This window comes from Aeromonas sp. 3P, assembly GCF_051919745.1.
GTDB lineage: Bacteria > Pseudomonadota > Gammaproteobacteria > Enterobacterales > Aeromonadaceae > Aeromonas > Aeromonas veronii.
On record NZ_JBQBED010000001.1, the window covers coordinates 1094789 to 1152459 of the forward strand.

The window sequence follows — 57671 nt, forward strand, 5'->3', positions numbered from 1 at the left end:
GGCCTCAGGCTGGCAGATCGATCCCCGCCTCCCGCATCTGGGCCAGCTTGTAGCGCAGGGTGCGCGGGCTGATGCCGAGTCGGTCGGCCACCGCCTTGCGGCTGCCGTTACAATCTTGCAGGGTGTCGAGGATGATCTGGTGCTCCTGCTGCTTGAGCTCGCTGCCGAGGCGATCGCCACCATAGCTGCGCTCCACGCTGACAAACTCCATCTCCTGCTCGTCCAGCTCTTCCAGAATGAGGTGGTCACAATCAATGACCCCGTCGGGGCTGAGGATCAGGGCCCGCTGTACCACGTTGTCCAGCTCCCGCACGTTGCCGGGCCAGGGGTGAGCCAGCAGCCGTTCCCGCGAGGCATCCGTCAACTGTGGTGTCGGCAGCCCCTGCTGACTGGCATGGAGGGCCAGCAGGTGCTCCGCCAGCGGCAGAATGTCGCCGGGCCGCTCACAGAGGGCAGACCAGCGCAGCGGGAAGACGTTGAGGCGATAGTAGAGATCTTCGCGGAACAGGCCATCCTGCACCGCTTTTTTCAAATCCCGATTGCTGGTGGCGATGACCCGCACATCCAACGGGATCATCTTGCGACTGCCGAGCCGCTCCACCTCTTTCTCCTGCAGTACCCGCAGCAATTTGGCTTGCAACCCCTGATCCATCTCGGTGATCTCGTCGAGCAGCAGGGTCCCCCCCTGCGCCTGTTCGAACTTGCCCGGGCACCCCTGCACCGCGCCGGTAAAAGCTCCCTTCTCATAGCCAAACAGGGTCGCCTCCAGCATGTTTTCTGGAATGGCGGCGCAGTTGATGGCGACGAAGGGCTGCTCGGCGCGGCTGGAGTTGTCGTGAATGTAACGGGCCAGCACCTCTTTACCCGTCCCGCTCGGGCCGCTCACCATCACGGTCGCTTCGCTTCTGGCCACCCGGGTCGCCAACTGGAACAGCTCGGCAGTTTTGGGATCCCCGTAAACCACGGCGCGCTTCTCCACCTTCTGGGCGGGCACATAGCGGCTGACCTGATTAAGCAGCACCTCCGGCGAGAACGGCTTGGCCAGATAGTCGATGGCCCCTTCACGCATGGCGCGCACTGCGCCATCGATATTGGCGTAGGCGGTCATCAGCAGCACAGGTATCTGCGGATATTGCTGGCGAATGGTGGCCAGCAGGGTGAGGCCGTCCATCCCCCCCATCTGGATATCGGAGATCACCATGTCAAACGGCTGACGGGAGAGGGCCAGCAGAGCCCGCTCGCCGCTGTCCGCTTCACGGCACTCATAACCGCCGAGCAACAAGGTATCCACCAGCGCTTCGCGCAGGCCATTGTCATCTTCAACTACCAGGATCCTGGCCTGTGTCATGCTACACCTCCAAGCTGCACCGTTTGCTGGTGCAGGGGGAACGACAGAGTAAAGCAGGTGCCTTCACCGGGAACCGAGGCCACACCGACCTCCCCCTGATGGGCACGCACTACAGATTGCACCACCGCCAGTCCGAGACCAGTGCCTTGGGAGCGAGTGGTAAAGAAGGGTTCGAATACCTGACCGAGCTGATGGGAAGGGATCCCCTTGCCATTATCGATGACCCGCATCTCCACCCGGGCACCGCTGCGCACCGCGCTGACCAAGAGTGACGTAGCCCCTGCCTGCTGGGCATTGGCAATCAGGTTGTTGATGGCCCCCGCCAGCGCACTGCTGTTGGCCAGCAGACAGAGATCGGGCTCCGGCGCCTCCATGTGCAGCTCGCAGCCCTGCTGCTGGCAAAAGGCCTCGGCACCGGCCTGCACTTCGGCCAGCAGCCCTTGTACCGAGATGGGGGTGACCACCTGATTGTCGCCATTGCGGGCAAACAGCAAGATGTCGTTGATCTGCTTCTCCAGATCCTGCAAACGGGCCATCAGCTTTTGCTGAAACTGAGTGCGGGATTCCGGTTTGAGGGTGCGGTTGGCCAGGTTTGCGGCATAAAGCATGGCAGCGGAGAGCGGCGTGCGGATCTGGTGGGCGAGCGAGGCCGCCATATTGCCCAGCGCCGACAGCCGCTTCATGTGGTTTATGCGGTCTTGCAGTTTACGGGTTTCGGTCAGGTCATTGATAAAAACCAGCTGGCCGGGCTGATCCGGCAGCGGTTGGGTCGATAGCTGCACCCGGCGCCCGTCACGCAGGGAGATCTCGTGGCCATCATCCTCGCGCGGCTCGAAGCAGCGGGCAATGATGTGGCGCCAGAGCTCCCCTTCCAGCGGCTCCCCCAGCAGGGAGATGGCCGCCGGATTCGCGCGGGTGACCACCCCTGCCCCGTCAAGCAGCAACACCCCGGTGGGGAGCGCCTTGAAGATGGCATAGAGCTGGCTCACTTCGTGGGACTGGAGTGGCATGTCCTGCTGCTGGATTGTCATAAACCTGACCTCAAACTGGCTATTGGGTCAGGTCATTCAATTTCCATGCCACTAAATTACATGAAGTAAAACAATGAATTGCGCATTAGCGTCAAGGCTTTGACCCTCAGACGTCCTTGCTCATCCCGTACTTTTTCATCTTCTCCACCAGGGTGGTACGGCGCATGCCGAGCAGATCGGCGGCGCGGGCCACCACCCCGTCCTGAGACTCCAGCGCCTGACGGATCAGCTCGACTTCGAGGTCGGCCAGCATCTCTTTGAGGTTGACCCCCTCCTCCGGCAACTGCATGGTACGAGCCGAGGCGAGGGAGTGATCCAGCTCGGGCGGATCCTGAAACACCGCCGCCAACGCATCCCGTTCATCCATCTCGGTCAGCCGCTCATCCCGCGGCTCACTCGGCAGCAGGCGATAACGGCTCGGCAGATCGGCCACATCGACAATCTGGTGTGGGTAGAGGATCAACAGTCGCTCCAGCAGATTGGATAGCTCGCGCACGTTGCCGGGCCAGGGGTACTGCATCAGTGACTCCAGCGCCCGCTGGGTCAACCGGATAAAGCCATGGTGCTGCTCGGCATGGCGGTTGAGCAGCTCCTGCAGCAGCAGCGGGATGTCATCGATGCGATCCCGCAGCGGCGGCGTCTCAATGGGGAAGACGTTGAGGCGGTAGTAGAGATCTTCACGAAAACCCTGAGTGCGGATCATCGCCTCCAGATCCCGGTGGGTCGCCGCGATGATGCGCACATCGGCCTGAATGGGCTTGCCGCCACCGACCCGGTCGAACAACCGCTCCTGCAGCACCCGCAGCAGTTTGACCTGCATCGGCATCGGCATATCGCCGATCTCGTCGAGGAACAGGGTGCCCCCCTGCGCCAGCTCGAAGCGACCGCGACGAGCCGCGATGGCACCGGTAAACGCCCCCTTCTCGTGGCCAAACAGTTCGCTCTCCAGCAATTCGGCCGGAATAGCGCCGCAGTTGATGGGCACGAAGGGGCCACTGCTGCGGGAAGAGAGTTCATGGATAGCGCGCGCCACCACCTCTTTACCAGTGCCGGACTCGCCGAGGATCAGCACGTTGGCATCGGTCTCGGCCACCTGGCTGATGAGGCGGCGTACCTCCTGGATCCCCTTCCCTTTGCCCACCAGCAAACGCAGCAGGGCCTGCCCCTTGTCATGGGTCTGCTGACGGGGATGCAAGGATACAAAGGCCTGACAGAAGTGCAGATGACGAGTAAGGGATTCATAGGTAAAGGGCGAGATCGCGACCCCGATAAAGTTGCTGTTGGGCAGATCGGCCTCAACCAGCGAGAGGAAGGGGGTACGGGGGAAGGCGGCCAGCAGCTCTGACAAGGGACGGTCGGTCAGCTCACCCACCAGCACCCCTTGCAGCGGACCGGAGGATTCGATGGCTACATCCAGATCGCTTTGTGCCACCTCCTGCCACGGGATCCCCATAAACGAGAGCACGGTTCCCAACTGTTGGCGCCGCTGCGCATCGGCATCAACAATCAACACCCCCATCTCCACCATATCCATTCCTCGCGATGTCCTGAACTAACTTATTGTTTTATTTAATGATAAAACAGCTACCGACTGTCTTTTTGCTGGCACACAAAGTGCCAAAATTCCGACGCATTGTCAAAAATTGTCGTATTCAGGCTAAGTGTATCGACAGAAACGGGAGATTAGATAAATTTTGCCGAGGAATTTTCTGCATTGGCGCCGTTAACAAACGCCGCCAATAGCGGAAAGAAAACTGCCCTCGTCAGAGGGCAGCATGGGACACGGTGAAGCGCATTCAGTGGCGATTATGGTGGTGCGGCGCCGCGTAACGACACTCGGGGAAACGGCTGCAAGCCAGAAAGAGTCGACCGGCGTGGGGGCCTTTTTTCGCCTCCCGCTCCACCAGCGGCGCATCACAACGAGGGCAGTGGTGCACTTCATGCTCTTCATCATCCTCTACATCGGCGAACAAGCCATCGACCAGCTCCCCCTCACTCTGTGGCGCCTCCACCATCCCCTTGGCCTTAATGGCGGGCTCGTGAAATGGCGCGGGCGAGATCGCCTCGGCATGGGGAGTGCGGCCACGCATTCCGGCACTGACATCCACGCCGTCCAGCAGCAGAGGGTTGAACGTCGGCTCGCGGCGCGCCCCGTGCAGCAGATCGTCGATCAAGGGTTCGCTGGTTTTGACCAGCAGCGGCAGGATCTGTTCGCGCAGCTCTTCCACCAGATAGCTGGCACTTGCCGGGATCTGCAGCAACGGCAGTCCGGCGCTGTCGCAGGCGGTTTTCAGAAAGAGATCCCGCGCCTTGCGCTTCTGGTGACGGTGGGAGCTGTCATCGAGTTCGATGGCACAGATAAAGGAGAGATCAGCGGGGTGGCAAAGCAGATAGTCGAAATGCTTGGCGCTGATCTTGTTGAAGTACTGCTGCCATTTGCTTTTGCCGATCCCGGCCTGCGGCGTCAGCACATCGGCCACCCGCACCTTGGCAAAGACCCGGGCCTTGTCACCCACCGCCAGATCCAGCACCCCGAGGAAGGATCGCTCGGCGGGACTGAACAGGGTCTCCTGCATATCATAGGGCAGGCGCTTTTGCTGTCTGCCTCTGCTCCAGAAGATCGCCAGCACAAGCAGCGCCAGCAACAACAATCCCGATAGGACAAGGGTATTCATGAGAGCACGATCCAGTTCACGACACGAAAGGGGAATCACTTTACCACAGCCGCCACGGAGCAAGGCAGCAGACCCGTGTATAGAAAGTGAAAAGTCCCGTCTTTTTATCTATTTGTCAGCAGGCGGGGGTTCATATGACCAGCCCCAGCAGGCACAATAGGGATAGAGCACAAAATCCCATTTCAAGGAGAGCAGGATGCAAAAGCAATTGGTGGTCACCGTGATCGGTGCAGACAAACCCGGGATTGTCGAGAGTCTGGCAGCAGTCATCAGCCGCGAGCAGGGTAACTGGCTGGGCAGCGCCATGAGCGAACTGGCGGGCCAGTTTGCCGGTATCCTCCATGTCTCTGTCCCCGATGAGCACTATCGCAGCCTGTGCGAAGCACTAGCCCTTCTACCGGATCTGACCATCAGCTTTGCCGAAGGGACACCTACCACCGAGCCAGCCCATCAAGTCATGATGACGGTGACCGGCAACGACCGCCCCGGTATCGTCCATGAAGTAGCCAGCATCCTGCGCCAGCTCGAGATCAACGTGGCCGATCTCACCACTGGCTGTGAACCGGCTCCCCACTCCGGCGCCCCGCTCTTCTATGCCCATGCGCTGGTTGCCCTGCCCGACGGGCTCGCGATGGATACGCTTATCACCGCGCTGGAATCCCTCTCCGACGATCTGGTGGTCGACATCGACGAAGCGTTCAGCGAGCAGTAACAATACTGTCATTTATTTGTCATATATTAACGCCATAACTGCCGCGCAGACGCGACCTGAAACAGAGGCACAAGATGAGCACCGACAAGCAGTATGAAGAGAAAGAGCTGAGCTGGCTCTCATTCAATGAACGGGTGTTGCAAGAGGCAATGGACAAGACGGTGCCCCTTATCGAGCGGGTTCGTTTTCTGGGGATCTTCTCCTCCAACCAGGATGAGTTCTTCAAGGTACGGGTATCGGACGTCAAGCGTCGCATCCTCATCAATGAAGTACATGGTGGCGACGATGAAGCGAAAGTGCTGCTGCGCGCCATCCAGCAAAAAGTGATGGCGCTCGGTGAAGCGTTCGACAACACCTATAAAGAGCTGTTGATTGCGCTGGCCCGCCACAACATCTTTCTGGTCAACGAGAACCAGCTCTCAGATGCCATTCAGAAGTGGCTGCGGGTCTTCTTCAAGGAGAAGGTGCTGCGCCACATCATCCCGATCCTGCTCAACAAAGAGGTTAATCCGGTCAAATTCCTCAAGGATGAGTACACCTATCTGGCCATCGAGATGAAGAAGAACGGTCAGGTGATCCAGTACGCTCTGGTGGAAGTGCCGACCGACGACCTGCCCCGCTTCTTCCAGCTGCCGCCGGAAGGGACCCGCCGCAAGAAGCAGATCATCATTCTTGATAACGTCATCCGCTTCTGCCTCGACGAGATCTTCAAAGGCTTCTTCGACTACGACGAGATTGCCGCTTATGCGGTGAAGCTGACCCGGGATGCCGAATATGATCTCTCCGACCAGCTGGACTTGAGCCTGGTGGACAAGATGAGTGACGGCTTGAAGCAGCGCCTCACCGCCATGCCGGTGCGCTTCGTCTACGAGCGGGAGATGCCCGCCGCCATGATAAGCTTCCTCAAGCTCAAGCTGCAGATCAGCTCCTACGACGCCATCATGCCGGGTGGACGCTATCACAACTTCAAGGATTTCATCGGCTTCCCCAACGTGGGCCGTGACTATCTGGAAAACCCCAAGCTGCCGGCCCTCGATTGCCGCGATTTTGACGGCTTCGTCAACGCCTTCGATGCGATTACCAAGCAGGATATCCTGCTCTACTACCCGTATCACAAGTTCCACCACTTCACCGAGCTGGTGCGCCAGGCGGCGTTCGACCCGGCGGTCAGCGCCATTCGCATCAACATTTATCGGGTGGCCAAGAAGTCGCGGATCATCCACTCCCTCATTGATGCCGCCAACAACGGCAAGAAGGTGACCGTGGTGGTCGAGCTGCGCGCCCGTTTCGACGAGGCGGCCAACATCGACTGGGCCAACATCCTTACCGATGCCGGGGTCAAGGTGGTGTTCGGGGTACCGAGCCTCAAGATCCACTCCAAGCTCTGCCTCATCACCCGCCACGAAAATGGCGAGGCGGTGCGCTACGCCCATATCGGCACCGGGAACTTCAACGAGAAGACCGCCAAGATCTACACCGACTTCTCGCTGCTGACCCGCAATCCGGATATCACCGCCGAAGTGGAAGGGGTATTTGAATACATCGAGTACCCCTATAAGCGTTACAAATTCAACCACCTGCTGGTCTCCCCCATCAACAGCCGCCGTCAGCTCTATCGCCTCATCGACAACGAGCTCTCCAACGCCAAGGCGGGCCAGCCGAGCGGTATCATCCTCAAGATCAACAATCTGGTGGACAAGGATCTCATCAACCGCCTCTATGCCGCCGGGCAGGCGGGAGTACCGATCCAGATGATCATCCGTGGCATGTGCGCCCTGCGCCCGGGTGTGCCAGGTCTCAGTGACAACATCAAGGTGATCAGCATCATCGACCGCTTCCTCGAGCACCCTCGGGTGATGGTGTTCCACAACAAGGGCAACCCCCAGCTCTATATCTCCAGCGCCGACTGGATGAGCCGCAATATCGACGGCCGTATTGAGGTGGGCACCCCCATTTATGACGAGCGCCTCAAGCAGCGCATCATGGACATTCTCGAACTACAACTGAGTGATACCTGCAAGGCGCGGGTCATTGATGCCGACCAGCAGAACGAGTATGTGAAGCGGGGCAACCGCCGCAAGATCCGCTCTCAGGTGGCGATTTACGACTATCTCAAACGTATCGAGTCAAACAATGGACAATAGTCTCTATGCCGCCGTGGATCTCGGCTCCAACAGTTTTCATATGGTGATCGCCCATCTGAGCGAAGGGCGTTTTCGCATCGTCGATCGCATCAAAGAGCGGGTGCGTCTGGCGGAAGGGATGGATGAGCAGAAGCGGATGAGCCCGGAGGCGATGGAACGCGGCCTCGCCTGCCTCTCGCTGTTTGCTGAGCGCCTCACCAATATCAAACCGGACCAGATCCGCATCGCAGGTACCTACACATTGCGCCGGGCCAGCAACGCGCGCGAATTTGTGAGTGAAGCAGCCAAGGTGCTCAACCACCCCATCGAGATCATCAGCGGGCAGGAAGAAGCACGGCTCATCTATCAGGGGGTTGCCCATACCCAGCATATCGAGGGCCAGGTACTGGTGATCGATATCGGTGGCGGCAGCACGGAGCTCATCATCGGTGAAGGGTTTGAACACAAGGCCCTTACCAGTCGCAAGATGGGCTGCGTCAGCTTTACCCAGAGCTTCTTTGCCAGCGGCAAGCTGAGCGACAAGCACTTCACCAATGCCGTGCTGGAGGCGCAGCACCAGCTCGCCCCCATCGTCAACCAGTACCGCAAGCTGGGCTGGCAGAGCTGCCTTGGCAGCTCAGGCTCCATTCGTACCGTGCGCGACGTGCTGCAAGGTGAGGGGCTGACCGATGGCAGTATTACGCTGGAGGGGCTGGAGCGGCTCAAGGCGCTGATGATTGAGCGCAAGCGAGTCGATAACCTCAAACTGGTCGGGCTTACCGAGGAGCGTCAGGAGGTGTTTGCCGCTGCGGTCGCCATCCTGCTCGGGCTGTTTACTTCGCTGCCCATCCAGCGGCTCGACTACTCCGATGGTGCGCTGCGCGAAGGATTGCTGTATGAGTTCGAGGAGCGCTTGCAGCACCACGATATTCGCGAACGCACCGCACAGGCGCTCGGTACCCACTACCGGATGGACCGCAAACAAGCCGCCCGGGTGGAGCAGAGCGTGCTGACGCTGTTCGATGCCCTGCAAGAGCCCTGGCAGATGGAAGTAGAGCCCTATCGAGCCATCCTCGGCTGGGCGGCCCGGCTTCACGAAATTGGCCTTGCCATCAACTACAGCGGCATTCATCGCCACTCCGCCTATATCCTGCAACACACCGACCTGCCCGGCTTCAACCAGGACGATCAGGCGCTGCTGGCTGCGCTGGTACGCTTTCAGCGCAAGGGGCTCAAGCTCTCCGAGCTGCCGCCCCTACCCAACCACGACATGCAGACGGTGCTGCGCTGCATCCGAATCCTGCGCCTCGCAGTCGCCGCTCACCACAAGCGGCAGGACAACCTGCTGCCTGAGTGGAAAGTCGCAGTGCAAGGGGATCAGCTGGTCGTGACCCTGCCGATCGACTGGTGCGAGGAGAACCGTCTCCTGATGCAAAATCTGGAGAAGGAGCACCGCTACTGTCAGGAGCAGGGCTGGCCACTGTTGTTCCAGCTCGGCTAAACCGGAAAGATAAATGCAAAAGGCAGCCCAATGGCTGCCTTTTTCATATCAATCTACCCGTTACTGCAACTCGGGCAGCAACCACTTGGCCATCTCGAAGTAGATGATAAGGCCGGTGCCATCCACCAGTGTCGCGATGAATGGCGCAGAGACCACCGCCGGATCGATGCGGAAACGACGCAGCACCATGGGAATAATGGATGCGACCGTAGCACTCCAGAGCACGATGGCGATGATGGTAAAGGTCACCACCATGCCAATCTGGGGACCGACGCCGAGACTCCATGCCCGTACCCAGGCCGCCATGGCAATGGCACCCGAGATGAGCAGACCGGTGGAGAGCTCCTTTTTCAGCACTGTGCCGAGATTGCGCAGACTCACCTCCCCGACCGCCATGGCACGTACTATGGTGGTGGTGATCTGGGTGCCGCTGTTACCGCCAGTACCGATCAGGAGCGGAATAAAGAAGGCCAGCGCGATAGCCGCTTCCAGCTGCTCCTCGAATGCCCGCAGCACGGTGCCGGTGTAGGCTTCCGCCACAAACAGGATGAGCAGCCAGCCCACCCGTTTGCGCCACAGCTGCCAGGGAGTCGCCTGCAGATAGGGAGTATCGAGTGGCGAGGAGCCACCCTGCATCTCGGCATCCTCGGTGGATTCGAGCTCCAGAATATCCGCAGCATCATCGACGTGGAAAATACCGACCAGTCGCCCCTGATCCTCGACAGGCAATACCGACAGGTCGCGGTCGATGAGCAGGCGCGCTGCCAGCTCCTGATCGGCTCGGGCGTTGATCCGCACCGTCTCCCGATCCATCAGGGTCGCGACACTGGCCAGCGGGTCGGCGATCAGCAAGGTCTTGAGGGAGAGGCTTCCTTGCAGACGACCATCCCCGTTGACCACATAAATATGGCGAAACAGCTGGGCATTGTCCCAGGCATCGTGGATCAGCTGTTTGGCGTGACCGACCGTGTCCTCCTCCCGCACCGCCAGATATTCGTGGCGCATGTTGGCACCCACCGACTCGGTGGGCCAATCCAGCAGGGAGTAATACATGGCCTGCGCCTGGGTCGGGAAGCGAGCCAGCAACATGGTTCGATCCTGACGACCCAGTTTGCGCAGGATGGCGACCATCTCGCGGCGGGGAATGGCCTCCTGCAACACGCTGACGATGCTGCCATGGAGCCGCTGCAACAGGCGCCCGGCACTCTCGGCCGAGAGTGAGCCGAGCAGTTCGGCACCTTGCGGAATTGGCAGGGTATCAAAGATGCAGTTGAGCTCTTCCGGACGCAGGGTCAGCAGTTGATCGGCGCGCTGAACCGGATCCAGATTATGTTCCAGCCAACCCTGCAGGGCGGCCAGATCGAGCAGTTGGTGACGGTTAAGAATGGTATGTGTTTTCTTCATCACAGATATCCTCATGTGATTTCAGGCGAGCCTGAATGCCTCCGAAAATAGCCGGATGCAACGACAAGAAAACAGCAATTTGATTGACGAGTAATAGGCAGGAAATGACGCCGTTCGGCGTGTCATCATCCCCACGTACCAGCTTTAGCACTGTATAACGTATCCGGCATGCCGGAAGCCACTTGGGTTTACACCTTAATCCGATGAAAACTGTCCTGATCTTGGGCGTCTCTGGACGTCGTGAGATCAGTGGCCTGTGTTTATACAGGAGCCTCGCCTAACGAGATGCTGCAAATAATTCGCACAACCCTCTGTTGTGCGGGCGGCATGATTATCCAATCCCGCTGGGAGGTCAACCCCGCAGCTCCCATTAAATGGGCAACGGCAACAGCTTGTTACAATTGGCAGGAGATGACACGGAACCAATTTCCATAGTCTGGACAAAAGCAAAGGCCCCAAAGGGGCCCTTCTTTAATTAGCGAATATAGTCAAATAGCGTCAGACGGCTTATTTTGCTGAAAGAGAGTTGCGAGGCACTCAATGCCGCATCCTCTTTTGACAGAGCGGAAATCACTTCATAGAGATCCGCTTCCGACACCTTGGCTCTCGCCTCGGCGTTGAGGGTACTCAATCCCTCATTGGAGCCCATAGCCTGTTCCAGACTATTCATCCGGCCGCCCAACTCACCCAACCCATGATCGATATTCAGGCGGGCATTTTTCATATGAACGGTGGCATCGGCTATTTTCTGCTCGAAGGTCTCGGCAGAAATAGCCGGATCTCGCAGAGCCGTAATAAAGTCCGACATACCATTCAATATGTTGTCATTCTTCGGTGGATTAAGATCAAACTGCTGAGCCGCACCACCTGCAGGCAAATCAAGGGTCAACTCCAACCCATTGAAAGGGATCTTGGTGCCAGCAGTGTAGTTACCCGTTTGCAACGTATTGCCACCGGCATCCTTGATATCATAGGTATCTGGCGGGCCTATGGTGGTTGATACGGTATAAGTGTTGTTGGGCAGTGCCGAGTTATAATTGGACTTATAGAAATTATCAAAGTTACCCTGATCGCCTATCCCGACATTGATATTTGCTGTGGTTGCACTGGCGGTTCTTCTGGTCGCCACGATTTCAAACAGATCCTGCCCGGAATCATTGGCAGCGATTTGTACTGTGGGTGAGACCTGAATATTTCGCTGACCTGGATCACCCTGATAAATATATTTTCCGTTGACGTCTTTTATATATGGCTGGGTCTTGCTCTGATTGCCACCAAATATAAATTCACCCGATGAGTTTTTGCTATTCATCAGGTCGAACATCTGCTGCTGCAACCCTTCAAGCTCGCTGGCGATGGCCTTGCGATCATCCATGCTGATAGCGCCATTATTTGACTTCTGGATCAGGGTCTGGGCACTGAGCATCGCCGTATTAAGAGAATCCAATACTGTCTCTTCATGCCCCAGGCTGTTTTCCAGCAAGCTGCCATTGACACTGTACTGCTTGAACAGGTCAATCTCCTTGGTCAGTGCCATCTTCTGACTCATCCCTGCGGGATCTTCTCCGGCTGTCTGAAATTTATTGCCGGTTTGCAGTTGTTGATAGGCAGTATTCAACCGCTCGTTGGCACTGTTGAGGGAATAGATATTCCGGTCGTAGATCATGTTGGTGGTGATGCGCATGACGTTACCTCACGGAAGAGAGCAGTGTATCGAAAATGGTTTTGGCCGTGCTGACGATTTGCGCCGATGCCGCATAGGATTGCTGGAAGCGGATCAGATTGGCCGCCTCCTCCTCCAGATTGACCCCAGACACGCTTTCAAAAATGCCGGTGCTCTGGATAAGCTTGGACTCATTGGCCTTGAGCAGCGTTTTTGCCTGACTGGTATTGTTGCCCACTTCCATCACCAACCCGGAATAGGCCTGATTGAAGGTCATCTTGTCGTTGGTCGTCCCACCATTGGTGCTCTTGCGCACCAGATCCTTGTTTTGCAGCTCGGCCAGAACCAGGCCATTGCTGTTATCGGCAAAGCCATTGCTGTTGTAACTGAGCTTGAAGCTGTCACCGGCATCCACCGTTCCGGTGATGCTGAACTCGTAGCCTGGCGCCTGTTTCGGGTTGGCATAGACTGCGGCTCCGGCGGGGAAAGGGTTGACGATCGCAGACATCAGGTTTTGCCCTTTGCTGCTCGCAGGGGCAGTGCCAATCAGGGTAGTGCCATCGGCTTGAAACACCTGATAGTTACCACTGGCATCGATTTTGACCACCTGAGGCGCTGTCGGGCTCAGACTATTGGTACCAAAACCTGACCCCACACCTGTATTGAATACGCCACCCAGTTTGATATCCGCCCCGCCGCCATTATTGGTGGTCTTTTCCGCTTTAAGCGGAGAGGCCAGGGCCAAATCTTCCGGTCGGGTGATCAGCTGACCCAGACCGGCGGCCGCACTTTTGGTGGGTTGCAGCAACAGTTTGTCACCCGCAGCCGGCGTGCCGGTGAGATCGATCGAGATCCCGTGCCCAGTCAGTTCAAAGGTTGTTGGTGGGGTAGCCCCCGCTGTGATCAAGGTACGATTGCCAGACTTGTCGAGCGAGAACACCTCATAACCGGTAGCACTGCTAAAGCGCACTTCGTAATCAAACGGAGTCACTGATGTCCCCTTGCCCGGCACGAAGCTGACATTCGCCCCGACCGTCCCGGTGTTATTGCCATAGGGTAAGCCCTTGCTGGTAGGCAGGGTGAAAATATCGCCGCCAATCTCGTTATCCAGATCCATCCCGAGGCGGTTCTGCTGGTTCATCGCATCGGCCATCGCCACGGCCAGCTGCCCCAGTTCGCGCTTGGTAGGCTCAAGGTCGGTACGCGCCTTGAACAGCCCCCCCATGGCGCCACCAAACGTATCGTGGTCGATGGTTGCCTGATTATCCCCCAGAGTCAGTTGCAGCTCCTGATCTCGGGAGTCAGGATCTCCTGCAATCACCTTGAACTGGGCGACGCCCCCATCGAGGATCAGCGAATGGCCGGTGCTCATATTGACCAGCATGCTGCCGTTGGGTTGGGCTACGGTACGAATATCCATCTTCTCCGACAGCTGGCGGATCGCCTCATCCCGCTGATCAAACAGCATCAGGTTCTCTTCGGGTGACCCCTGGGTGCGGATGATGGCCTGATTAAGATCATTGATGCTGGTGAGCAGGCTGTTGACCTGCTTGGTTTCATCTTCAATGCGGGTATTGAGGGTATCGCTCTGCTTGTCGAGCTGTGCCGAGAGAGTATGAAAACGGTTGACCATGCCACTCAACTCCGTCATCACCACCTTGCGCCCACCGATCTCGGCAGGCGATTCATTGGCAGAGTGAAATGACTTGAAGTAGGAGGTGATGGCTGCCCCCACGCTGTTGCTGGTATCCCCAAGCAAGCTGTCAACGCCAGCCAGCTGTTCATAATGGGTCAGGGAGGCATGATAGGCGGAGGTATCACGGCGCACCTCCCCCTGCATATAGTCATTGATCACCCGCTGGGTCTTGATGTCACCGGTCCCAAGACCGATGGTATTGGTATACACCAGCGTACGCTCACGCACATAGCCCTGGCTATTGACGTTCACTATGTTGTTACTGGTGGTCTGCAGCAGGCGTTGCTGTGCCAGCACGCCCGATGAACCAATCCCAAGCAGGTCGCTTGCCATACGTTACAGCTCCATCTCGTGGTATTGGGCAATGGCATCACTGCGCAATACCTGTTTCAATTTTCTGGCGTAGTGCGGGTCGGTGGCATAACCCGCCTGTTGCAGCGCCTCAAAGTAGCGATCAGGACTATCCACCTTCGCCAGGGCTCCCTTGTAGCGAGAGCCGGAAGTGAGGAAGTCTACGTAGTCATTGAAGCTCTCTTCAAACGACTCATAGGAGCGAAATGCCGCTTTCTGGCGGGAGGCGACGCCTTGCTCATACTCGAGCGTGCTGACCACCGCCTTGGGCCCTTCCCAGCGCGGATCGGCCTTGATACCAAACAGGTTATGGGTCACCTGCCCCTCGCCATCCTTGATCACCCGCTTGCCCCAACCGCTCTCCAGTGCCGCCTGAGCGACCAGTACCGCCGGGCTTAACCCCAACTTGTCGGCCGCTTTCTTGGCAAGCGGCATCAGGCGATTGACGAACTCTTCCGGCGTATCGAACTCTTTGCCCCCACTACCGGTGACACTGCCCTCTTCGCTGGCCATGCGTCCCATGGGCGGAATGCTGCGGTGCGGTCGACGGGGCATAGTGAGTGCATGGCTCTCCTTGACCCCCTCAGTCATCTCTTTTTCAGCAAAATCTTTGCCAACTTTTGATGCCGAGATCAAATCATCTGCTGCGGCCGTGGGTGGCTGATAGGGTTTGTAGGTCCTTTCGGTGCGCTGCGGCATCTTGAGCACCCGTCCATCCTGATGGGTAAAGGTCTCGGGAGAGAGCTGTTTGGCCACCATGTCAGCCAATCCCAGCCCCCCCTTGCTGGACATGTCGGCGACTCGCTGCTCATCCAGCATCCCTTCATAGAACTGGGTATAGCTGCTGTTCATCGGGTTGTCCTGAGTCAACACTCCGTTGGCCTGACGCATGCTCTGAAACAGCATCTGGGTAAAGATTGACTCGAACTGGCGTGACGCACTCTTGAGCGCTTCGGCCTGCCCCTCTTTGCTTTGGCTCATCTGGCGCAGACGATCCAGGTTCTTGATGTCCTGTACCATCCCGAGATTCATGCCGCTGTTGCTGTCAAACTCCGCCATTTTGCTTACCTCATTGCCACCCGTGGCAACCACTTGCCGCTTGTTACAATATGACCAGTTGCCCCTCGATGGCGCCTGCCTGCTGCAGCGCCTCAAGGATGGCCATCAAATCACCCGGGGCAACCCCGACCTGATTGACCGCCCGGACCAAATCGTCCAGGGTCGCACCGGTATCAAACTTGAACATCCGCCCCGGCTCCTGCTGGACATTGATGGTCGAGTTGTTGGTCACCGTCGTCTCTCCTCCCGCCAACGGGTTGGGCTGGGAGACCTGCTGGTTTTCGGCGATGGTCACCGTCAACCCGCCGTGGCTGATGGCCGCCGGTTTGAGCTTGACCTGACTGCCGATCACTATGGTGCCGGTGCGGGAGTTGACGATGATCTTGGCCGCCTCGTTGGCCGGATCCACCTCCAGATTCTCGATGGTGGCGAGATAGGAGACGCGTTGACCCGGATCCCGCGGGGCATAGACCTTGACCGAGGTGGCATCGAGCGCCTGAGCGGTATTGGGCCCCACCAGATCGTTGACCACATCGGCCAGACGGCGCGCCGTAGTAAAGTCGGGGCGGTTAAGGTTGAAGGTGATAGTGTCACCCTGACTGAAGGAGTTGGGCACCTCCCGCTCCACGGTCGCACCGTTGGCAATCCGCCCGACGGTCGGGGTATTGATCACTACCTTGGAACCATCAGCCCCCTCGGCCCCCAGACCACCGACCACCAGACTGCCCTGCGCGACCGCATAAACCCGGCCATCGAGCCCTTTCAGGAAGCTTTGCAGCAGAGTGCCGCCCCGCAGGCTCTTGGCCTCGCCGATGGCAGAGACCGTCACATCGATGGTCTGGCCCGGCTTGGAGAAGGGGGGCAGGTCGGCATGGATCGCCACCGGCGCCACATCTTTGATCTTGGGCTTGATGTTATCCGGCACCTTGATGCCAAAGTTGTTGAGCATCGTACGGAAGGTCTGCTCGGTGAAGGCGTTGTTCTTCTCGCCAGTGCCGGGCAACCCCACCACCAGACCGTAACCAATCAGCTGGTTGTTACGCACCCCTTCAACCGAGCTGATGTCCTTGATCCGGGCCGCATTGGCCACGCCCAAGGGCAGCAGACAGCAGAGCAGAGTGACAAGACGGAGTGACTTCATAACATCTCCTAGAGCGGCCACCAGGGACCATTGAAAAAGCTGGTAAGCCACCCTTGCTCCTGGCTATTGGCCAGATCGCCGGTACCACCGTAGTAAATGCGGGCATTAGCCACTTTCTGGGACGAAACGCTGTTATCAGATGTCACATCCTCCGGGCGAATAAGGCCGGTGATCCGGATATATTCATTGCCATTGTTGAGCATGATCCACTTCTCACCACGCACCACCAGATTGCCGTTGGGCAGCACCTTGGCCACGCTGACCGAAATATTGCCCTGCAGGCTGTTGCTCTGATCCGCCTTGGCCTGGCCCTTGAACGCGCTGTCTTGAGCAATGGAGGCTGAGAGATCATAGGGGCTGGCGGTCACGGGCACGCCACCCAACTTGACCGGGTCCAGATTGAACTTGTTATTCTTGCCACTCTGGGTATTGGCCTTTTTCGAGGCGGAGGTCGACTCCGACAACTCGATGGTAATGATGTCGCCTACCTTGTGTGCCTTGATATCCGAATAGATGCCATTGACCTGATCCGGCTGGAAAATCGCCCCTGTCGGTCGCACCGACACCGGCTCCGACTCCCCGTAGACGGGGGAAAACTCGGGATCATCAGGCTTGGGCGTATTGGGAGTGCTGCTACACCCTCCCAGCACCAACAATCCCAGCATCCATACAGCTTTCATCATGCGCCTCCTAATTAGGTACGCTGGATCAGGAAGGACATCATGCCGTCCACGGCGGAGAGCACCTTGGAGTTCATCTCGTAGACCCGCTGAGCCTGAATGAGGTTCACCAGCTCTTCGGTCACGTTGACGTTGGAAGTCTCCAGCATCCCCTGCTTGATCACCCCCAAGCCATCGGCACCGGCAGTCCCCTGAGCGGCAGCACCACTGGATTGGGTCTCGACAAACATGTTCTCCCCCATCGGCTGCAAGCCGCTGGCGTTGACGAAGTCGGAGATGTTGATCTGACCGACCACCTGAGAAGCGCCATCGCCCTTGAGCTGCACCGAGACCTGGCCATCTTCACCCACCGTCACGCTCTGGGCATTTTCCGGGATCTGGATTTCCGGTTGCAGCGGGTAGCCATTACCCGGGGTCACTATGGTCCCTTCATCGTTGAGGGTGAACTGACCGTTGCGGGTATAGGCCGCACTGCCATCCGGCAGCTGAATTTCAAAGTAGCCACGACCACTGATCATCAAATCGAGCGAGTTGTCAGTGGTTTGTACGTTACCCTGGCTGTGGTTTTTCTGGGTCGCCACCACCTTGGCACCCGCCCCCAGCATCAAGCCGGAGGGGAGCTCGGTATCGGCAGAGGAGCGGCCACCGGGCTGATTGATGTTTTGGTACAGCAGATCTTCAAAGATGGCCCGTGACTTTTTGAAGCCCACGGTGCTGGCGTTCGCCAGGTTGTTCGAGGTGACCGAAATATTGGTCTGCTGTGCATCCAACCCGGTCTTGCTGATCCAGAGTGCGGGATTCATAGGTAACTCCTTGATTAGCTGATTCGCAGCAGTTGGGTTTGAGCTTCATCATTCTCTTCGGCCGTCTTCATAATTTTGACCTGAGTTTCGAACTGGCGTTGCAGCCGGATCAGGTTGGTCATCTCATCCACCACATTGACGTTGCTCCCCTCAAGGGAGCCGGCAATCAGACCGACATTGGCAGAGGCGGGTTCATTCTGACCATCCTTGCGGCGAAACAGACCATCTTGGCCCTTCTCCACCGCATCGGCGGCAGGGTTGACCAGCTTGATCCGCTGGAAATCCTCCGGCAAATTGGCAGCAGCCCCTTCCGGACGGCCGCTGATGGTGCCATCCCGATTGATCTCGAGTTTCTCCATCGGCATCGGCAACACGATGGGCTGACCACCGTCATCCACCACATTCAGACCGGTCGAGGTCTGCAAATTGCCGGTCGCATTGACCTGCAAATTCCCCATGCGGGTATAGGCCTCACCGCCCTTGGGATCCTGCACGGCAATCCAGCCAGGACCATCCACCGCCACGTCCAAATCCCGTCCGGTGGTCATCAGCATGCCATGCTGCAGGTTCTGCCCCGGGCGCTCAGCCATGGCAAACACCCGGCTTGGCAAGCCCTCTCCGAACGCCTGCATGCTTCTCGCCTGCTCAAAATCTGACTTGAAGCCGGTGGTATTGGCATTGGCGAGGTTGTTGCCCCGAACAGCCAGGCTGTTCATGGTCTCTTTGGCCCCGGACATGGCGATATAAAGCAGGTGATCCATGGAATTCTCCGTCAAACAGATGACTCTGACAGGAGAAATGCAATTAGAGTGCCAACAGCAGAGATATGGGGGATAGGAGGATGGGAATGCGACAGAAACAGAGAGGGGGGCCAAGCCCCCTCTCATTATCATTTATTGCGGGATTAACGGATCTGCAGGATGGTCTGCTGCAGCGAACTGTTGACCTCCAGAGAACGGGAGTTGGCCTGGAAGTTACGCTGGGCAGTGATCAGGTCCACCAGCTCGGAGGTCAAATCCACGTTGGACTGCTCCAGGGAGGATGATTTGATGGTGCCAAATGTCCCTGAGTTTGGCGTCCCCGGCAAGGCATCGCCAGAGAGCAGAGACTGACGCCAGGAGGTATCGCCAACCTGAGTCAATCCTTGCGAGTTGGCAAACTTGGCCATTGCCACCATGGCCACCTTGATGGTGGTTGCGTTACTGTAAGTCGCGGACACGATGCCATCCGGAGTGATCTCCACCTTGGTCAACCGGCCGACAGTGGAGCCATCTTGCGACAACTTATTGACTTCAAATGGTGAGGCATATTGAGTTATTGTGCCCAGTGAAATCTCAAAAGTCTGAGTGGGGTCAGCACCATTAGTGATAATACCCGCACCGGCGGCACCCAATTGCTCCGTTTGGATTGTTGCAGGGGTGGTTGGGGTAATCATTTTACCATCGGCACCAAAGGTAAAACGCGCAGCCAAAGGTGCTTGGGCCACACCAGCAGCCATTTGAGTCTGCACCCCTGTGGCTATATCAATAGGCTTTTCACCCTCATATAAATACATACGCCATGCTGTAGGATCTGCCGGTTTGGTCGGGTCGGCATCGCTGGCTTCTTTAACGAAATATTTAGTGATGGTATGGGGCTCACCTAAAGAGTCATACACGACAACAGAGGTGGAGGACGAGTAGGTTTTCGAGTCCTTTGGATCAAAGCTCGACAGGCTACCAACTATTGGAGGTACAGCAAGAGGATCCGGCATTGTGCCCGCCGATAACGGGGTCGCCTTGGACGGCAAATTGAAGCTTGCCTCAATCTTGCTGGTCTTGATTGGCTCGCCCGCCCGATCCGGTATCTGGATCGGCTTGGTAGCATTGATGCTGACCGCCTTCGGGGTGCCATCGGCGTTAATTTCATAACCTTGCAGGTAATGCCCCTGATTATTGACCATATAGCTGTTTTCATTAAGCTTGAAGGCCCCGGCACGGGTATAGGTGCGATCCAGGTTGGTCAAGCCATCAGAGGTCACAAAGAAGCCATTCCCCTGAATTGCCAAGTCCAGCGCGTTATTGGTAAATTGCAACGCCCCCTGGTGGAACTGCTGGGCAACCGCGCCAGTCGCCACACCATTACCGACCTGGGTCTTGGCGTTGACAAAGATGGAGTTGGCGTAAACATCCGCAAACTCAGCTCGGGACTCTTTAAAGCCCATGGTATTAACGTTGGCAATGTTGTTGGCGGTGACGTTCAAGTCTTTTTGTGCCGCGTTGACACCGCTCAAGGCATTGTTAAATGACATATCCAGCTCCTTAGATCGATGCTGTCGACGTGGTTTTTGACGGTGTAACCGTCGGATTTGAATTAGTGCCTGAAATTTGCAGAATATTGTTCAGATATTCGCTCCCCAGCCCTCTCAAGTTGAGACGAGTCGGGTTGGTGGCATTGCCCAAAGCAACGCTATCTACTTTGGCATAAGCAAATGTGGCAATACTTTCCGACTTCCCATCGAGCGCACCACTAGCTTTGATGACATATTTGCCTGAAGCGACTCGGTTACCGGCCTTGTCTTTACCATCCCAAGCAATTTCCACATTACCTTTTTGGTCGCCTTCGAGGGGAAACTCCTTGATAACCTGCCCCTTTTCATCCTCAACGGTGATTTTGACATTCGAATATTTATTCGTTGTGCCAACAGCAACAACTGCAGATAAAGGACCATCCTTGTCTAGAAATCCTGTATTGCCTTGTAACAGCACATTTTGTCCAACCAAAGAAGACGCCTGGAGAGCCTGGCTGGAGATCATCTGGTCATTAAGCTTACCCATTTGAGTAGACAGGCTACTGATCCCCTCAGACGTAGACATAGAGGCCATCTGGGAGAGCATCTGGGCATTGTCGACAGGCTTGAAGGGGTCTTGATACGATAATTGCATTGTTAGCAGCTTCATAAATGAAGCTTGATCCAGCTCTTTCTTGGGCGTCGTGGTTGTGCCTGTCGTCTGGGTCGTGGTACGGCTGATGCCGTTCACATTATTGGTTGTATCGACCATGCTGCATCCCTCCTATCAGGATTTGCCAAGCTGGAGCGTCTGCTGCAGCATCTTCTTGGCCGAATCTGCAACCTGTACGTTGGTCTGGTAGCTGCGCGAGGCGTTGATCATGTCGGCCATCTCTTCAACCATGTTGACGTTTGGTTTGAAGATAAAACCGTCTTTATCCGCCATCGGGTGGTTGGGGTTGTACTCCTTGAGCAGTGGCGCCTTGCTCTCGACAATCCCCTTCACCTCAACCCCGACCGAGCCCTGCTTGTCAGACATCGCCTGATCGAGCTGGGCGGCAAAGACTGGCCGCCTGGCGTGGTAAGTATTTTCCACACTGGAGCTGACGCTGTCCGCGTTGGCCATGTTGCTGGCAACCGTGTTGAGGCGCACTGACTGTGCGCTCATAGCCGAGCCTGCTATGTCAAAGACCTTGAACAAACTCATCACTGCTCTCCTTTCAGGGCCTTTAGCAGACCACTGATCTTGCTATTCATAAATTCAAGGGAGGTTTGATACTCGAGGCTATTGCGCAGAAATTCGCTGCGCTCCTGCTGCACATCGACTGTATTGCCGTCACCGGTATCCGGTTGCAGCGGGTTGCGATATTGCACGGTACCCGGGGCGTCCATATTCAAGGCAAAGTGCTTTTCGCTGGTCGTTGCCAAACCAAACCCCTGATGCGACTGGGCCTCCTGCAATGCCTGAGCAAAATTGATATCCCTGGCTTTGAAGCCTGGGGTATCTGCGTTGGCAATATTGCTGGAAAGCACCTCAGCACGCTTGGCGCGAACGCTTATGGTGTGTTGATGCACACCGAATGCCTTGTCAAATGAAAGAGCCATAGCATACCTCCTGCTTGGTTGATTTTGTTTGCAAGAGGTGTGCCATAAGCAAACCACTCAGATCGATGGTTTGGGTATGAGCACATTTCAGACCGAAAACGGCAGGAGCATCTCGCGCATTGAGTCAGACGGCATCATTTGGCCACCTTAAGGCTTCAACCACTTTTGCAGTGGCGAGATATGGTAGGTAAATAGAAAGACTGATCTGTAGATAAAGAAAGAGGGAAGCTCGTAGCTTCCCTCTTTGTATGAACTGGCAATATCCGGCAGACCCCGAATATCAAGGCGGTCAGGCCTATTTGACCTTGTAGACAATCCCCGGATTGCAGCGGATCATCTCGAACCGGTCAGTCAACCCGGCCAGTGACTCCGACGCTCCCAACATCAGATATCCACCGGGGTTGAGACTGGCAGCAAACTGGTTGAGGATCTTCGACTTCACTTCCGGCGCAAAATAGATGAGCACGTTACGGCAAAAGATAATGTCAAACTTGCCGAGCAGACTATAACTCTCCAGCAAGTTGAGTGGCCGGAAGGTGGTCAATTTTCTGACTCGCTCGGCAACCCGCATCTTGTTGTCACCATAGGGCTCAAAAAACATCTTCTTGCGCTCCGGTGACAAACCGCGCGCCAGAGCAAGGCTATCGTAAACGCCTTCCTTACACTGATTGAGCATGGTCGTCGAAATATCCGTCCCGACAATCTGTACGCCACCAGGCAAGGTCCCTGGCTTTTTCATCTGCTGCTCCAGTGCCGTCATGGCAATGGAATAGGGTTCCTGACCTGACGAGGATGCAGCCGACCAGATCTTGATGGGGCGGCCACTTTTCCCCAACTCGGGGAAAATCTTGTCGGTAAGAAGCTGAAACGGATAAGTATCACGAAACCAGAGGGTCTCGTTGGTCGTCATAGCATCCACCACGGCCATTTTCAGATCACGCTCTCGCACACTCATTGCACGGGTAACCAGATCAGACAGACTCTCGATGCCAAACTGAGCCATCAAAGGTGAAAGACGGCTCTTCACCAGATACTGTTTGTTATCCCCCAGCACAATTCCGCTCTGTACCGCCAGAAAGTTGCTGAACTGTTTGTATAAGTCGTCCGAAAGTGTCTTCATGCAGCTGTTCTTCTTTATTAGAGTGCGTTTTGTACGGCCTTGGCCAATTCATCAGGCTGGAACTTGGCGATAAAATTGTTCGCACCAACTTTCTGCACCATTGCCTGGTTGAATACTCCACTGAGCGAGGTATGCAGAATAACATGCAAATCCTTGAGATTGGGATTATTCCGGATCTCGGCAGTGAAGGTATAGCCATCCATTTCCGGCATTTCGATATCCGAAATAACCAGCGCAACCTGATCCTTGATAGGACCATTTTTGGTCATTTCCAGCAGCATGTTCAATGCTTCGCGGCCATCTTTGGCCAACACGCACTCGACACCGATAGCCTCAAGCGCACGTTGTACCTGTTTACGTGCCACTGAGGAGTCATCCGCAACAAGAACAGGACGCCCCAGAGTCGGGTGGTCGACGCTGGCCTGAACCAACTCCTCACTAACATCCGTTGCAACCGGCGAAATTTCGTTCAATATCCGCTCAACATCGAGGATTTCGACCAACTCGCCATCGACTTCAGTCACGGCTGTCATGTAGTTGATGCGACCCGCACCTTTGGGCGGAGGCAGGATGGATTCCCAGTTCATGTTGATGATGCGCTCGACCGAATGCACCAGAAAACCCTGAATAGAGCGGTTGTACTCGGAGATGATAATGAAGCATTTGCTCAGATCATCAATCGGGCGTTTGCCAACCGCCATGCTGAGGTCGATAACCGAGATCGTCTGGCCACGAATATGAGCCACTCCGCGAATGCAGGAGTTCAATTTTGGCATCACGGTCAAGGGGGGGCACTGCAACACTTCACGCACTTTGAATACGTTGATGCCAAATCTTTGACGTCCATTGAGACGAAACAACAACAACTCCAGCCGGTTTTGCCCCACTAGCTGGGTACGTTGGTTGACCGAGTCCAGGATACTGGCCATAAACACTCCCTAAAAACGCTTGGCATTAATCATGCATGCGTGATGGATTGCGTCAGACTATCGATGTGACAACGAACAGATTCTGAAGCAATCATAGTTAAATATGGTGATATGCGTGAACAACTTATCGACCAACGAGCGAAAATGATTAACCGACTTTTACTCATCAGCCTCTTTTTTGGCAGCATATCTTCCAGCTACGCCTCGGACGTCACTACTTATCTACAAGAAAAGGCACAAGAGTTCGTTTATAGCCAGCTGGATATTCCGTTGGATGCCAGAGCCGAGGTCACCTCTGCCACGCTGGATGAACGGCTCCCACTGACCCGCTGCGAAGATCTACTCACTATCAGCTTACCAGCAAAAATGGAAATTCGCCGTAATACAACAGTTTACCTTAAATGTGAGGAAGAGAGACCCTGGGACGTCTATCTCCCGGTGCGGGTCAGCATTCAAAAGCCCTATGTCACTGTGACCAACCCCATCGCCAAGGGGGACCTGCTGAGTGAAAGCCAGTTGGTGTTGGCCTATCAGGATCAGACCCTGATCCGCGGCGACTACCTGACTGACACAGCCCCTCTTATCGGAGTACGCAGCAAGCGGGAGATAAAACCTGGGCAACCCATCCGTTTGAGCCAGGTTTGTGTAGTGTGCAAAGGGGATCAGGTCACCCTGACGGCAGAAAACAGCAACTTCCAGATCAAAACCATGGCCCGAGCCTTGCAAGATGGCAGCTTCGGAGAGATCATCAAACTCGTCAATATTCGCTCCGGCAAAACCGTTGAGGGTAAAGTCAGTGCAGTAGGTGCCGTATCGGTCACTTTTTAAATCCGGATCCTTGACAACTTTTTTTCTAAAGTTTTGATCTGCCGCACCGATAAACAGGTAAGCAAACCTTAAAGCAGACGAAGGTAACTAAAATGGCCATCAACAATATCAACAACTTGGCGAATAATCGGTTGCAAAATACCGCTAATAGCCAGGGGACAGGCAGCAAGTCAGTCACCTCATCGCCCGAAAACAAAGCGGCTACTGTCAAGCTGGACTCCGTCTCCTTGACCAGTGAGGCGCAACAATTGCAAAAGATGCAACAAAACCTCAATACCGCCTCGACCGGCAATGAGAGCAAGGTCGAACGGCTGAAAAAAGCCGTCGCGAGTGGCGAATATCAGGTTAACAGCGACGCTGTGGCCAAGAAGATGTTCAGTTTCGAGGCCAATCTGGACAAAGTTCTGGGATGATGGATTTACCTTCGTTACTGCACACCCAAGATGATTACCTCAGCCAGATGCAAGGCATTCTGGAAGAGGAGTTCAGCTTGCTCGAACAGCATCAGGCACTGGCCCTGCCCGCACTGACCGAGCGCAAACAGCAGTTGCTTGCTGCGATAGAAACTCTGGACAAGACACTGGCAGAGATGCCGGAACTGGCACTGCAGCTGGCAGCCTATCCCGACGAGATGGCGCAACTTCGTGCAAAACTGGATGCCTGCCAGGCACAAAATGATATCAACGGTCGCTTGCTTGAATTGAGCATCGTATCAAACCGTCGTCTGGCAACCTTTCTGAGTCAGCTGCGCGATCGCAACAGCCTGACCTATGACGCCAAGGGCAACACTCGCTCTGGCACCCGCTCCTACGGTATAAAGGCCTGACATCTCTTATCAGGCCTTGCATTTTTGCTCTCCGTTTTAAAGCACCAGTCGCAACAACTCTCGCCCGTCCTCACACGCATTGACGCGCAGTACCCCGTCCTCATAGCACCCGTAACTGGCCGGCAGCTCACCGCGCGGGAAACAGATTGACCCCGGGTTCATCAAGATCCGTTCTCCCTGCCACTCCAGCACCGGTACATGGGTGTGACCGCTCAGGAACAGACTGCCTGGCGGGAGCTGAACCTCGTCTGATCGATAAAGATGGCCGTGGCTAACAAACCAGCGCCGCTCGTCGATCAGCAACTGGTTGTAGGGGGCGGTGATGGGAAAGCGCAACAGCATCTGATCCACTTCGGAATCACAATTGCCCCGCACCGCGATGATTTGCGGAGCCAACTCGTTGAGCCGATCGGCCACAGCGGCCGGGTTATACCCTTCCGGCAGAGGATTGCGCGGGCCATGGTTGAGCAGATCGCCGAGCAGCAGATAGTGATCCGGCTGCCAGGGCTCAAGTTGGGTCAGCACCCGCTCCAGCGCAATGATGCTGCCGTGGATGTCGGAAATGATGGCAAGTTTCATGAAATGCTCCTCACTGCGGGCTGAAATAGAGATCCTTGGTGGCAATCGTCCCTTTCAAATTCTGGCTGGGCAGCCCTCGCAGCGCGGGATCGACCAGTCTCATCTGATTGTAATGATACACGGGGAGGATCGGCGCCTCCTCAAGCAGCAACTGTTCGGCATGCCGGTAGAGTTCAACCCGGCTCGCGCTGTCCAGCATATTGGCCGCCTGCTCCAGCAGCAGATCAAAGTCGGGATTGCAGTAGCCGCTCTCGTTGCGCAGATCCTGACAACGGAAGCTGCCCAGCATGGCTGATGGCTCCACATAATCGCCAAACAGGAAGCTTCTGGCCACCTGGAAATCACCGCTATCCTTGGCCACCTGATAGGCACCCCACTCCAGACTGTTGAGGGTGACCTGCACCCCCAGCTTCTGCCACATGGCGGCAATGGCCATCGCCATCTGCTTGTGGGTTTCTGCGCTGTTGTAGGTAATGCTCAGCTTGAGTGGATTCGCACTGTTATACCCGGCCGCTGACAGCAGCGCTGCCGCTTTGGCCTGGCGGGTTGGCATATCTTCAAGCGCCACAGGCAATATCACCCGGGGGTAACCCGGCATCTCCGGCAACAGCGACCATGCTGCCTGCTCATCCTGCCCGCTCACCGATCCAATGAGCTGCTGTCGATCAACCGCCATGGAGAGCGCCTGACGCACCCGCACATCCTGCAGTTCGGGGCGCTTCAGATTGAACGCATAGAGATAGGTGCCAAACAGCGGCACGCCCCAGAGCCGCTCCGGAGACTCGCGCTTCATCTTCTGGTAATAGCCGAGGGAGACCTTGTTGGTAAGCTGGATTTCACCAGCCTCATAGCGCAGCCGTTCGGCATGTTGCGAGGTGATCGGCAGGTAGGTGACCCGTCCGATACGGGTGTGAAGGTCATCCCAGTAGTGAATATTGCGCTCGGCTTCGATCCGCTCGTTTGGCGTCCAGCTTGCCAGCCGGTAAGCACCATTGCTCACCAGCTTGCCGGGCTCGGTCCACTGTTTGCCGAATTTGGCAATCGCCTTCTGATTGACCGGCACAAAGGGGCGCTGACTGATGAGCTGCAGGAAATAGGGAGCCGGCCGCTCCAGGGTGATTTTCAGGATCTGATCGCTTTGCGCTTCAATGCCCAGATTGCCGAGCTCCAGCGCGCCGGCATAGATGGATTGCGCATTGTTGATCCCCGTGGCCAGCAGCAATCCGGCAGAGGGAGAGTTGATGGCCGGATCGAGCAGACGGCGCCAGGCATAGACAAAATCAGCGGCCACCAGCGGCTCGCCATTGGACCACTTCAGTTGGGGGCGCAGGAAGAATCGCCACTCCAGCCCATCTTCACTCACCTCCCAGCGCTGGGCCTGAGCGGGGACGATATGCCCCTGCTCATCTTCGCTGACCAGCCCTTCAAACAGATCGACCAGTACCGCCTCACCCGGAAAACCGGAGCGCACCAGCGCAGGATCCAGCGACTCCGGCTCGGCACCGTTGCCCTTGACCAGGGTTTGCCGATCGGCAAGCAAAGGCTGCTGCTCAACGGTGGTGGCATGGGCCAGGGGCCCTGCCAGCACGGCAAGCAATAGCGGGGAGAGCCAGCGTTGCGCCAGCTTGGGGAAGAAACCATACCTCATGACAAAACCTCGAATAAAACCACTGCAGGAGGGGAAGGCCGACGGCGCGCCTGATGAATGCCTGATACCGCTCTTGTTATCCCCGAAAACGCCCCGTATTGTATCGGGCTTGCCCGGGAGATGGAGTCTTTCGGGTTAATTTTTTCAGGAGTTTTTATGGGTTATGAGTGGCTGGCCCTCGCGTCGGCCAGTTTATGGGCAATTGCAGCGCTAATTTCGGTCAAACCGGCCCGTCATCTCGGCGCATTTGCCTACAGCCGCTGGCGCATGTTTCTGGTCAGCCTGATGCTCGGCACCATGAGTCTGCTCACCGGTGGCTGGCAAACCCTCACCGCAAGCGCCCTGCCCCTGCTCGCCATCTCGGGGCTGGTCGGCATCTTCGTGGGCGATACGGCGCTGTTTGCCTGCATGAACCGGCTGGGGCCAAGACGCAGTGCCCTGCTCTTCTCCTGCCATGCGCTGTTTTCCGCCCTGCTTGGGCTGTGGCTCTTTAATGAACAGCTGACAGGCTGGCGACTGCTGGGGGCCATGCTGGTCTTTGCTGGCGTGATGCTGGCGATCCTGTTTGGCAGACGCAGTAGCAGCAACGAGTGGGAGCAGATCCGTGGCAATCTGGCGCTGGGGATTGGCCTTGGCCTGACGGCGGCACTGTGTCAGAGCGTGGGGGCCATCATCGCCAAGCCGGTGATGATGAGTGGTGAGGTGGATGCGGTGAGTGCATCGGGTATCCGAATGGGCAGTGCCCTGCTGGCCCACTGCGTCCTGCGGCTGGGGCGCTTGCCGCTGGCCATGCCGCTCAAACCGGTCAATCGCCAGATCCTCGCCATGATTGCCACCAACGGTTTTCTGGCGATGGGGCTGGGGATGACGCTGATCCTGATGGCGCTGCGGCAGGGCGAGGTGGGCATGGTGGCCATTCTCTCCTCTACCACACCGGTACTGCTGCTGCCGCTGTTGTGGTGGCACTCGGGGGAGCGGCCATCCATTGCCGCCTGGGCGGGGGCACTGATTGCCACCCTGGGCACCGCGCTGGTGCTGGGTTTCAGCACTCACTGACACCCGGCCCCCCCTGATCAGAACAGGGCAATCTCCTCAGCGGTCAGCTCGCGGTATTCACCGGGTGCCAGATCTTCATCCAGCGTCAAACCGCCCACCCGCTCGCGATGCAAGCCAACGACCTTGTTGCCGATGGAGGCAAACATCCGCTTGACCTGATGGTACTTGCCTTCGTGGATGGTCAGGCGGGCCTCGCACTCGCCGAGAATTTCCAGCTGGGCAGGACGGGTTTTATCGGTCTCGTTACGCAGGTAGACCCCTTCGGCGAACAGCTCGATTGCATCCGGGCTCACCGGATCGGCCAGCCAGACGTGATAGGTCTTGGCACACTCGTGGCGCGGCGAGGTGATGCGGTGGGACCATTGACCGTCATCGGTCACCAGCACCAGACCCGTGGTATCGAGGTCGAGGCGACCCACTACGTGCAGCTTGCCCATCGCCGGTTCATCCATCAGGAAGAAGACGGTCGGGTGATCCGGATCCTCGTTGGAGCAGACGTAACCTTCCGGCTTGTGCAGCATGAAATAGCGGTTGCGCTGCTCCAGCGTCAGCAGCACGCCGTCAAACTCGATCTGGCTCTGCTCATTGATATGAAAGGCGGGCTGCTTGACCACAATGCCATCCACCATGACCTCACCCTGACGGATCAGTTTGCCTGCCAGCGAGCGGGTCAAATCGGAACAATCGCACAGAAATTTATCAAGCCGCATTCACAACCTCGGAGTCCAACAAGTAAAGGGGCGTCATTATATCGGGCGGGGGCGACAACGCCACTGTTAAGGGGTTGCCAATTATGACGAACTGGTCATCCGATGTTACACTTCTCCGGTGTGACCCATCCGAACGATACTCATAATAATAAGAGTCAGGAAGCCCTCATGAAGTCTCAAGCATCCTATCCCGTCATTCCCGTCAACCAGCTGAAACCCGGCATGTATGTCATTGCTATCGCCAGCCAGACAGGTGGGATGGAGATCGCCCAGATGGGCTTGGTGACCAGCGTGGCGCAAATTGCCAATCTGGTGCGTCAGGGGGTGCTCACGGTACGCATCGATCTGGCCCGCAGCAAGCTGGGCAGTGCCGAGAGTGACGCCGTTACCTCCCCCGATCTCAATGCCAACAGCGCCCAGGTAGGGCGCCGGGCCAGTGCCAACGGCGAAGGACGGGAGCTTAAAATCCGCCGCCTCTATCAGGAAGCGCGCGAGCTGCAAGGCAAGTTCATTCGCCACCTCAAAGCGGGTGAGCCCATCGACATCACTCCGCTGGCCGAAGTCGCCGAAGAGATGGTGGACACCATGTTCACCCACGGCGATGCCATGCTCTGTCTGGCCCGTATTCGCGCCAAGGATGCCTACCTGATGGAGCACTCCATGAACGTGGCCATTCTGCTGGCCAACTTCGGCCGCTATCTTGGGCTTGAGCGCAGCGTACTCAAGGAGCTGACCCTGGGTGGCCTGCTGCACGACGTGGGCAAGATCATGACCCCGGACGAGGTGCTCCACAAACCGGGCAAGCTGACCGATGAGGAGTTCGCCATCATGCGTCAGCATGTGGTGCACAGTTACGAGATCCTCAGCAATACCCCGGGCATCACCCCCACCATGCTGGAAGTGGCAGCCAACCACCACGAGCGGCTCGATGGCTCCGGCTACCCGCAGCGACTCAAGGGGGAGCAGCTCTCCCTCTATACCCGGATGAGCGGCATCGTCGATGTCTATGATGCCATCACTGCAGATCGGGTCTACAAAGCAGGTATGCAGCCGACCCAGGCCTTCCGCATTCTACTCAAGGGGATCAATCAGCACTTTGATGCCGAACTGGTTACCAAGTTCATCAAGTGCATGGGAGTCTATCCGGTGGGCACTCTGGTACAGCTCTCAAACCAGCGCCTGGCTATCGTGATGCAGCGCAACGAGCAGCAGCCGCTCAAGCCAGTGGTCAAGGTGATCTATCACGCCACCCAGCGTCACTACCTCGACGTACAGTGGCTGGATCTGGCCAAGTCAGGGGTGCAGGAGAGCATCGAAAACACGGTCGACCCCAAAGAGTTTGGCATCAACCTCGCCAACTTCTTCTAAATCTCTCACCTCAGATATTCATGATTGGCGCTGGCTGTCGAGCCAGTGCTGGATCAGAAACTCCTCATCCAGCGGCGAGAGATCAAAACGCAGGCTGGCCTCTTCAATGGCAGAGATATCGTGCTGGTGGTGCTCACTGAGCCAAAGCACCGCACGACGCAAATCTTCACCATGGGGGAGTAGCAGATGGTCGCTCATGGGATACCTCCGGTAGACTGCAGGGCGGCCCGCGAACGTGGCCACCTCTTTCCAGTCTAGTCGGTCAATCCCCATCACCCGCGCTTCTTCACCCTCCCCCCTCAATCACGGCAATCAGCTTGCCACCGGGATCAGCGACCGAAAGCGCGCAGCCAATCCTGATCGAACTTCACCAGCGCCGCATCCACCGCAGGCACGTTCAGCAGCTGCTCCGCCACATCGAGCGGCAAGGTGATGGACTGGCAACCGGCCAGCAGGCAGTCAAGGGCCTGACGGGGAGTGCGGAATGACGCCGCCAGCACCTTGCTGTTCGGCGCGTGCAGCGCAAGCAGCTGTTGCAGCTCCTGCACGGTGGCGATGCCATCGCCCCCCTGAGCATCCAGCCGGTTAACGTAGGGCGCGACATATTCCGCCCCCGCCACCGCCGCCAGCCAGCCCTGCAGCGGGGTATAGACAGCTGTGCCCAGGGTCGGCACGCCGTTGGCGGTCAGGCTCTTGATGGCAGCCAGCCCCTCTGCGCATACCGGGATCTTGATCACCAGATCTGGGTCCAGCTCACGCAGGGCGAACGCCTCACGCACCATCTCGGTTTCGGTTTTGGCCATCACCTGGGCAAACAGGCGCACCTTGGGGCCCAGCACGTCGCGCAGGGCGGGCAGCAGCTCACAGAGCGGCAATCCCCCGGCGGCGGTAATGGAAGGATTGGTGGTGACACCGGCCAACGGCAGGATCCGTGACCAGCGACGCACTGCCGCCACATCGGCGGTATCGAGATACAGCTCCATCTCTAACTCCTTAACGGGATGTTCAATATGTCGCCATTCTAGCGATAAAACATCTGCAAATAGCTTGATCGAAATCAAATCAACTTTCGAATGAAAGCAAATAGAATGCAAATACAAAAGGAGGCGGTATGATTTTCGACCTGCAACGATATTCAACTCACGATGGCCCCGGCATTCGCACCCTGGTATTTCTCAAGGGGTGCTCGCTGGCCTGTCGCTGGTGTCAAAACCCGGAAAGCCGCTCTCCCAAGCCGGACATACTACTCGACCGGCGCCAGTGCATCGAGGGATGCCAGCTCTGCTGCCAGGCCTGTCCGGCAATCTTGCGTGACAGCGAGGGCATCCAGCTCAGTCGTTCTGCCCTCAAGGCCGACGATATGGAACGGCTACGCGGCCTCTGCCCCAGCGAAGCGCTGCAGGTGTGCGGCCGCGATGAAACCCTGGACACCCTGATGGACACCATCTTGCGGGATCGCCCCTTCTTCGAGCGCAGCGGCGGTGGCGTCACCCTCTCCGGCGGCGAGCCGTTTATGCAGCCCGACTTTACCGCTGCCCTGCTGGCCCGTTGCAAGGCCAAAGGGCTGCACACCGCGGTCGAGAGCTGCCTCCATGTGCCCTGGCACCAGATTGAGCCAAGCCTCCCCTCACTGGATCTGGTGCTGGTGGATCTCAAACACGTGGATAAAGAACGATTCTTCCACTGGACCCGCGGCAAGGTGGAGTTGCCCATCGCGAACCTCAAACGCCTCGCCGAGCACGGCGTGCCGATGCAGATCCGGGTGCCACTCATTCCCGGCTTCAATGCCGACCACGCATCGATAGAAGCCATCACCGACACCGCTGCCAGCCTCGGCACCGTGCAGGAGATCCATTTCCTCCCCTATCACACTCTGGGGATGGGCAAATATGCCCTGCTGGATCTGCCCTATCAGGCGCCGGAGACACCGCTCGACGACCCCGATTTACTCAGCTTTGCCCACGCATACGCCCAACGTCAGGGGCTGACCCCTGTGACCAGAGGATAAGATCATGACCCAGCTCGACCTCAATACCCTCAGCCCGCGGATCCGCGCCCACAAAGAGAGCCTGATCCACATCGTTCAGCCACCGGTCTGCACCGAGCGTGCCCGCCACTACACCGAGGCCTATCAGGCTCATCTCGCCCGGCCGCTGCCGGTGCGCCGCGCTCTGGCGTTGGCCCATCACCTCAAGGAGCGCACCATCTGGATCAAGCACGACGAGCTGATCGTCGGCAATCAGGCCAGTCAGGTACGGGCGGCGCCACTGTTTCCTGAGTACACGGTGAACTGGATTGAGAAGGAGATCGACGAGCTGGCAGACAGACCCGGCGCCGGTTTTGCAGTCAGCGAAACCGACAAGGCGATCATCCACGCCCTCACCCCCTTCTGGCGCGGCCAGACGGTGCAGGATCGCTGCTTCGGCCTCTTTACCGACGAGCAGAAAGCGCTGCTGGAGAGCGGCATCATCAAGGCCGAGGGAAACATGACCTCGGGGGATGCCCACCTCGCGGTCAACTATGAGCAGCTGCTCACGCTGGGTCTCGATGGCTTCAAGGCCAAGGTGGCCGAGCGGCGCAGTCGGCTGGATTTGGCGGATTGGGCCGATCTGCAGCGCGAGCAGTTCCTGCACGCCGTCGCCATCACTCTGGATGCGGTCAGCGCTCATATCTCGCGCTACGCCGCACTTGCCCATGATATGGCAGCACAAGAATCTCGCCCCGAGCGCCGAAACGAGCTTGAGACCATAGCGCTCAACTGCGCCCATATCACCCACCAGTCCCCCGAGACCTTCTGGCAGGCGCTGCAGCTCTGCTACTTTATCCAGCTCATCCTGCAGATCGAATCCAACGGTCACTCGGTGTCGTTTGGCCGGATGGATCAGTACCTCTACCCCTGGTATCGCCGCGAGGTGGAGCTGTCGGAATCCCTGTCACGCCCCCGCGCCATCGAACTGCTGCAAGGGTGCTGGCTCAAGTTGCTGGAGGTGAACAAGATCCGCTCCGGAACCCACTCCAAAGCCTCCGCCGGCAGCCCGCTCTATCAGAACGTCACCATCGGCGGCCAGAACTGGCGGGATGGCACTGCCCATGACGCGGTCAATGGCCTCTCCTACGTGATTCTGGAGTCCTGCGGCCAGTTGCGTTCAACTCAGCCCAACCTCTCGGTGCGCTACCATGCCGGGATGAGCGAGGATTTTCTCGACGCCTGCATTCAGGTGATCCGCTGCGGCTTCGGCATGCCCGCCTTCAACAACGACGAAGTGGTGATCCCCGAGTTCATCAAGCTCGGGGTTAGTGTGGAAGATGCCCACCACTACGCCGCCATCGGTTGCATCGAGACTGCTGTGCCCGGCAAGTGGGGCTACCGCTGCACCGGCATGAGCTTTATCAACTTCGCCCGCATCCTGCTGGCGGCGCTGGATGGCGGCCGCGATGCCACCACCGACAAGGTATTCCTGCCCCAGCCTCAGTCGCTGCGAGACGGGAGCTTTGGCAACTTTGACGAGGTGATGGCCCGCTGGGATGAGCAGGTGCGCTACTTCACCCGCAAATCCATCGAGATCGACTGCGTGGTCGACAGCGTGCTGGAGGCTCAAGCCCACGACATCCTCTGCAGCACCCTCGTGGATGACTGCATCGAGCGTGGCAAGACCATCAAGGAGGGAGGCGCCGTCTATGACTGGGTCTCCGGTCTGCAGGTGGGAATTGCCAACCTCGGCAACAGTCTGGCGGCCCTGAAGAAGCTGGTGTTCGAGCAGGGGATTGTGGATCAGCAAGAGCTGGCCGAAGCACTCGAGCAAGACTTTACCGGGCTGGCAGGGGAGCAATTGCGCCAGCGCCTCACCAACGCAGCCCCCAAATACGGCAACGATCTGGACGAGGTTGACCTGCTGCTGGTGCGGGCCTACCAGAGCTACATCGACGAGCTCAAAGGTCTGCACAACACCCGCTTCGGCCGTGGCCCCATCGGCGGTACCTACTATGCGGGCACCTCCTCCATCTCCGCCAACGTGCCCTTCGGTGCCGCCACCATGGCCACCCCGGATGGTCGCCATGCCCGCACCCCGCTGGCGGAAGGGGCCAGCCCCTCGTCGGGTTCGGATCGTCTCGGCCCGACGGCGGTGTTCAACTCCATCGGCAAGCTGCCCACGGCGGCCATCCTCGGCGGCGTACTGCTCAACCAGAAGCTGAGTCCGGCGAGCCTTGAGAACGAGCGGGACAAAGCCAAGCTGATGAGCCTGCTGCGCACCTTCTTCGAAGTGCACAAGGGGTGGCATGTGCAGTACAACATCGTCTCGCGGGAGACCCTGCTGGCAGCCAAGGCCCATCCCGATCAGTACCGGGATCTGGTGGTACGGGTGGCGGGCTATTCAGCCTTCTTCACCGCCTTATCCCCGGATGCGCAAGATGATATCATCGCCCGCACCGAGCACAGTCTCTGACGGGGCGCACCCATGGCGCCTGTGACATCATATGATTGGCAAGCCACCCTCGGGTGGCTTGCCGCTATCCACCACCTTGCATGCGAGCCCACCATGAATCCACGCCACCAACTGATCCTCACTCTGGTCCATCAAGCTCGCAAGATGAGCGTGAGTGAACTCTCCCGACACACAGGTGTGTCTGAGGTGACGGTGCGCAACGACCTCACAGCGCTGGAGAAGCAGGGGCTGCTCAGACGGGTACACGGCTCGGCCATGGCGCTGGAGACCGATGACCCGGATGCCCGGATGAACATCAATTACCTGCTCAAGGAGCGCCTCGCCGAGCGGGCCGCCCAGCTGGTGGAAGATGGCGAGACGGTCTTTATCGAGGGGGGCAGCGCCAACGCCATGCTGGCGCGCCATCTGGCCCTGCACAAACGGGTCACCATCATCACCATCAGCAGCTATATCGCCCATCTGCTCAAAGACACCCCGGCTCAGGTGGTGCTGCTCGGCGGGCTGTTCCAACATCAGAGCGAGAGCGTGGTGGGGCCGCTCACGCGCCTCTGCATCGAGCAGGTGCACTTCTCCAAGGCCTTTATCGGGGTCGACGGTTTTCATCCCGAGATGGGTTTCACTGGCCGCGACATGATGCGGGCCGATGTGGTCAACAGTGTGCTGGCCAAGGGGATGACCAATGTGGTGATCACCGACAGCAGCAAATTTGGCGCCATCCACCCGAGCCAGCTTGGCGCGCCGGGCCAGATCAACGTGCTGGTTACCGACGATGCCCTGCCCGCCCCCATGCGGACTGCCATCGCGGCCAAGGGGATCACCCTGCACTGCGTCGCGGCCTAGGCCGCCCGCTAATTCACGCTATTTCATTGACCTGACAGGATAAAATTTTCATGATGAGCCAGTCCCCATCGGGACTGACATCATCAGAGCGTGATCTGCAGGAAGCAGACTTCAGGAGAGCAAGGACATGCCATCGACCATCACCGCCGGGGAGCGCCGACTCCCCCCTATCATTCGCGCCACCGCCATCACCCTGACCCTGTGCTGGAGCCCGTTTGACTGGAGTGCCACGCTGCCCGCTGACTTGAAGTGGGAGAGCAACAACCAGGATCCTCTCTATGCCGATCCGGCCGCCAAGCGCGGCGGCACCTTTCGCACCTTTATGACCAGCTTCCCCCTGACCCTGCGCAAATATGGCCCCGACTCCAACGGGGGCTTTGCCGGTTACGTGCGGGAAACCAACCTGCCACTGCTGAGCACTCATCCCGTTACCGGCAACCCCATGCCGATGCTGGCAAATGAGTGGGCCTTCGGCGCCGACAACAAGACCCTCTATTTTCGCATCAATCCCAAGGCGCGCTGGTCAGACGGCCAGCCGGTCACCGCCGATGACTGGCTCTTTACCCTCAAGATGATGCGCAGCAAAGAGATCAACGACCCCTGGTACAACAACTACTACAGCACCCAGATAGCCGATATCACCAAGTTTGATGATCACACCCTGGCCATCACCAGCGGCACCGAAAAGAGCCGCCAGGATCTGCTCGAGTCACTGCCCATCAGCCCGGAGCCGAGCCACGCCATCAAGCTCACCGCCAACTGGGTCAAGGAGTACAACTGGAAGGTGTTGCCAGTCACCGGCCCCTATCAGATCGATCAGGTGAAAAAGGGTAAATCGGTCACCTTCAAGCGGATTGAAAACTGGTGGGGGGATGACGAGCGCTACTTCCAGCATCGCTTCAATCCTGCGCGGATCGAGATCAAGGTGCTCAGGGATCTGAACATCGCCTGGCAGCACTTCCTGCGCGGCGATCTCGACACCTTCCCGCTGGTGATGCCCAACTGGTGGCACGACAAGACCAAAACTGCAGAGTTCGAGAAGGGTTATATCGCGCGTACCTGGTTCTACAACCAGACCCCGCAATCGCCAATGGGGCTCTATCTCAACACCGCCGATCCGCTGCTGAATAATCTCGATGTGCGGCTCGGGATCCAGCATGCCCTCAACCTCGACAAGATGCTCACCACCCTGCTGCGGGGGGATTACCAGCGACTCAACAGTTATGGCTCAGGTCAGGGTGAGTTTACCAACAGCGAGATCAAGGCCCGTCCGTTCGCTCCCAAACTGGCACGGGAATACTTTGCCAAAGCCGGTTTCAACAAAGTGGGGCCGCAGGGAATTTTGCAAAACGACAAGGGGCAGTCACTGACCCTCGCTATCACCTACACCACGGCGGAGCACGCCCAGCGGCTCACGCTGTTGCGGGAAGAGGCCAAGAAGGCGGGGCTTAATCTGGAGCTCAACCTGATGGATGCATCGGCCGGTTTCAAATCGATGCTGGAGAAAAAGCACCAGAGCGCCTGGATGGCCTGGGCGGGCAGCCGCTATCCCGCCTATTGGGAGTTCTTCCACAAGGTCAACGCCAACAAGCCCCAGACCAACAACATCATGAACATCGATGACGATGCCATCACGGCTCTGGTGGAGCAGTATGACAAGGAGTTCGACTTTGCCAAAAAGGCGGCCCTGTCACGGCAGATCCAGCAGCGGCTCTATGAGCTGGCAAGCTTCGTCCCCGCCTATCAGGTGCCCTACACCCGGGAAGGCGCCTGGCGCTGGATAAAACTGCCAAAAGTACCTGCAACACCCAAGAGCGAGCAGCTTTACTGGCCTCTTGGGGGCGACAACAGCGGTTACAGCTATGGCGGTCTGCTATGGATTGATGAAGAGCTAAAATCCGAGACCAGGGCAGCCATCAAGAGTGGCAAGACTTTCCCGGCCGAGCCTATCATCGACACCACTTATCGCCAGCCCTGATTGCATCAGCCCATCGGCAAAAGTCCTTAAAACAAAAGACCCCGCCAGATAGCGGGGTCTTTGTTGGCAACCGGTGTTGCGAATAGCTCGGTGATCAGCCGCGTTTGGCCTGCTTCTCGGCAATGGCGTCAGCCACGTCAGCCGGCTCCAGTACGATGCCTTCCTGATCCGGGGTCGGGAACACGGCAACACACAGCTCGTCCTGCTCCATACCGTCAACCCAGCGCTCCAGCCACACCTTGAGGGTGATGGACTGCGGCTTGCAATCGGCCCACTCACCTTCGGCCCACGCCTTGGCGTACTCCGGGTGCGGCCATACCGGGATGCAATCTTCATCGTCGGTGGTCAGCATCATGACGCCATGCTCGTCAGTCAGGACGAACAGCTCTTCATGCTCGACCAGCTTGCTGATGAAGTGATCGTAACGGTAATCAGCGTTCAGTTGCAGCGCGGCATTGCGCTCGGTGTCGCTCAGTTCATAGCTCATTGGCCAAGTCTCTCTCTCGATAAAGGGCGCCATGTTCACATCTTGTCGTCAGCTTGTCCAGCTTGCAGCCCCTTGGCACCGGATGGGGAAGGCAATGACGCCAATAAGGATAGAGCAGCCTCCTCGATAGCGAGACCGCCAGCCATCATATTGCCCCTTTTACAGCGCAGGGGTGACCAGCTCTACATCAGGCTGCTCGCTCAGCTTTTGCCGCAGCCAGTAGGCGGACTCCACTTCGACAAAGCAGAGCAGATCCCGGCCATTGGCCGCCATCGCCATCAGCTGCTCAAAACGCTGCTGTTGCTGTTGCTCCCAGGCGGCAGCAAGTTTAGCACCGTGGGCTTCATCCACCACTTCGCGACGCAGCTCGAACAGGTTATCGGTGATCGGGCTGTTGATCTTGGCGGCGCAGTGCCAGTACATCAGCAGGTTATCCATCATCTCGCTGTCGTAGTTGGCCAGCGCATCCAGCTCGGGTGTATCACCGCTGTCGCTGGCGGCAAAATCACACCAGCCCGCATCGAGTGACGCCAGCTCATGAGCCCCATTGGCATGCTTGCGTAACAGTGCAATGTCGGCCCCCTTGCGTGCAGGTAACCACACCTCGCCCTGATAGGCATCCAACAGGGAGGTCAACGAAGCAGCGGGGTAAACCGGAAAGCGGGTACAAAGTGAATGCAGCAGGGATACCAGAGTGATCTTGACCATGAGCGATACCTTGAACAGGGCGAACAGCCACCAATAGACCGTCCGATATAAAGAAGTGCCCTATCCTACCACGTTTGGTCCGGCTCGGCCCTTGGCGAAGCTGTCAGCCAACCATCTGATTACGCCGAAAAAAACAGCATTTGAAACACAGCATCCAGCCAAAGATCAATAATTTGAGCCAGCGCCCACTAAAGTGGATCCGGGGATGCTAGTTTGCATACATCTTTAGCGTAAGGAGTAAATCCATGATTGGGATCGACCAGGTTTCTAACGAATTCGTGAACGATTTGAAAATACTGGCATGCTTTGATCCGGCCAACATGAGCCTGGGGATTAAATTACGCAGCGATATGTCTGAAGAGTTGTGCCAAGCGGCAGCCCGTCTGCATCAACAGGGGCTCATCAGCGCAGAAGATGGCGGCTATCTCACCCCGTTTGGCATGACCATGGTTGAACACCTGCAACATCTGCTGGTCGCACTCAAACCGCTTTGACCGGCTGTGGTGCCCAGAGGGAAAAGTTGAGTAGCTCCCAGCGCTTCCCTTGGTGAAGATGACAGGCAAACAGCAAAGGACCTTCGGGTCCTTTTACTTTGCCATCCACCAGCCACTCCCCCTCCCTTTCAGGCATCAGTCGCGCATTTACCTCATCGGGTTGCAGCGCAGCGCCTATTCGAACCTGGACAAATTGCTGGCAGATCACCTGCGCTTCCATCGCGGATTGAACCGGTACCGGCGCATCGGACGTCGGAGTCAAGGTGGCAGCAAGCAGGAGCGATAGCAACATGATTCAGCACATGGGAGTCAGTAGCAGAAGCCATATAAACAAAAAGCCGTGGCACCATAGGTACCACGGCTTTCTTAAATTCTGTAAGAATTACAGAGCGGTTACGTTCTCAGCCTGCGGGCCTTTCTGACCTTGGGTCACAGAGAACTGTACGCGCTGACCTTCAGCCAGGGTACGGAAACCGTTACCTTGAATGGCGCTGAAGTGAACGAAAACGTCCGGGCCGTTTTCTTGCTGGATGAAGCCAAAACCTTTGGTTTCGTTGAAAAACTTAACGGTACCGGTGATCATGTTAGACATATCTTTTAAACCTGTATTCAAAATAATTACTTATGCTTTTCAGCGGGTAAAGCTCAAAAAACGGGATTAACTTATGAACAACAGGACAAGATGTGAAACATCGTATTCATTGACATAACTATCGCCCTTTCAAGCTGGTTTGGATTATACGTGGCTTTGTAGATTACGCAAACAAATTTGTGCCCTGCCAATGACAGGGCACAAACCGTTATAAGGTGGCTGCTTCCAACGCTTCGACCAGCGCTCTGAGAAAACGAGCCGCCTCGCCGCCGGTGCAGGCTCTGTGGTCAAATGTCATCGACAGCGGCAATGCCCTGACGGGACGCGCTTCACCATGGATGAACACCACTTTTTCGAACAATTTGCCAGCCCCAATGATAGCCACCTGCGGCGGCGTGACAATGGGGCTGGCATAGCGGCCTGCGATGGCGCCGAAGTTGGTGAGCGTAATGGTCGCCCCCTGCAACATCTCGCGCGGCACGGCGCGCGCCTTCACATCGGCGATCATCCGATCCAGCCCCTGCCGGATATCCGCTCCCTCCCGCTCGGCCACGTTCTCCATCACCGGCACATAAAGGCCATGCTTTGAATCCACCGCGATGGCCACATTGACCTCTTTGAACAGCCGCCGTGACAGGGTTTCACCATCAAACCAGGCGTTCATCGAGGGCTCGGCGCGGCACGCCACGCCAATGGCCTTGATAAGGCGCACCGTCACATCCTCATCAGGACGCCAATGACGCAAATCCACCTCGTCGGTGATGCTGACCGGCACCACAGTCTGATGAGAGAGCTCCATCGCCTTGGCCATGGCCCTCCGCGACCCTTTGAGGAATTCGTTGCCACTGCTCTGCTGGGCCTCGAATGCCTGCTGCACATCCAGCTCGGTCACCATGCCGCCGCTGCCACTTCCCTTGATCCGGTCGATATCCAGACCCAGTTTTTGTGCCAGCAGGCGCACGGCAGGCATGGCTTGCACCAGCGCGCCACCCGGGGCAATGGCCCCCACCACGAAGTGATCCTCGATATGCTGCTGATGGGCGCTCACCTTGCCCACTACGGTGCCATCATCCTCCCCTCCCTCGAACTCCACCAGCGGCGCACCGATATGGAGGATATCCCCCTCGGCGCCGCAGAGACGGGCAATCACCCCGGCTACCGGAGAGGGTACATCCACCAGCGCCTTGGCCGTTTCCACCGACAAGAGCACCTGATCGACCGCGACGGTATCACCGGCACTCACCTTCCACTCGACGATCTCGGCTTCGGCCAACCCTTCACCCAGATCCGGTAATTTGAAAAATTTCATAGCCACTGGTTCTCCATCAGCTGGTGAGCGGCATCGGCGATATCCTGCTCGGTGATGAGGTAATACGCCTCGTTGCGATAGTAGGGGACGGCGGCATCCACGCCGGTCAGCCGCTTGGGCGGCGCCTTGAGGCAGGGAAGTGCCTGCTCGGTCACCCGCGCCACAATTTCGGCCCCGACCCCGAAGCTGCCACACGCCTCGTGTACCACCAGCAACCGGCCGGTCTTGCGTACCGAGGTGAGGATGGTCTCCATATCCAACGGCTTGATGGTGGCCAGATCCAGCACCTCGCACTGGATATCCTGCTCGGCCAGCAGGTTCGCCGCCCGCATCACCTCCTGAATGCAGGCCCCCCAGGCCACTATCGTGATATCCCGGCCCGGGCGCAGGGTGAAGCAGACATCCAGCGGCAAGCCGACACCGTCATCCACCACCTCGGATTTCATCGAGCGATAGATGCGATCCGGTTCGAAAAACATCACGGGATCCGGATCGCGGATGGCCGAGAGCAGCAGGCCATAGGCGCGTCTCGGGCTGGAGGGGATCACCACCCGCAACCCCGGAATATGGGCAAACAGCGCCTCGACACTCTCGCTGTGGTGTTCCGGCGAGTGAATGCCCGCGCCATAAGGGGAGCGATAGACAAGGGGACAGGAGAGACGGCCACGGGTACGGTTTCGCATCCGCGCCGCCTGACAGATGATCTGCTCCATCCCGGGGAAAATGAAACCCTGAAACTGGAACTCCGCCACCGGCTTGAGCCCCTGGGTGGCCATACCGACCGCCACCCCGGCGATCAATCCCTCGGCGAGCGGCGTGTCGATCACCCGCTTGAAACCGAACTTGTCGCGCAGGCCCACGGTGGCGCGAAACACCCCGCCGTTGACTCCCACATCCTCACCCAGTACCACCACATCCGGGTCGTGCTCCATCTCGTAGTGAAGGGCCATGTTGACCGCTTCCAGCAAACTGATCTCACTCATGGCCAACCTCCTGCTTCATCCCTTTGGCAATTACTCGCTCGCGCTGGGGCACGAGTTCGGCGGGCAGGCTGGCGTAGTGATAATCGAGCATCGCCTCCGGCGGCTGGGGCGCCATCGCCTCATAGCGGGCGACCGCCTGCTCTACCTCCCGGGTGGCTTCCGCCAGCAGGCTCTGCTCCTGCTCTTCATCCCACCAGCCTTTGCTATGCATAAACTGGCGCAGCCGCTTGACAGGCTCTTTCGCCCAGGCTGCCTCGACCTCGGCCCCATCGCGATAGCGAGTGGCATCGTCGGCCGTGGTGTGATCGCCGAGGCGATAACTGACCGCCTCGATCAGGGTCGGCCCCTTGCCGCTGCGGGCCCGTTCGACGGCACTGCGGGCGGCATCGTAGACCGCGACCACATCGTTGCCATCCACCTGCAGGCTGCGTACCCCGGCGCCAATACCCTTCTGGGCCAGCGTAGGGGCGCTCGATTGCAGCTTGCGCGGCACCGAGATGGCCCACTGGTTGTTGTTGACGATGATGACCATCGGCAGGTGCCAGACACCGGCGCAGTTAAGCCCCTCCAGAAAATCCCCCTTGGAGGTGCCGCCGTCGCCGATGGTGACTACGGCGACGCGCGGTTGATTACGCAGTTTGAAGGCAGACGCAATGCCGCAGGCGTGAGTGATCTGGGTGGCGATGGGGACGCAGATGGGGAGATCTTCAGAGGGAGTCCCATCGGGTTTGAGAAAATAACTGCCCCGCTCGTCCCCACCCCAATATTGCAAGTTCTTCTCCATCGGCACGCCACGCACATAGAGGGTGGGCATGTCCCGATAGTAGGGGACGTAGACATCCTGCGGCTGCATGGCCAGACCAATGCCAATCCCCACGGCTTCTGCGCCGAGATGGGAGGGAAAAGTACCGAGTTTGCCGGTTCGTTGCAGCGCAATCGCTTTTTTGTCATAGCTGCGCACCATCACCATATTGCGGTAGAAGGTGTGCAGTATCGCCTTGTCCAGCCAGGTCGGTAAGGTGGCGACCGGGCACCCTTCCGCATCGAGGTAACGAAGGAAAGGGATGTCGACATGGGTCATAACTGGCTCCTTGCCGTTGTGAGCGTCACCGATGCTGGTGACACCTAGATGTAAATGCCTTGTTAAATAAAAAGCAAAGAGATTTACTCAGGTAAGACCAGTAGAAACTTCTTTAAAGTAGCGAAGGAGCTGAATTTTCGGCGATGAGTGGCAAGGTATGCCGTAAATGGTGCAACTTTGCAGCGCTGAAGACAGGATGCCAAATATTGAAAAGGGGAGCCTTGCTCCCCCTTCTGTTACTCAAGTCAGCGGTTACGCCAACCAGCAGTTACGCCAGCCACTGTTGCAGCTGGCTGGCCATGCCAGCTGGCAGCAAGTGAGCGCGACTTAGCAAGCGCCTGCGCCAGGGCTCGGCCAGCAAGGTGGGGCAAATTCGCATCTCCCGTCCCCGATCAGCCACCCGCACCAACCTGTCGATAAGAGTCTCCAGCGGCGGATGCGTCGGCCAGTGGGGATAGAGGTCGGCAGTCGCGATCCCGGCCAACTCGCACACCCGCTCCTCTTCCTCATTTCCCTTTCCATCAGCCATTGGCCAGGGGTGAAGCACCTGCAGCCAGCCCGGCCGTGCGGCCTCCAGCAACTGGCCCAGCGTCGGCTGCGCAAAGTGGGGATCCCCTGCGACTTTGAGCAGATGGCGCGCCCCTGCCAGCACCACCACGCCGCGGGCGGGAAGTGCAAGAAGATAGTCGGCCAGCGCCTGATCCCGCCCCCTGTTGTGTTGCTGCCACAGCTCCGGGCTCATCTCCTGCCACTCGAATAAGGGCTCGCAGAGATGCACCCGCAGCCGCACATGTTCGGGGCGCGCCAGATTGCTCTGGCGCAGGGCGGCAAAGAAGGCCGGAAACTCGGGGGCCATCCAGGCGGGAAAGGCGCAAGAGTCGAGCCAGACCGGATAGAGCCGCGCCAGCGTCAGCGGCTCACCCTGCCAGCTCTCCTGCCCCGTCAGCCAGGCATCGAGCAAGCCCTGATGGCGGCGATTGCCGCACTCCAGCACCAGATCAGTCATGACTCCCCAGAGCGCCGGATCACACAGCCAGGCGTGCTGGCGCCGGATAAAATCCGGGTGCCAATGCGGCTCCCCTAGCCCCACCAGTTTGCCCGCCAGCAAGGCTTCCCTGATAGCGGCAACAGGGGTCATACGTCCCCCTCCTGCCGGATGTGCGGTTGTTGCCCGACCCCATCGACCCGCTCACAAATAAAAGCGCCGATCTTCGCCAGCCAGTCAGGATGCACCATCTCCTGATGCAGACAGGGGAAGCGCTCATAGCGGATGTCCCCTGTTGTCAGCGACTCCCAACCACGCCCATCCAGCCAGGGCTGGCGAGAGGCTGACGCCTCGATAAAGATCACCTCCCCGTGGTAGCAATAGTCGACCGGCTGACGGATTAGCCGGTTGTTGTGGCCCACCAGCTCAATCATCGCGCTCACCACCTGCTCGTCGAGCATGGCCAACGCACTCCCCTCTGCCCCCAGTCGGGCCACCACCTCATCGTGAGTAAGGGAGTCCAACGCCTCGTCCGCAACCGCAATGCCCCCCATCCGCAGCAGCGCATCGAGCATCCGCTGCTCGTCGGGCAACGGCTGGGTCTGCCACTGCTGACAGGGGTAGGCGTCGAGCAGCAGCACCATGGCCACCTCTTGTCCCTGCTCTTGCAACATGGCGGCCATCCGGTGCACCAGCATGCCCCCGAGCGACCAGCCGAGCAGCCAGTAGGGTCCCTCGCTCTGTTGACGACGCAGCTCGGTCACATAGTCGAGGGCCAGCTCGTCGAAACTGGCGGGCAGCGGCGCATCCGGCTGACAGAGCGCCCGCGCCTGCAGGGCATAGACGGCCATGTCGGTCGTCAGATGGGGCACCAGTGGCGCATAACACCAGCCGAGCCCCCCTGCGGGGTGGACGCAAAAGAGGGTGGGGCACGATGTGCCAGACTGCGTACCATGCGCCCGCAGGGGCAACAGCATGGGCATGGCCTCCCGCTCGCCGCCAAGACGGCGCGCCAGCTGGGCAGGGCTCGGTGCTTCGAACAGGCTAGCCAGAGTGAGAGTCTGTCCAAGCGACTCTTCAATACGCACCACCAACTGCGCCGCCAGCAGGGAGTGGCCGCCGAGGGCAAAGAAGTTATCGTCGGCGCCGACCCGCGCCAGCCCCAGAACCTCGGCGAAGAGGCGACAGAGCCGCTCCTCCAGCAAGGTTTTCGGCAGTGACTGACCCACCGCCGACGCCATGTCGGGCAGCGGCAGCCCCTTGCGATCCAGCTTGCCATTGGGGGTAAGCGGCAGCTCAGCCAGGTTTACCAGGAGCCCCGGTACCATGTAGTCGGGCAACGCCGCGCCAAGGGCGGGTGCCAGCTCGGCCAGCGTCAGCTCTGTGCTATCTGCGGTCACCACATAGGCCACCAGACGGCGATCGCCGGGGGCAAATTCGGGAGCCAGCACCACCGCCTGCGCCACCCGGGGATGGCGCAGCAGCACCTGCTCGATCTCCTCCAGTTCGATGCGTTGACCACGGATCTTCACCTGAAAATCGAGGCGCCCCAGATACTCGATGGCGCCATCCTCGCGCCAGGCAGCCAGATCGCCGCTGCGATAGAGCCGCCCCGCCCCGAAGGGGTTGGCAATAAAGCGCTCGGCGGTAAGCTCGGGCTGGCCAAAGTAGCCCTCTGCCACCTGCACGCCGCCGATCCAGAGCTCCCCCGCCACACCGGGCGGCACCGGCTGCAACCAGGGATCAGAATGTGGATGCAGGTATTCCAGACCGGATAGCCGATGGGCACGCTGGTCACCGCCTCGTCTGCCCGGCAGGGATACCAGGTGACATCCACCGCCGCCTCGGTCGGGCCATAGAGGTTGTGCAGGGGGGCTGAAAATGCCCCATACCAGCGCTGCACCAGATCCGCGGGCAGCGCCTCGCCGGAGCAAAATACCTGCCGCAGGGCTCGGCAACGCGCAGGCTCGGCTTGTGCGACGAAGATCTGCAGCATGGAGGGGACAAAATGCAAGGTGGTGATCCCCGCCAGCTCAATCAGCTCGGCAAGGTAGGCGGGATCCTTGTGGCCGCCCGGTTTGGCGAGCACCAGCCGCGCCCCGGTCATAAAGGGCCAGAAAAACTCCCAGATGGAGACATCAAAACCGGCCGGGGTCTTTTGCAGCAACCGATCCGCCGGGCCGATGGGATACATGTGCTGCATCCAGAGCAGCCGGTTGACGATGGCGCCATGGCTCACCACCACCCCTTTGGGCCGACCGGTCGAGCCTGATGTGTAAATGATGTAGGCCGCATCTTCCGGTTTGGGGGCTGGCAGATCACAAGGTGCTGTCGTTGCCAACTCTACTGCCGCCAGCTGCTCTGCCACACCGGGGGCATCGAGGCAGACAAGTGGCGCCGCCACATCGAGCGGCATCCGCAAGGTGCGACTGGTCAGCACTAGCGCAGGATCGCTGCTGGCGAGAATGTAGCCGATCCGCTCCGCCGGATAGTCCGGATCAACGGGTACATAGACGGCACCCACCGCCATGATGGCCTGCTGGGCGAGGATAAGCTCGGGAGAACGCGGGATCACCACCGCCACCCGACAACCTGGGCCCACGCCCCTCCCCGCCAGATAGCTGGCCAGCTGGCGGGTGCGCTGGCGCAACTCGGCCACACTCCAGCGCTCGGCGCCACACTCCAACGCGATTGCGCTCTGATCTGCCGCCGCCAGCCCCTCGGCCAGCAGTGCGCTCAGGGTAGTGGTCGGCAACGGATGGTCGGTTTGGTTCCAGCGCGTCAGCTCAGCCTGCTCGCAGGGCAGCAACAGCGGCAAGCGCACCGCCAGGGTCTCGTCAGCCGCCTCACTCCAGGCGGCCAGATAGGCTACCAGTCGGGCCAGATGACGTTCACTCTCCTGTTGGCTGAAGCGCCCCTGATGTGCTTCGAGGGTCAGGGTCATCGCGCCTGCCTCCTCGGCAAAGTAGAAGGCGCATTCCTCCACCGGCCCTGCCGCCAGCACCTGCACCTCGCCACGAACCTGGTTGTGCCCTTCACCAAAGCTGAGGGTACGGGCAAAGGGCATCAAATTGACCTGAGGGCCAAACAGCGGCTGGCCCGGCTGACGCTGTTGCAACCACTCCTGACGGCAGCCCTGATGACGGCGCAGGGCGGCAAATTGCCGCTCGACCTGTGCCAGCAACTCCCCTACCCGGCTGGTGCCGCTCAGCTCGATGCGCAGGGGCACCACATTGACCTTCATGCAGGGGGTATCGGCCGCCGCTGAGCCCAGCCGCCCCATCAGCGGAATACCCAGCACCACCTCGCCAGCGCCGCTCATCCGCTGCACATAGCTGGCCACTGCTGCCAGCAGCAGGCTGTAGGGGTGACAAGCCGAGCGACTCGCACGTGCCACCAGTGCCTGCCACTGGCGGCCCACTAGCCGCTGCTCAAGACGATATGTGGAGCCCGGCCCTTGCGCCGGACGGCGGGAGAGCGACGCAGGACTCTCCACCCCGGCCAGCTGCTGCACGAAGAAATCGCGATCCCGCGCGGCGCGCGGCGAATCCTGATAAGCCGCCTCCTCGGCCAGCAACTCCTGTTGGGTCGCATAACGGCAGGGGGCTGGCTGCTCACCTGCGCAAAGCGCCTCATACCAGCTCGCTACTCGCTGGCAGAACAGGCTCAGGCCAAAGCCGTCGATGGCGATATGGTGCACGGCGATAAACCAGGCCCACCGCCCCTCGCCAAGGCGATAGAGGGTGGTAGCAAACAGCGGCCCCCCGGCCAGATTGAAGGGGGCGGCCAACTGCGCACGCATCTCGGCCTGCGCAGCTGCAAGCGGGTCGGCTTCACTGCGCAGATCCCGCTCGGTCAGCTGCCAGCAGGCGGGGTTGGCCACCATCTGCGGGCCATCGGCAGTAGCCACAAAGGCGCAGTGCAGACCGGGGATCTCGTCGATGGTCTGGCGCACCGCGCGGGTGAAGTGATGGGGAGCCAGCGCCCCTTCCAGCAGCCAGTATTCGCCGGTATTGCAGGCGGGGCTCTGCGGGTATTTTTGCTGGGCAAACCAGATGCCCGCCTGAGCGGTGGTAAGTGGCCAGCGCGGCTGCTCACCACGCTGGTGGGTGGCGCGCATCGCCATTGTCTGTTCCATGGGAATGTCCTTGCGCAAACATCGAGCGGGCAGCGGCTTGCCCCTGCCCGCATGGCTGAAAAGCGAGGAGGCCTGGCCTCCTCCATCAAGAGAGTGTCACGCCTGTCAGATCGGCAGCGCGAGGGCTAGACCCCCAGGGTGGCACCGCCATCGACCACCAGATCCTGCAGGGTGATATGGCTGGCGGCATCGGAGGCGAGAAACAGCACGCAGGCAGCCACCTCGTCGGGGGTTCCCAATTTGCCAAGGGGGATCCCCAGCTTGAACTGCCCGGGCAGGCCCGCGATGGTGCGCTGCTCTCCCTCCCGCTGCTCAGCCTCCCCCTCCTGCCACATGCCGTACAGCATCGGGGTACGGGTCGAGCCCGGCGACACCAGATTGCAGCGCACGCCGTAGGGAGCAAGCTCCAACCCCGCCGTTTGGGTGAGGCTGGTCAGCGCCGCCTTGGAGGCGCCATAGATGCCCATCCCCACTCGCGGCACCCGACCGGCATTGGAAGAGACATTAACGATGGCGCCCCTGCGCCGCCCCTGAAACCAGGGGGTCAGGGCCCGCATCAGATAGAAGGGGGCGAAGGTATTGATGGCGAAGGTGCGTTGCAAGAGGGCGTCATCTACCTCATCGATCCTGCCGGTCGCCAGTATGCCGGCGACATTGACCAGCACATCGGGCCCCAGCCCCTCGTCGAGCAGCTGTTCGCAGCAGCGGGTCACAGCCTCGCTGTCGCTCACATCGATCACCCCCCCCTTCACGTTGCCAGGCAGCGCCTCAGCCAGTTGCAAATCGAACACCACCACGCTGGCCCCCGCCTCGGCAAAAGTGCGCGCCACCGCATGGCCAATTCCCTGCGCCGCGCCGGTCACCCAGACGGTTCTGCCTTGCCACTCGCTCATGGGGTGCACTCCGGTTCGCTGACGTGATCTTCGTTGACCACCTGATAAGCCGTGGCCTGACTGACATTAAGCTGACGGGAGAGGAGCGCCCACCAGTGAGCCAGGGTCGGCGTGCGGGCCAGCTCGGCCAGATCCACCGCCAGCCCCTGCTGGCGCCACTCCTCCACCAGCCCCATTATCGCCAGCGAATCGAGACCGTAGTCGAGCAGGTTGTCATCCTCGGTGGGCTGCTCCTGCTGCATCTCGGCGGGCAGCCGCGCCAGCACCTGAGCACGTAGTGACTCGCGAGTCAGGGGGCGCTTGCTGGCCGCCATCACCTCGGCCACGGTAATCACCCGACCGGCATTGCGGCTGACGTAGGAGAGCGCCAGCAGATGATCCTCGCGGGAGAAGTCGGCGATGGCATCAGCTACCAGGAAGGGGCGGATATCGCGCATAAAGGCATCGACCGCCGTCTGCATCACCCCGATATGGCCGTAGATGCCGCAGATCACCAGCTGATCCCGCCCCCATCCGGCCATCAGCTCCGCCAGCGGTGAACGGCAAAAAGCGCTGTAGCGCCACTTGGTCAGCACCGTATCCTGCGGCTCGGGTGCCAGCGCCGAAACAATCGGCTGACGCTCTGGCGCCCGGGTCAGCCCCGGCCCCCACATGTCATTGAGCAGCGCACGATCGGCCTGACTCTGCTCGGCGGGCTGGGCGGTATAGACCACCGGCATGCCAAGAGCTCGCGCCTGACGGATCAGGGTGGCGATATGGTCGATGACCTGATTGATCAGCGGATTGTCCGCCCCGTAGAAATCGACGAAATAGTGCTGCATATCGTGGACTAGCAAGGCGGCACGGCCCGGTTCGAAGGGCCAGTTTACCCGCCCGCTGGGCAGCTCCTCAGCGGTGGGCAGCGGATAGGCGGCGAGGGATTGAATGGTCATGCACACTCCTTGGCGAGCTGCTCGCGCAGCCTCTGTTTGTCTATCTTGCCGACCGGGGTGTGGGGCAGTTGCTCCACCAGCACCAGGCGATCGGGCAGTTTGTAATCGGCCACCCCCTGCTCGCGCAGGAAACGGCGCAAGCGGGGCAGATTGAGGGGCTCGCGGCACATCAAAAAGGCGCAGCTGCGCTCCCCGAGCATGGGATCCGGCATGGCGACCAGCGCCGCCTGCCGTACCTCCGGGTGGGTCAGCAGCAGCTCTTCAATCTCGAGGGCATCGATCTTCTCTCCGCCCCGGTTGATCTGATCCTTGTTGCGCCCCACCACCATCAGATGGCCGTCGGGCAAGCGGCAGACCAGATCGCCGGTGCAGTAGAAACCGTCCCGGTCGAAGGCACGCTGATTGTGGGCATCGGCCTTGAAGTAACCGCGAAAGGTGTAGGGGCCACGCGTCCAGAGCTCGCCGCACTCACCATCGGGCAAGGGGCGTCCGTCGCTATCCCGCACCTCCACCTCGTCGCCCGGGCTCATCGGGCGGCCCTGGGTATTGACGATGTGCCACTGGTCATCCTCGATGCGGGTGTAATTGACCAGCCCCTCGGCCATGCCGAACACCTGCTGCAGGCGACAGCCAAGACGGCTCGCTACCGCATCGGCATGAGCCGGGCTGAGGCGCGCACCGCCCACCTGCACACACTCCAGAGAGGTCTGCGGATAGTGGCTGGCCGCCTCCAGCCAGAGCGCCAGAGCCGGTGGCACCAGCGCCGCCCAATTGACCTGATGACGCTGCACCAGCGGCAGACAGGTTGCGGCGGAAGGATCCTTTGCCAGCACCACGCAGCCACCGGCATAAAACACCCCGAGTGCCCCGGGGGAGCTCAGGGGAAAATTGTGGGGCGCAGGCAGGGCACAGAGATAGATCACCCGCTCATCCCAGCCGCACACCGCTACGCTCTGGCGCACGCTGTAGCCATAGTCATCGTGGGTACGGGGGATCAGTTTGGGGGTGCCGGTGCTGCCGCCGGAGAGCTGGAAAAAGGCGACCTGATCTGCTGGGGTAGGAGTTGGCGCAGTGGCCGCCAGCGGCGAACCATCAGCACGGGCTATCGGGTCAGGCTGACACCATGCAAATCCTGACTGAAGATCGGAGCCTTCTGCCTGCTCGAACAGCAGTGTCTGGCAGGAAGGAGATACCAGCTCATCAAGGGCCACGAGGCTCCCCGCTTCACCGGCAAAGCCGGGATGGGAGGGGCTGAGTACCAGCAAGGCGGGCTCAATCTGGCGGGCAAAGGCCACCAGCTCGCGCCGCTGATGGCTGTAGAGGGCATGCACCGCCACTACTCCGCAGCGGATCAGGGCAAACCAGCAGATATAGAACTCGGCGCAGTTGGGCAACTGCACCAGCGCGGTATCGCCGTGGCCCAGCCCGCGCGCGGCCAGCCGCGCCGCCAGCGCATCGACCTCACGCTTTAACTGGCCATAACTGAGGGTTCGCTCGCCGCAGATCAGGGCCGTGCGCTCGGGATAACGTTCGGCAGATTCATCGAGCAGGGCGATGAGCGGTTGTCCGCGCCACCACCCTTGTGCCCGATAGTGGGCTGCCTGCTCGGCGGGCCAGGGGGTAAAGGGCACCAGCGGCTTCATGCGGTTACCTCCAGCTCCCGGCTTTCGAGGCCAAACGCCCGCAGCATGGTGCCAAGCTTGGCAGCGGTCTCTTGCCACTCAGCTTCCGGCGAAGAGCCCACCACCACCCCGGCGCCGGCATAGAGCCGCAGTTGCCTGCCAGCCAGCACGCCACAGCGGATGGTGACCACCCATTCGCCATTACCATCGGCATCCATCCAGCCGACGGCGCCGCAGTAGAAGCGGCGATCGTACCCCTCGAGCCGAGCGATGGCCTGACGCGCAGCCGAGAGCGGTGTGCCGCACACCGCCGGTGTCGGGTGCAGCGCCAGCGCCAGTGCCAGCACGGGAGAGGGCTCATGAAGCCGTCCGGCAATGCGGGTCGAAAGGTGCCACATGGTAGGAGTGGCGATCACCTGCGGCTCAAGGGGGACATCCAGCTCGCTACAGAAGGGAGCGAGGGCGGCGGCGACCGCATCGGCCACCAACGCATGTTCATAGCGATCCTTCTGCGCCCCCAGCAGTTCGGCACTGGCCGCCTGTTGATCGGAAAACGCGTGGCGCGGACGGGAGCCCGCCAGCGGATTGCTCACCACCGCCATCTCGCTGCGTGATACCAGCAGCTCGGGGCTGGCGCCAAGCAGGGTCTCCCCCTCCGGCAGCGGGATCTGGAACACATAGGCGCCCGGATTCTGGGCCAGCAGAGAGCCATAGGCGTGTGCGGGGGAGGTCTGCTCTGCGCTCTGCACATCGATGGCGCGCGACAACACCACTTTCTCAAGCTGACCCTCGCTAAACTGCTGCAGCGCTGCCCGCACCGCCCCCTGATAGTGGGCAGAGCCGGTCACTTCACTCACCTCGCCATGGAGCTGGCAACAGCGGGCAGGCAACAGCGCATCCCTTGCGACCCACTGCGATTGCTCCGGGATCACCAGATGCCAGGGGGATTGGGTATCAAACGGAATGGCGCCGATGGCGATGGGATTGACCATCCCCTGCTGGCGCAGCTGACGCAGATGGGCGAGCAGCTTCTCCGGTGGGATGCCGGTATAACTGTCGTGGATACCGGAGGCGACCAATACCCTGTCACCGCTTGCAAAACAGCACACTTTATCCAACCCGACCGCTGTGGCGGGCCACTCTCCTTCCAGTGCATGGTCACACATGACGGTGCTACTCCTTGGAATGAATCACTGCCTGATACCACTTAAAGTGAGTCATTTGACTCACCAGATATCAGGGTGAACGGCATCCTAACAAGGAGCGAAAAAACGATCAATACAAATGAGAATCAATTTCATTAACTTCTTTTTAGTCAAAAGAAGGTGACGAACGAAACTGAACTTCGCCGATAAAAAAGAGTTGCGATCGGAGCAAATTCAACTTGATAATGATAACGCTTATCATTTGTATATTATGGAAGATGTAAATAATGAAATCCTCAACCTCCCGTTTTATTGCTCCCAGCCTGCTGGCTACTACCATCGTCACTCTGCTGACCCAGCAAGCGATCGCCGCCAGCAACGCGCCTCAAGCCGATGAGGTGATCACCGTCACCACCACGGCGCACAATACCCGCTCGGCACCGGCCTCCATCTCTGTCATCACGGCCGAACAGATCGCCGCAGCGCCCGTCAATGACCTTGCCGACCTGCTGCGCCACGAAGTGGGCATTCAGGCTGAAGCTGACACCAATGGCCGCAGCGATATCGGTATTCGCGGCATGTCCGGCAAATACACCCTGGTACTGGTGGATGGCAAACGCCTCTCCTCCTCCAATGCCCTGTGGCGCGGCGGCAACTTCGACAACACTCCCGTGCCCCTTGGCATGATCCAGCGGGTCGAGGTGATCCGTGGCCCCATGTCGGCACTTTATGGCTCCGATGCCATCGGTGGTGTCATCAACATCATCACCAAGCAGCCGGGCAAAACCTGGCAAGGGGCGGCCGATGCCGACTTCAAAGCTATCGAAGGCAAGGATGGCGGCGATCAACACAGAACCAACCTGGGCTTTACCGGCCCGCTGACCGACAACCTGCTGATCCGGATGAACGGCGAGGTGTATGACCGTCAAGCCTGGACCCCCACCGAAGCTGCTGACGGCATCCCCCTTATCGAAGCCAAACAGACCCGCAACTTCGCCTCCACCCTGAGCTGGCTGGTGGATGAGCAGCAGCGCTTCGAGCTGGATTACCTCTACAACCAGGATGAGCGGCCTCTCGATATCTTCCGCAAAACCGGCAACAAGGTGCACAGCCGCCAGCAGCAAAACGATCGCAACCTGTTTGGGCTGACCCACAAGGGGAACTGGAGCTGGGGTGACACCACCGTCATGGCCAACTACGAGAGCTCCCAGATCGACGACTTCAACACCAGCTACTCTGCCCCACAGCAGCGGGAGCTGGAAGAGAACACCTTGACCCTCAAGGGCTATACCAACCTGGCGCTGGCCAACCACTACCTGACCCTGGGTGGTGAATATCTGGACCGGGAGCTGGTGGATGCGGTGAGCTACAAGGATATCGGCGGCAAGGAGAGTCACTCTCAGGAGGCGCTGTTCGCCCAGGATGAAATTGGCCTGACCGACAGCCTGACCTTCACGCTGGGCGGCCGTTACGATCACCACGAGATCTACGGCAGCCACTTCACCCCGCGCGGCTATCTGGTCTATGAGATGAACGATGTGGTGACAGTGAAAGGCGGTGTCAGCCAGGCCTTCAAGGCACCGGCACCACACCAGTACTCCAACGGTTACAGCATCGAGAGCTGCGGCGGCAGCTGCCGCATCTATGGCAGTGACAAGGTCAAGCCGGAAACCAGCACCAACTACGAGCTGGGTGTCATCGCAGGAGAAGGGATCTGGGAAACCAGCGCCACCCTGTTCTACTCCGACATCGACGACATGCTCACCTTCAAACAGCTGCCGAACTCCACTGACCGCACCTGGTACAACCTGGAGAAAGCCACCACCAAGGGGTTGGAGCTGACCGGCAAGCTCGATCTGACCGACAATATCAACCTTGGAGCCAACTACACCTACCTCAAGGCGGAAGGCGATCAGGGTCAGGCTCTGCCCGAGCGGCCGGAGCACAAGGCCAACGCCAAGATCACCTGGCAGGCCACCGAGCGGGTCAATGCCTTTGTCGGCACCACCTACACCGGCACCCAGTTTGCCGAGCAGACCGTCAACAAGGTTGTCGTACTGCACAAGCTGCCCAGCTATCAGACCTTCGATCTCGGCACCGGCTTCAAGGTCACCGAGAACTTTGACCTGCGACTGGGGATCAACAACCTGACCGACGTGCGTCTGCAAGAGAAAGACACCGTCTTCCAGAACGTCGAACCGGGTCGCAGCTACTACGTCAGCGGCTCAGCCCGCTTCTAAGGTAGCCAAGGCCGATATAACAGAGCGCGGGCCCATGCCCGCGCTCTATTAACCAAGAGAATAAGGGGAAGATCCCCACTGGACAGCAAAGAGCATGCAGATTTCCATTTGTCATCAGGATCGCTCATGTTCACCTCACTTCTGAATGCTTCACCCCTTGCCACATTGCCCACCCCTGACGAGATGTTAAAGGCCAGACCCTGTCCGGCACGGCTCGCTCGCCAAATCGCACGCAGCCGCCAGCAAGCCCGCCATATTCTGCAAGGAGAGGATGAGCGCCTGCTGCTGGTGATCGGCCCCTGCTCCATTCACGATCCGGCAGCCGCCCGCGACTATGGTGGCCGGCTCGCTGAACTGCAGGGCCAATACGGGGAGCAACTGCAACTGGTGATGCGCACCTATTTCGAAAAGCCGCGCACGACGCTCGGCTGGAAAGGATTTATCTTCGATCCCGACCTCGATGGCAGCGATCAACTGGAAAAGGGACTAACCCAGGCCCGGGAGTTACTGTTGGCCCTTGGACAGGAAGGGCTCGCCTGTGCCACCGAATTTCTCGATCTCACCAGCATGCTCTATCTGGGGGATCTCATCAGCTGGGGCGCTATCGGTGCCCGCACCACCGAATCCCAGCTCCACCGCCAACTGGCCTCGGCCCTTCCCTGTCCCATCGGTTTTAAAAACGGCACCGACGGCAATATTCGGATCGCAGTCGAAGCAATCCTCGCCAGCCGAGCGGCCCACCTCTATACCCAGCCTTCCGGTGATGGCCAGCTGGCACTGGTGCGCAGCCATGGCAACCCCGACTGCCACTTGATCCTGCGCGGTGGCCGCCAGCCCAACTATCAGAGCAATCATGTGACAGAGGCTGGCGAGCTGCTGCGCCAGCATCATCTGTCACCTCGGCTGATGATCGATTGCAGCCACGGTAACAGCCAGAAACAACATGCCCGCCAGCTGCTGGTTGCCCGTGACATTGCCGACCAGCTGGGTGCTGGTAGCCATGCCATCGCCGCCATCATGGTGGAAAGTTTTATCTGCGAAGGGCGTCAGGATATCGGCAACAAACCGCTGCGCTACGGCCAGTCGGTCACCGATGGCTGCATCAGCTGGGAGCAGACGCGGGTAGTGCTCGATACCCTTGCCGAAGGGGTGGAAGCGCGCCGCCAGCAGCGCATTGCCCTAGCGGGGTAAACCGGAACTCGCCTGTGGCAGATAAAGATATGGCCCCGACGGGGCCATATTGCTCTGAACCTCTCGCCACACATCAGGCGACTGACTCCCGCTCCACCAGCTGGGCTTCAAACTTGAGCGCCAGGCCGTCCACCGGCTTGTGATCGAGCAGGCGCAGCGCCAACTCGGCTGCACGGCTGCCCATCTCCTCAATGGGGTAGCGCACCGTGGTGAGCTTGGGATAGATGTAGCGGGCGTAGGGGATATCGTCGAACCCCACCACCGATACCTGCTGCGGGATCTTGTAACCCCGCTCCAGCAGGCAAGAGATCGCCCCCGCCACCATACCGTCGTTGAAACCGAGCACGGCAGTGAACTCGACACCACGGGCCAGCAATTCACTCATCGCCACATAGCCGCCATTTTCGTCGGCATAGGCGCGGCTGACGAGTGCAGGATCAAAGGCGATCCCTGCTCTCGCCAGAGTTTGGGTGTAACCGGCCA

The 57671-nt window shown here is 59.0% G+C and carries 53 protein-coding genes and 1 riboswitch (1 of these 54 cut by a window edge); of the genes, 15 read left to right on the top strand and 38 right to left on the bottom strand.

Going from position 1 to position 57671, the window contains the following annotated elements; genetic code table 11:
- Window positions 1–4: 4 nt before the first annotated feature.
- The 4 genes from ACTG19_RS04885 to ACTG19_RS04900 form a co-directional block, all read right to left on the bottom strand.
- Window positions 5–1348, bottom strand: coding sequence for a sigma-54-dependent transcriptional regulator (locus ACTG19_RS04885; RefSeq protein ID WP_043823348.1), 1344 nt, complete (start codon window positions 1346–1348; stop codon window positions 5–7).
- Window positions 1345–2379 carry a sensor histidine kinase gene (locus ACTG19_RS04890; RefSeq protein ID WP_118853617.1) on the bottom strand — a complete coding sequence of 345 codons (1035 nt, stop codon included), beginning with the start codon at window positions 2377–2379 and terminating at the stop codon, window positions 1345–1347. Before ACTG19_RS04890 ends, ACTG19_RS04885 begins: the two co-directional genes overlap by 4 nt.
- Window positions 2380–2485: 106 nt before the next feature.
- Window positions 2486–3907 carry a sigma-54 dependent transcriptional regulator gene (locus ACTG19_RS04895; RefSeq protein ID WP_162628355.1) on the bottom strand — a complete coding sequence of 474 codons (1422 nt, stop codon included), beginning with the start codon at window positions 3905–3907 and terminating at the stop codon, window positions 2486–2488.
- Between the two features lie 268 nt (window positions 3908–4175).
- Window positions 4176–5054 carry a DUF2726 domain-containing protein gene (locus ACTG19_RS04900; protein WP_162628329.1) on the bottom strand — a complete coding sequence of 293 codons (879 nt, stop codon included), beginning with the start codon at window positions 5052–5054 and terminating at the stop codon, window positions 4176–4178.
- A 196-nt stretch (window positions 5055–5250) separates the two neighbouring features.
- Between ACTG19_RS04900 and ACTG19_RS04905 the strand changes: the two genes are divergently transcribed.
- From ACTG19_RS04905 to ppx, 3 genes are all read left to right on the top strand, one after another.
- Window positions 5251–5766: a glycine cleavage system protein R gene (locus tag ACTG19_RS04905; RefSeq protein WP_088869422.1), complete on the top strand. Its 516-nt coding sequence runs from the start codon at window positions 5251–5253 to the stop codon at window positions 5764–5766.
- Between the two features lie 74 nt (window positions 5767–5840).
- On the top strand, window positions 5841–7910 hold the full coding sequence (gene ppk1, locus ACTG19_RS04910; protein WP_005350671.1) for a polyphosphate kinase 1: 2070 nt from the start codon (window positions 5841–5843) through the stop codon (window positions 7908–7910).
- Entirely contained in the window at window positions 7900–9390 is a 1491-nt protein-coding gene (ppx, locus tag ACTG19_RS04915) for an exopolyphosphatase (RefSeq protein ID WP_439988812.1), read from the top strand. The genes ppk1 and ppx overlap by 11 nt, the downstream gene beginning before the upstream one ends.
- Before the next feature lie 60 nt (window positions 9391–9450).
- On the opposite strand, the gene mgtE is transcribed toward ppx, so the two are convergent.
- From mgtE to ACTG19_RS04985, 14 genes are all read right to left on the bottom strand, one after another.
- The gene (gene mgtE, locus ACTG19_RS04920; RefSeq protein WP_019446139.1) at window positions 9451–10794 is read right to left on the bottom strand and encodes a magnesium transporter; all 1344 of its coding nucleotides are present in this window, start codon (window positions 10792–10794) and stop codon (window positions 9451–9453) included.
- A gap of 122 nt (window positions 10795–10916) precedes the next feature.
- Window positions 10917–11086: riboswitch (M-box (ykoK) riboswitch) on the bottom strand.
- Window positions 11087–11269: 183 nt separating this feature from the next.
- On the bottom strand, window positions 11270–12478 hold the full coding sequence (flgL, locus tag ACTG19_RS04925) for a flagellar hook-associated protein FlgL (protein ID WP_201990386.1): 1209 nt from the start codon (window positions 12476–12478) through the stop codon (window positions 11270–11272).
- 4 nt (window positions 12479–12482) lie between these two features.
- The gene (gene flgK, locus ACTG19_RS04930; RefSeq protein WP_201990388.1) at window positions 12483–14486 is read right to left on the bottom strand and encodes a flagellar hook-associated protein FlgK; all 2004 of its coding nucleotides are present in this window, start codon (window positions 14484–14486) and stop codon (window positions 12483–12485) included.
- 3 nt (window positions 14487–14489) lie between these two features.
- Window positions 14490–15563: a flagellar assembly peptidoglycan hydrolase FlgJ gene (gene flgJ, locus ACTG19_RS04935; protein WP_113738728.1), complete on the bottom strand. Its 1074-nt coding sequence runs from the start codon at window positions 15561–15563 to the stop codon at window positions 14490–14492.
- Between the two features lie 43 nt (window positions 15564–15606).
- A complete protein-coding gene (locus ACTG19_RS04940; protein WP_005350664.1) occupies window positions 15607–16704 on the bottom strand; it encodes a flagellar basal body P-ring protein FlgI in 1098 nt (365 codons plus the stop codon).
- Window positions 16705–16712: 8 nt separating this feature from the next.
- Complete coding sequence (flgH, locus tag ACTG19_RS04945; RefSeq protein ID WP_005350662.1) at window positions 16713–17384, bottom strand: flagellar basal body L-ring protein FlgH; 672 nt, start codon at window positions 17382–17384, stop codon at window positions 16713–16715.
- 14 nt (window positions 17385–17398) lie between these two features.
- Window positions 17399–18187: a flagellar basal-body rod protein FlgG gene (gene flgG / locus ACTG19_RS04950; protein WP_005334158.1), complete on the bottom strand. Its 789-nt coding sequence runs from the start codon at window positions 18185–18187 to the stop codon at window positions 17399–17401.
- A 14-nt stretch (window positions 18188–18201) separates the two neighbouring features.
- Window positions 18202–18948: a flagellar basal-body rod protein FlgF gene (flgF, locus tag ACTG19_RS04955; protein WP_005334159.1), complete on the bottom strand. Its 747-nt coding sequence runs from the start codon at window positions 18946–18948 to the stop codon at window positions 18202–18204.
- Window positions 18949–19091: 143 nt separating this feature from the next.
- Entirely contained in the window at window positions 19092–20477 is a 1386-nt protein-coding gene (gene flgE, locus ACTG19_RS04960) for a flagellar hook protein FlgE (RefSeq protein WP_113738729.1), read from the bottom strand.
- Between the two features lie 10 nt (window positions 20478–20487).
- Complete coding sequence (locus tag ACTG19_RS04965; protein ID WP_100646289.1) at window positions 20488–21228, bottom strand: flagellar hook assembly protein FlgD; 741 nt, start codon at window positions 21226–21228, stop codon at window positions 20488–20490.
- A 15-nt stretch (window positions 21229–21243) separates the two neighbouring features.
- Window positions 21244–21663, bottom strand: a complete 420-nt coding sequence (flgC, locus tag ACTG19_RS04970) for a flagellar basal body rod protein FlgC (RefSeq protein WP_005350658.1) — start codon at window positions 21661–21663, stop codon at window positions 21244–21246.
- On the bottom strand, window positions 21663–22061 hold the full coding sequence (flgB, locus tag ACTG19_RS04975; protein WP_005334169.1) for a flagellar basal body rod protein FlgB: 399 nt from the start codon (window positions 22059–22061) through the stop codon (window positions 21663–21665). Before flgB ends, flgC begins: the two co-directional genes overlap by 1 nt.
- 295 nt (window positions 22062–22356) lie before the next feature.
- Window positions 22357–23181, bottom strand: a complete 825-nt coding sequence (locus tag ACTG19_RS04980) for a CheR family methyltransferase (protein ID WP_005350656.1) — start codon at window positions 23179–23181, stop codon at window positions 22357–22359.
- A 17-nt stretch (window positions 23182–23198) separates the two neighbouring features.
- On the bottom strand, window positions 23199–24110 hold the full coding sequence (locus tag ACTG19_RS04985) for a chemotaxis protein CheV (protein ID WP_005334174.1): 912 nt from the start codon (window positions 24108–24110) through the stop codon (window positions 23199–23201).
- 144 nt (window positions 24111–24254) lie between these two features.
- On the opposite strand from ACTG19_RS04985, the gene flgA reads away from it, so the two are divergent.
- From flgA to ACTG19_RS05000, 3 genes are all read left to right on the top strand, one after another.
- Window positions 24255–24938 carry a flagellar basal body P-ring formation chaperone FlgA gene (flgA, locus tag ACTG19_RS04990; RefSeq protein ID WP_113738730.1) on the top strand — a complete coding sequence of 228 codons (684 nt, stop codon included), beginning with the start codon at window positions 24255–24257 and terminating at the stop codon, window positions 24936–24938.
- A gap of 92 nt (window positions 24939–25030) precedes the next feature.
- A complete protein-coding gene (flgM, locus tag ACTG19_RS04995) occupies window positions 25031–25351 on the top strand; it encodes a flagellar biosynthesis anti-sigma factor FlgM (protein WP_005334177.1) in 321 nt (106 codons plus the stop codon).
- Window positions 25348–25764, top strand: coding sequence for a flagella synthesis protein FlgN (locus ACTG19_RS05000; RefSeq protein WP_040066163.1), 417 nt, complete (start codon window positions 25348–25350; stop codon window positions 25762–25764). Before flgM ends, ACTG19_RS05000 begins: the two co-directional genes overlap by 4 nt.
- Window positions 25765–25800: 36 nt before the next feature.
- Here ACTG19_RS05000 and yfcE read toward each other — a convergent pair whose 3' ends face one another.
- Together yfcE and ACTG19_RS05010 are read right to left on the bottom strand one after the other, a co-directional pair.
- Window positions 25801–26343, bottom strand: a complete 543-nt coding sequence (gene yfcE / locus ACTG19_RS05005) for a phosphodiesterase (RefSeq protein ID WP_227273395.1) — start codon at window positions 26341–26343, stop codon at window positions 25801–25803.
- Between the two features lie 10 nt (window positions 26344–26353).
- A complete protein-coding gene (locus tag ACTG19_RS05010; protein WP_439988813.1) occupies window positions 26354–27991 on the bottom strand; it encodes a peptide ABC transporter substrate-binding protein in 1638 nt (545 codons plus the stop codon).
- Between the two features lie 156 nt (window positions 27992–28147).
- Between ACTG19_RS05010 and ACTG19_RS05015 the strand changes: the two genes are divergently transcribed.
- Window positions 28148–29047, top strand: a complete 900-nt coding sequence (locus ACTG19_RS05015) for a DMT family transporter (protein ID WP_108542279.1) — start codon at window positions 28148–28150, stop codon at window positions 29045–29047.
- 17 nt (window positions 29048–29064) lie between these two features.
- Here the strand turns inward: ACTG19_RS05015 and rsuA are convergent, their stop codons facing one another.
- Window positions 29065–29757: a 16S rRNA pseudouridine(516) synthase RsuA gene (gene rsuA / locus ACTG19_RS05020; RefSeq protein ID WP_108542280.1), complete on the bottom strand. Its 693-nt coding sequence runs from the start codon at window positions 29755–29757 to the stop codon at window positions 29065–29067.
- Between the two features lie 168 nt (window positions 29758–29925).
- Here rsuA and ACTG19_RS05025 point away from each other — a divergent pair, with 168 nt between their 5' ends.
- Window positions 29926–31125: an HD-GYP domain-containing protein gene (locus tag ACTG19_RS05025; RefSeq protein WP_005350638.1), complete on the top strand. Its 1200-nt coding sequence runs from the start codon at window positions 29926–29928 to the stop codon at window positions 31123–31125.
- A gap of 18 nt (window positions 31126–31143) precedes the next feature.
- On the opposite strand, the gene ACTG19_RS05030 is transcribed toward ACTG19_RS05025, so the two are convergent.
- Window positions 31144–31323, bottom strand: coding sequence for a hypothetical protein (locus tag ACTG19_RS05030; protein WP_042057439.1), 180 nt, complete (start codon window positions 31321–31323; stop codon window positions 31144–31146).
- A 131-nt stretch (window positions 31324–31454) separates the two neighbouring features.
- The gene (gene fsa, locus ACTG19_RS05035; protein WP_113738733.1) at window positions 31455–32108 is read right to left on the bottom strand and encodes a fructose-6-phosphate aldolase; all 654 of its coding nucleotides are present in this window, start codon (window positions 32106–32108) and stop codon (window positions 31455–31457) included.
- 128 nt (window positions 32109–32236) lie between these two features.
- Between fsa and ACTG19_RS05040 the strand changes: the two genes are divergently transcribed.
- The 4 genes from ACTG19_RS05040 to ACTG19_RS05055 all read left to right on the top strand — a co-directional run bounded on the left by ACTG19_RS05040 (window position 32237) and on the right by ACTG19_RS05055 (window position 38388).
- A complete protein-coding gene (locus tag ACTG19_RS05040; RefSeq protein WP_113738734.1) occupies window positions 32237–33133 on the top strand; it encodes a glycyl-radical enzyme activating protein in 897 nt (298 codons plus the stop codon).
- A 4-nt stretch (window positions 33134–33137) separates the two neighbouring features.
- A complete protein-coding gene (locus ACTG19_RS05045; RefSeq protein WP_113738735.1) occupies window positions 33138–35570 on the top strand; it encodes a formate C-acetyltransferase/glycerol dehydratase family glycyl radical enzyme in 2433 nt (810 codons plus the stop codon).
- Between the two features lie 93 nt (window positions 35571–35663).
- Window positions 35664–36410: a DeoR/GlpR family DNA-binding transcription regulator gene (locus ACTG19_RS05050; RefSeq protein ID WP_113738736.1), complete on the top strand. Its 747-nt coding sequence runs from the start codon at window positions 35664–35666 to the stop codon at window positions 36408–36410.
- A 127-nt stretch (window positions 36411–36537) separates the two neighbouring features.
- Window positions 36538–38388: an extracellular solute-binding protein gene (locus tag ACTG19_RS05055; protein WP_439988814.1), complete on the top strand. Its 1851-nt coding sequence runs from the start codon at window positions 36538–36540 to the stop codon at window positions 38386–38388.
- A 94-nt stretch (window positions 38389–38482) separates the two neighbouring features.
- Here ACTG19_RS05055 and ACTG19_RS05060 read toward each other — a convergent pair whose 3' ends face one another.
- Complete coding sequence (locus ACTG19_RS05060; protein ID WP_005334204.1) at window positions 38483–38875, bottom strand: DUF2750 domain-containing protein; 393 nt, start codon at window positions 38873–38875, stop codon at window positions 38483–38485.
- A 159-nt stretch (window positions 38876–39034) separates the two neighbouring features.
- Window positions 39035–39583, bottom strand: coding sequence for a hypothetical protein (locus ACTG19_RS05065; protein ID WP_439988815.1), 549 nt, complete (start codon window positions 39581–39583; stop codon window positions 39035–39037).
- Between the two features lie 245 nt (window positions 39584–39828).
- Here ACTG19_RS05065 and ACTG19_RS05070 point away from each other — a divergent pair, with 245 nt between their 5' ends.
- Entirely contained in the window at window positions 39829–40077 is a 249-nt protein-coding gene (locus tag ACTG19_RS05070) for a TIGR02647 family protein (RefSeq protein WP_005334209.1), read from the top strand.
- Here the strand turns inward: ACTG19_RS05070 and ACTG19_RS05075 are convergent.
- From ACTG19_RS05075 to ACTG19_RS05130, 12 genes are all read right to left on the bottom strand, one after another.
- On the bottom strand, window positions 40064–40369 hold the full coding sequence (locus ACTG19_RS05075) for a hypothetical protein (RefSeq protein WP_439988817.1): 306 nt from the start codon (window positions 40367–40369) through the stop codon (window positions 40064–40066). The two genes, ACTG19_RS05070 and ACTG19_RS05075, sit on opposite strands and share 14 nt — an antisense overlap.
- 90 nt (window positions 40370–40459) lie before the next feature.
- Window positions 40460–40669: a cold-shock protein gene (locus tag ACTG19_RS05080; RefSeq protein ID WP_005302803.1), complete on the bottom strand. Its 210-nt coding sequence runs from the start codon at window positions 40667–40669 to the stop codon at window positions 40460–40462.
- 208 nt (window positions 40670–40877) lie between these two features.
- Window positions 40878–41978, bottom strand: a complete 1101-nt coding sequence (locus ACTG19_RS05085; protein WP_113738740.1) for a dihydrolipoamide acetyltransferase family protein — start codon at window positions 41976–41978, stop codon at window positions 40878–40880.
- Window positions 41975–42961: an alpha-ketoacid dehydrogenase subunit beta gene (locus ACTG19_RS05090; protein WP_371166532.1), complete on the bottom strand. Its 987-nt coding sequence runs from the start codon at window positions 42959–42961 to the stop codon at window positions 41975–41977. Before ACTG19_RS05090 ends, ACTG19_RS05085 begins: the two co-directional genes overlap by 4 nt.
- Window positions 42954–44042, bottom strand: coding sequence for a pyruvate dehydrogenase (acetyl-transferring) E1 component subunit alpha (gene pdhA / locus ACTG19_RS05095; RefSeq protein ID WP_041209832.1), 1089 nt, complete (start codon window positions 44040–44042; stop codon window positions 42954–42956). Before pdhA ends, ACTG19_RS05090 begins: the two co-directional genes overlap by 8 nt.
- Before the next feature lie 268 nt (window positions 44043–44310).
- Window positions 44311–45180, bottom strand: a complete 870-nt coding sequence (locus tag ACTG19_RS05100; protein WP_439988818.1) for a hypothetical protein — start codon at window positions 45178–45180, stop codon at window positions 44311–44313.
- Window positions 45177–46559 carry an alpha/beta fold hydrolase gene (locus ACTG19_RS05105; protein WP_439989590.1) on the bottom strand — a complete coding sequence of 461 codons (1383 nt, stop codon included), beginning with the start codon at window positions 46557–46559 and terminating at the stop codon, window positions 45177–45179. Before ACTG19_RS05105 ends, ACTG19_RS05100 begins: the two co-directional genes overlap by 4 nt.
- Window positions 46556–49165: an AMP-binding protein gene (locus tag ACTG19_RS05110; protein ID WP_439988819.1), complete on the bottom strand. Its 2610-nt coding sequence runs from the start codon at window positions 49163–49165 to the stop codon at window positions 46556–46558. Before ACTG19_RS05110 ends, ACTG19_RS05105 begins: the two co-directional genes overlap by 4 nt.
- Window positions 49166–49290: 125 nt before the next feature.
- Window positions 49291–50058, bottom strand: a complete 768-nt coding sequence (gene dhbA, locus ACTG19_RS05115; protein WP_439988820.1) for a 2,3-dihydro-2,3-dihydroxybenzoate dehydrogenase — start codon at window positions 50056–50058, stop codon at window positions 49291–49293.
- Window positions 50055–50990, bottom strand: coding sequence for an isochorismatase family protein (locus ACTG19_RS05120; RefSeq protein WP_421308769.1), 936 nt, complete (start codon window positions 50988–50990; stop codon window positions 50055–50057). The genes dhbA and ACTG19_RS05120 overlap by 4 nt, the downstream gene beginning before the upstream one ends.
- Window positions 50987–52633 (bottom strand): (2,3-dihydroxybenzoyl)adenylate synthase, encoded by a 1647-nt coding sequence (locus ACTG19_RS05125; RefSeq protein ID WP_421308770.1) that lies wholly within the window; start codon window positions 52631–52633, stop codon window positions 50987–50989. Before ACTG19_RS05125 ends, ACTG19_RS05120 begins: the two co-directional genes overlap by 4 nt.
- Window positions 52630–53778 carry an isochorismate synthase gene (locus ACTG19_RS05130; protein WP_421308771.1) on the bottom strand — a complete coding sequence of 383 codons (1149 nt, stop codon included), beginning with the start codon at window positions 53776–53778 and terminating at the stop codon, window positions 52630–52632. Before ACTG19_RS05130 ends, ACTG19_RS05125 begins: the two co-directional genes overlap by 4 nt.
- Window positions 53779–54044: 266 nt before the next feature.
- Here ACTG19_RS05130 and ACTG19_RS05135 point away from each other — a divergent pair, with 266 nt between their 5' ends.
- On the top strand, window positions 54045–55997 hold the full coding sequence (locus ACTG19_RS05135) for a TonB-dependent receptor domain-containing protein (protein WP_150388806.1): 1953 nt from the start codon (window positions 54045–54047) through the stop codon (window positions 55995–55997).
- A gap of 126 nt (window positions 55998–56123) precedes the next feature.
- Window positions 56124–57188, top strand: coding sequence for a 3-deoxy-7-phosphoheptulonate synthase (locus tag ACTG19_RS05140; protein WP_421308772.1), 1065 nt, complete (start codon window positions 56124–56126; stop codon window positions 57186–57188).
- A gap of 73 nt (window positions 57189–57261) precedes the next feature.
- On the opposite strand, the gene ACTG19_RS05145 is transcribed toward ACTG19_RS05140, so the two are convergent.
- Window positions 57262–57671 carry the final stretch of a LacI family DNA-binding transcriptional regulator gene (locus ACTG19_RS05145; protein ID WP_005350588.1) on the bottom strand. Its footprint extends 589 nt past the window's final position, so only the last 410 of its 999 coding nucleotides appear in the window; its start codon lies off the right edge, out of view; the stop codon is at window positions 57262–57264.

Bases quoted from the DNA above. Each gene is read 5' to 3' on its own strand.
- ACTG19_RS05070 (WP_005334209.1), top strand. From the start codon at position 39,829: ATGATTGGGATCGACCAGGTTTCTAACGAATTCGTGAACGATTTGAAA.
- fsa (WP_113738733.1), bottom strand. From the start codon at position 32,108: ATGGAGCTGTATCTCGATACCGCCGATGTGGCGGCAGTGCGTCGCTGG.
- flgM (WP_005334177.1), top strand. From the start codon at position 25,031: ATGGCCATCAACAATATCAACAACTTGGCGAATAATCGGTTGCAAAAT.
- dhbA (WP_439988820.1), bottom strand. From the start codon at position 50,058: ATGAGCGAGTGGCAAGGCAGAACCGTCTGGGTGACCGGCGCGGCGCAG.
- ACTG19_RS04985 (WP_005334174.1), bottom strand. From the start codon at position 24,110: ATGGCCAGTATCCTGGACTCGGTCAACCAACGTACCCAGCTAGTGGGG.
- pdhA (WP_041209832.1), bottom strand. From the start codon at position 44,042: ATGACCCATGTCGACATCCCTTTCCTTCGTTACCTCGATGCGGAAGGG.
- flgA (WP_113738730.1), top strand. From the start codon at position 24,255: ATGATTAACCGACTTTTACTCATCAGCCTCTTTTTTGGCAGCATATCT.
- ACTG19_RS05135 (WP_150388806.1), top strand. From the start codon at position 54,045: ATGAAATCCTCAACCTCCCGTTTTATTGCTCCCAGCCTGCTGGCTACT.
- ACTG19_RS05045 (WP_113738735.1), top strand. From the start codon at position 33,138: ATGACCCAGCTCGACCTCAATACCCTCAGCCCGCGGATCCGCGCCCAC.
- ACTG19_RS05130 (WP_421308771.1), bottom strand. From the start codon at position 53,778: ATGTGTGACCATGCACTGGAAGGAGAGTGGCCCGCCACAGCGGTCGGG.
- flgJ (WP_113738728.1), bottom strand. From the start codon at position 15,563: ATGGCGGAGTTTGACAGCAACAGCGGCATGAATCTCGGGATGGTACAG.
- ACTG19_RS05015 (WP_108542279.1), top strand. From the start codon at position 28,148: ATGGGTTATGAGTGGCTGGCCCTCGCGTCGGCCAGTTTATGGGCAATT.
- mgtE (WP_019446139.1), bottom strand. From the start codon at position 10,794: ATGAAGAAAACACATACCATTCTTAACCGTCACCAACTGCTCGATCTG.
- rsuA (WP_108542280.1), bottom strand. From the start codon at position 29,757: ATGCGGCTTGATAAATTTCTGTGCGATTGTTCCGATTTGACCCGCTCG.
- ACTG19_RS05025 (WP_005350638.1), top strand. From the start codon at position 29,926: ATGAAGTCTCAAGCATCCTATCCCGTCATTCCCGTCAACCAGCTGAAA.
- ACTG19_RS05090 (WP_371166532.1), bottom strand. From the start codon at position 42,961: ATGAGTGAGATCAGTTTGCTGGAAGCGGTCAACATGGCCCTTCACTAC.
- ppk1 (WP_005350671.1), top strand. From the start codon at position 5,841: ATGAGCACCGACAAGCAGTATGAAGAGAAAGAGCTGAGCTGGCTCTCA.
- ACTG19_RS05140 (WP_421308772.1), top strand. From the start codon at position 56,124: ATGTTCACCTCACTTCTGAATGCTTCACCCCTTGCCACATTGCCCACC.
- ACTG19_RS05055 (WP_439988814.1), top strand. From the start codon at position 36,538: ATGCCATCGACCATCACCGCCGGGGAGCGCCGACTCCCCCCTATCATT.
- ACTG19_RS05040 (WP_113738734.1), top strand. From the start codon at position 32,237: ATGATTTTCGACCTGCAACGATATTCAACTCACGATGGCCCCGGCATT.
- flgF (WP_005334159.1), bottom strand. From the start codon at position 18,948: ATGGATCACCTGCTTTATATCGCCATGTCCGGGGCCAAAGAGACCATG.
- flgK (WP_201990388.1), bottom strand. From the start codon at position 14,486: ATGGCAAGCGACCTGCTTGGGATTGGTTCATCGGGCGTGCTGGCACAG.
- ACTG19_RS05030 (WP_042057439.1), bottom strand. From the start codon at position 31,323: ATGAGCGACCATCTGCTACTCCCCCATGGTGAAGATTTGCGTCGTGCG.
- ACTG19_RS05125 (WP_421308770.1), bottom strand. From the start codon at position 52,633: ATGAAGCCGCTGGTGCCCTTTACCCCCTGGCCCGCCGAGCAGGCAGCC.
- ACTG19_RS05120 (WP_421308769.1), bottom strand. From the start codon at position 50,990: ATGACCATTCAATCCCTCGCCGCCTATCCGCTGCCCACCGCTGAGGAG.
- yfcE (WP_227273395.1), bottom strand. From the start codon at position 26,343: ATGAAACTTGCCATCATTTCCGACATCCACGGCAGCATCATTGCGCTG.
- ACTG19_RS05110 (WP_439988819.1), bottom strand. From the start codon at position 49,165: ATGGAACAGACAATGGCGATGCGCGCCACCCACCAGCGTGGTGAGCAG.
- ACTG19_RS05080 (WP_005302803.1), bottom strand. From the start codon at position 40,669: ATGTCTAACATGATCACCGGTACCGTTAAGTTTTTCAACGAAACCAAA.
- ACTG19_RS05000 (WP_040066163.1), top strand. From the start codon at position 25,348: ATGATGGATTTACCTTCGTTACTGCACACCCAAGATGATTACCTCAGC.
- ACTG19_RS04900 (WP_162628329.1), bottom strand. From the start codon at position 5,054: ATGAATACCCTTGTCCTATCGGGATTGTTGTTGCTGGCGCTGCTTGTG.
- ACTG19_RS05100 (WP_439988818.1), bottom strand. From the start codon at position 45,180: ATGACCCCTGTTGCCGCTATCAGGGAAGCCTTGCTGGCGGGCAAACTG.
- flgG (WP_005334158.1), bottom strand. From the start codon at position 18,187: ATGAATCCCGCACTCTGGATCAGCAAGACCGGGTTGGATGCACAGCAG.
- ACTG19_RS04895 (WP_162628355.1), bottom strand. From the start codon at position 3,907: ATGGTGGAGATGGGGGTGTTGATTGTTGATGCCGATGCGCAGCGGCGC.
- flgC (WP_005350658.1), bottom strand. From the start codon at position 21,663: ATGAGTTTGTTCAAGGTCTTTGACATAGCAGGCTCGGCTATGAGCGCA.
- ACTG19_RS05085 (WP_113738740.1), bottom strand. From the start codon at position 41,978: ATGAAATTTTTCAAATTACCGGATCTGGGTGAAGGGTTGGCCGAAGCC.
- ACTG19_RS05010 (WP_439988813.1), bottom strand. From the start codon at position 27,991: ATGAGGTATGGTTTCTTCCCCAAGCTGGCGCAACGCTGGCTCTCCCCG.
- ACTG19_RS04980 (WP_005350656.1), bottom strand. From the start codon at position 23,181: ATGAAGACACTTTCGGACGACTTATACAAACAGTTCAGCAACTTTCTG.
- ACTG19_RS04885 (WP_043823348.1), bottom strand. From the start codon at position 1,348: ATGACACAGGCCAGGATCCTGGTAGTTGAAGATGACAATGGCCTGCGC.
- ACTG19_RS04905 (WP_088869422.1), top strand. From the start codon at position 5,251: ATGCAAAAGCAATTGGTGGTCACCGTGATCGGTGCAGACAAACCCGGG.
- flgE (WP_113738729.1), bottom strand. From the start codon at position 20,477: ATGTCATTTAACAATGCCTTGAGCGGTGTCAACGCGGCACAAAAAGAC.
- flgB (WP_005334169.1), bottom strand. From the start codon at position 22,061: ATGGCTCTTTCATTTGACAAGGCATTCGGTGTGCATCAACACACCATA.
- ACTG19_RS05050 (WP_113738736.1), top strand. From the start codon at position 35,664: ATGAATCCACGCCACCAACTGATCCTCACTCTGGTCCATCAAGCTCGC.
- ppx (WP_439988812.1), top strand. From the start codon at position 7,900: ATGGACAATAGTCTCTATGCCGCCGTGGATCTCGGCTCCAACAGTTTT.
- ACTG19_RS04940 (WP_005350664.1), bottom strand. From the start codon at position 16,704: ATGAAGTCACTCCGTCTTGTCACTCTGCTCTGCTGTCTGCTGCCCTTG.
- ACTG19_RS05060 (WP_005334204.1), bottom strand. From the start codon at position 38,875: ATGAGCTATGAACTGAGCGACACCGAGCGCAATGCCGCGCTGCAACTG.
- ACTG19_RS04890 (WP_118853617.1), bottom strand. From the start codon at position 2,379: ATGACAATCCAGCAGCAGGACATGCCACTCCAGTCCCACGAAGTGAGC.
- flgH (WP_005350662.1), bottom strand. From the start codon at position 17,384: ATGAAAGCTGTATGGATGCTGGGATTGTTGGTGCTGGGAGGGTGTAGC.
- ACTG19_RS04965 (WP_100646289.1), bottom strand. From the start codon at position 21,228: ATGGTCGATACAACCAATAATGTGAACGGCATCAGCCGTACCACGACC.
- ACTG19_RS05075 (WP_439988817.1), bottom strand. From the start codon at position 40,369: ATGTTGCTATCGCTCCTGCTTGCTGCCACCTTGACTCCGACGTCCGAT.
- flgL (WP_201990386.1), bottom strand. From the start codon at position 12,478: ATGCGCATCACCACCAACATGATCTACGACCGGAATATCTATTCCCTC.
- ACTG19_RS05065 (WP_439988815.1), bottom strand. From the start codon at position 39,583: ATGGTCAAGATCACTCTGGTATCCCTGCTGCATTCACTTTGTACCCGC.